Source organism: Pseudomonas sp. GW821-FHT10B02 (genome assembly GCF_059415665.1).
Map to the genome: position 1 here is coordinate 54,166 of NZ_JBWKNR010000007.1, position 57,671 is coordinate 111,836.

Consider the following 57,671-nt stretch of genomic DNA (forward strand, 5'->3'; position numbering starts at 1 on the left):
TCGGCAACCTTGAAGCCCTGGCCGAGCTCAACGCCAACCGCGCGGGTGCCGCAGTCGTACTCGCAGGCGGCCTGTTGTTGCTGTACCTGGGCATCTGGTTCTGGCGCCGCAGCCGTCTGCGTCTGCGCCGCAGCCGTGAGCTGAACCTGTCGCCGCACCTGATGAAAAAGCACGATTGACTGCAACCTGCGGGGGAGTCGCGTAAACTACGCCGCCCAGGCGGAGGCTTACATGCAAGACGACGATTTTTCCCTGTTCAAAAGCGAGATGCGCGGCGTCAAGCCGATCAAGCATGATCGCGCCGAAGTCGGCAAACCCAAGGCCGACCGCAAGCAACTGGCCGGCCTGCGTCAGGCCGCGACGGTACGCAGCGACCAGAATGTGGTCGATGGCTTGTCGGACCAGTTTGTCATCGACGTAGGCCCCGAAGACGACCTGCACTGGAGCCGTGACGGCGTCCAGGAAAGCCAGATGCGCAAGCTCAAGCTCGGCCAGATCGGTTTCGAAGGCAGCCTCGACCTGCACGGCATGAACGTGGAAAAAGCCCGCGAAACCCTCTGGGCGTTCCTCGCCGAGGCCACCCGCTTCGAAGTACGCTGCGTGCGCGTCACCCATGGCAAGGCCGTACGCCTGGATGGCAAGAAGCCAATGATCAAGAGTCACGTCAACACCTGGCTGCGCCAACACCCGCAGGTACTGGGGTTTACCTCGTGCCAGGCCCGTCATGGCGGTACCGGCGCGGTGTACGTGATGCTCAAACGAACCATGCTCGAAGGCCGTGACGAGTAACGCCGTACTTGCAGCGCCGCCACAGCCGCCGTACCCTTCGCGTTTGCGATAAATCCCACAGGTAGATCCATGTCCCTGGAACAGAACTACACCGCTATCCTCGGCCAGCTCGGCGAGGACGTCTCCCGCGAGGGCCTGCTCGACACGCCCAAGCGGGCTGCGAAGGCCATGCAGTACCTTTGCCGCGGTTATGAACAAACCCTGGAAGAAGTGACCAACGGCGCACTGTTCAGCTCCGATAACAGCGAAATGGTCCTGGTCAAGGACATCGAGCTGTACTCGCTGTGCGAACACCACATGCTGCCATTCATCGGCAAGGCTCACGTCGCCTACATCCCCGATGGCAAGGTCCTGGGCCTGTCCAAGGTTGCGCGGATCGTCGACATGTACGCACGTCGCCTGCAGATCCAGGAAAACCTCAGCCGCCAGGTGGCCGAGGCGATCCAGAAGGTCACCGGCGCCCTGGGCGTGGCGGTGGTCATCGAAGCCAAGCACATGTGCATGATGATGCGCGGTGTGGAAAAACAGAACTCGACCATGATCACCTCGGTGATGCTCGGCGAATTCCGTGAAAATGCCGCGACCCGCAGCGAGTTTCTCAGCCTGATCAAGTAATCGGGCCTGACTGCAAGCCGACCTTTCGTGGTCGGCTTTTTTTATTCTTAGGAGTTGCCATGATTGTCAAAGCACTGCGTGTCGGCTTGGGTCAGTTGATTGTGTTCGGTGACTGGATCAGCCGCCCGGCCAAACTCAAACGCGAACCGGCCACCCAGGCGCTGGTCGAGCAACAGGCCAAGGGCTTGAGCCTGTACCAGTTCCACGCCTGCCCGTTCTGCGTGAAAACCCGCCGTACCCTGCACCGCCTGAACGTGCCGGTGACCCTGCGCGATGCGAAGAACAACGAACAGGATCGCCAGGCACTGCTCAATGAAGGTGGCAAGATCAAAGTACCGTGCCTGCGCATTGAAGAAGACGGCAAGACCACCTGGATGTACGAATCCAAGGTGATCATCGATTACCTCAACAAGCGTTTTTCGGCAGTGTAAGGTAGGAGCGGGCTTGCCCCGCGATTACGATGTAGCTGACAGACCGCAATCGCGGGGCAAGCCCGCTCCCACAGTGTTTACCCGACCATAGTCACATGACGAGGATGGCTGGCGACCCGATCCAGCCATGCCTGAATGCCCGGATAGGCGTCCAGATCAAAACCACCCTGCTGGGCGACATGGGTGTAGGCGTACAGCGCGACATCGGCAATCGAGTAGCGGTCGCCGACCAGATAAGGCGTTAGCTGCAGCTGCTTCTCCATCACCCGCAAAGCCTTGTAGCCGCCTTTGTGCAGGGTCTTGTATTCCTCCAGGCGCTCTTGCGGCAGGCCCAGGTAAAACTGGATGAAGCGCGCCACGGCTATGTACGGCTCATGGCTGTATTGCTCGAAGAACTGCCACTGCAGTACCTGGGTGCGCAAGCGCGGCTCGCTGGGCAGGAATTCGGTGCCATCGGCGAGAAAGTTCAGGATCGCGTTGGATTCCCACAGGTAGGTGCCGTCTTCAAGCTCCAGCACTGGCACCTTGCCATTGGGGTTCATGGCCAGAAACGCCGGGGTTTCCGTCTCGCCCTTGAGGATATCCACCGAATGCCATTCATAAGGCAGACCAAGCAAGTGCAGCATCAGCTTGACCTTGTAGCAGTTACCCGACTGGTAATCACCGTAAACCTTGTACATCTCTCCCCCCACTCAATGGCTGAATCGTACTCGCCCCCATAGTTGGCGACTGTACGGCTAAATGCAATGCCTGCTGTATGGCAAGAAAGGCAAGCCTGCGCGTTAGTCTGCAAAATCTGCTTACACCTAGAACAAGGAATGCCCCATGCCCGATGCCACTTCCGCGCAACTGCGCCCTTTGGCTGACTCCTCACCCTCGGCCGTGGTCGCAGGTTTTATTGCCATGCTGACCGGCTACACCAGCTCCCTGGTATTGATGTTCCAGGCTGGCCAGGCAGCCGGTTTGACCAGTGCGCAAATCTCATCGTGGATCTGGGCCCTGTCGATCGGCATGGCAGTGTGCAGCATCGGCCTGTCATTACGCTATCGCACGCCGGTGACAGTGGCCTGGTCGACTCCGGGGGCGGCGCTGTTGATCACCAGCCTTGGCGGTGTCAGCTATGGTGAAGCCATCGGCGCCTACATCACCTGCGCCGTGCTGGTGGTGATCTGCGGCCTGACCGGCAGTTTCGAACGCCTGGTCAAGCGCATTCCAGCCTCACTGGCGTCGGCGTTGCTGGCCGGTATCCTGTTCAAGATCGGCAGCGAAATCTTCATTGCCGCCCAACACCGCACCGCGCTGGTGCTGGGGATGTTCTTCAGTTACCTGATCATCAAGCGCCTGTCGCCGCGTTATGCCGTGCTCGCCGCGTTGCTGGTGGGCACCGCCTTGTCCGGTGCCATGGGCCTGCTGGATTTCAGTGGTTTCAGCCTGGAGGTGGCAACCCCGGTGTGGACCACGCCAAGCTTTTCCCTGGCCGCCACCATCAGCATCGGCATTCCACTGTTCGTGGTCGCCATGACCTCCCAGAACATGCCGGGCGTTGCCGTGTTGCGGGCCGACGGCTATCAGGTGCCGGCCTCCCCCCTGATCTCGGTGACCGGCCTGGCCTCGCTGGTATTGGCGCCCTTCGGCTCCCATGGCATCAACCTGGCGGCGATCAGCGCGGCGATCTGTACCGGCCCGCACGCCCATGAAGACCCGAACAAACGCTATACAGCAGCGGTCTGGTGCGGAATTTTCTATGGCATCGCCGGCGTATTCGGCGCCACCCTGGCCGCCCTCTTCGCGGCCTTGCCGAAAGAGCTGGTGCTGTCGATTGCTGCCCTGGCACTGTTCGGCTCGATCATGAACGGCCTGACGGTTGCCATGAATGAAGCCAAAGAGCGCGAAGCGGCGTTGATTACCTTCATGGTCACCGCGTCGGGCTTTACCCTGTTCTCGATCGGCTCGGCGTTCTGGGGGATTGTCGCCGGGGTGTTGACGCTGATGATTCTCAACTGGCGCAAGAACGGCTAACTCTGCCTTTGGGGTCGCTCGGTGCGCTGCAGGAACGCCTGGGCGCGCTGGTCCTGAACATAGGCGACATTGATCCGCAACCAGTCACTGGCAGCCCCCTGCGGATCAAATGCACTGCCCGGCGCCAGCAGCACCGAACAAGCCAGTGCTTCTCGATTGAGTGCGGCGAAATTCCAACCAGGGCAACGTGCCCAGACAAACATCCCGCCATAAGGCTCGGTGAATACCTGCCAGCCGCTGGCTTCCAGTTGCCCCAGCGCCTTGGCCATGTGCTGCGCCAGGCGCGGACGCAGGCGCGCCACGCTTTTGCGGTACGAACCACTGGCGAGCATCTGTGCCACCACCTGCTCGCTGAACCGGCAAGTACCCAACCCGGCAACCATCTTCAGTTCAGCCAGGCGGGCGACCAGTGCGGGTTCCGCCACCAAGTAACCGACGCGTAACGAACTGCTCAGGGTCTTGGAAAAGCTCGCGAGGTAAATTACCCGCTGCTCGGCGTCCAGGGTGGCCAGTCGCGTTACCGCACCGTCCTGGAAGTCGGCATAGATATCGTCTTCGATGATCTGTACATCATGCTCACGAGCGAGCTCCAGCAAGCGGTAAGCCACCTTTGGGGTCAGGCTGCTGCCAGTGGGGTTGTGATACAGACTGTTGATGTACAGGCAACGCGGCCGATGGCGCTTGAGCAGGTCTTCCAGTACTTGCAGGTCCGGGCCTGCGGCGGTACGCGGCACCAGCAGCATTTCGATCTGATGCTGGCGCAGCAGGTTGTACAGGTTGTAGTACCCCGGGCTTTCCACCACGACCTTGTCGCCAGGCTTGAGCAGGGTTCGCAGCAGCAAGTCGAGAGCATGACTGGCGCCCTGGGTCGTAAGGATCTGCTGGGGACTGACCTGGATACCGATCTGCCCCAGGACCTTGTGCAGTTGAGCACGCAAACTGGCCAGCCCCAACGGTGGACAGTAGTCGAGCAAATCTTCCACCGGCCCACGGCTGACGTGACGCACAGCCTGGGCGATCGCTTCGGTGGCGCGCCAGCTGGAAGGCACCCAGCCACAACACAGATTGAGCAGATCGACCGGGGCATCGCTGAATTGTTGCCAGCGATTGGCAAAGGTTTCATCGCGAAATGGCTGATCAACCAGCGCAACACTTAGCCGCTGTTCAGCGACAAAAAAGCCGGCACCATGCCGAGCCTCCAGCAATCCCATTGCCACCAGCCGGTCATAAGCTTCGATCACACAGGACTGGCTGATGCCCTGCTCGCGCGCCAACTGGCGGATTGATGGCAAGCGGCTGCCAGGACGCAGGCGTTGCTGTTCGATCCAGCCCTGCAACTGATCCGTGACCTGCTGGACCAGTGGCGTGGAGGATTGACGGTCAAGTGTCAGGTTCATGGACAAAGTGTTCGGTAGTTTTGTCCGAACAGTTAATCACAAATTCCCGGCCAGTGTGCCTTGAGAGTCCTTGGTGGTCACCGGATAGTCGCGGTATCGACAAGGAGCTCACTATGCCCACCCAGCGTTCCCCTGCCCTGCTGGCCTTCGCCCTGTGCCTGATCACTTTTGCGGTCAACCTGCAGGCTCCCCTGTATACGACCTATGCAGAGCTGTCCGGAACCGGTGCCGCAGCCACGGCGCTGGCTTTTTCAGCTTATGTCGTCGGCGTGGTGCCGGTCCTGTTGCTGCTCGGTGGCCTGGCGGACCGGGTCGGGCGGCGGCCCCTGATCATCGTTGCCCTGGGCTTGTCGATGCTGGCCACCCTGCTGATGCTGCTGGCGCCAACCCTGGAAACACTGGGGCTGGCACGCTTGCTACTGGGCATCGGCACAGCGCTGGCCTCGGCGACAGGCACCGCCTACATGAGTGAACTGATGCACAACGGCGACCATCAGCGTGCGGCCACATGGGTCACTGCCAGTACCTCACTGGGCTTTGGCCTTGGCGCTGCGTTGACCAGCCTGTTCCTGTTGCGTGGGCCAAGCCTGGCACCTGAAAGCTTCTACTTGCATCTACTGCTGGCCGGCCTGGCCCTGTTGGCGGTGTGGCGTCTTCCCGATCAACGTCGCGATGCCCGGGGCGCGTGGCTACGCCTGCCCTGCTACCCCGCAGGCAGCCTGCCTTATGGACTGGCGATCCTGCTGGCGTGGGCCTGCGTCGGCCTGGTGATCGCCTTGCTGCCGTCGATCCTCAAGCAACACGGCCTGGCCGATTGGTCGGGCTTCTCGACCTTCTGTGTGATCAGCTGCGGCCTGTTGTTCCAGCCGCTGGCCCGGCGGATGGCACCTGGCAAAGCGACCTTGCTCGGCTTGATGGTATTGCCCTGCAGCTATGCGTTGCTGGCCTGGGGTGCCGATCGCGGTCAACTGGTCGCCGTGCTGCTCGGCACGCTGGCCGCCAGCAGTGCCTGCTATGGCTTTGTCTATCTGGGTGGATTGTCGGCGGTGAACATGTTGGCAGGGGCCGAGAAAACCCGCGCCAGCGCGGGCTTCTTTCTGCTTGCTTACCTGGGCTTCAGCTTGCCGGTGATTTTTACCGGACTATTGGCTGACCGTCTGGGTTCCAGGGTTGCCCTGCTGGTATTTGGCGCCAGCTTGCTGATTGGTTGCCTGGTGGTTGCTGTGCGCCTGTTTTGGCACTACCCACGCCTGCAAAGTCACCCATCCGCCCAGTGAAAAACCAGGCACTTACAACGGTGAACAAAACGTGAAAAAAATGTAAAATTTGTAGGAAATGTTACACTTAGCCGATGATGGCATTTCGACATAGGGATGTGTAGCAGTGACGCGCGGATGCAAGGATTTGGTGAATGAGTTTTCCTACACGCTCAACCACCGTCGTTCCACATTACACTTCAAAGCACCTCCTGCCACCTTCACCGCTCATGCGTTGCAGCGCCTGGTAGAACAACAGGGCTCGACCAAGCGCATCAGCGCGCCGTTGGACTGTACCCGAAGCGCGCTGTTCACCAAACGCCAGCCCCTGGACTCGCTGAAAAAAAAGCTGCGGGTGGCCTTTGGTGGCAGCAAACGCCAAGGCCTGAATGACTGGGTGATCGAAGAGCTGGTCAATACCGCCGAAGCGCACAAACGTGGCGCCCGGGTTGCGCCGTTGATCGGCTTTGGTTACTCCAGGGACCGCCTTGGCCTGATGGATGACTTCATCATTATCACAGGCTTGCTAGCGGGCTATACCGATGGCTGGAAGTGGGTCAGCGCCAACCCGAAGCAGGTTGAAACGTTGATTGTCAGCGCCTTCGAACTGCTGCACTCACTGCACCAGCAGGGTGTCAGCCATATGGACCTGTGGGCTGCCAACGTGATGTTGCCCGACGAACTTCCAGCGCCGGCCCAGGCCATCGACCTGGAAAACTGCTTCTGTCGGCCAACCGAGTTCCTCAGCGAGACCCTCGGCTTTCAGTTCGGCTTCTTTTACTTTCGCGAGATCTACCGCTTTATCACCGAGGCCCGCTACGACGAACTGGTCGATGCGGCGCTGGCTGAGTATCCCGGTATCGACCGAGAACGCTTCACACCTTGCTATCAGCTCAGCAAACATCAACACGTCGGCCGCAAAGACCGACGCACGGTGTTTCTCACGGGGCAGTTGAAAGCAGGCTAGCACGTCAGATCGCAGTCGCCCCACCATCCACCGCCAGGGCATGGCCGGTGGTGAACGCGGCGCCATCACTGCACAGGTACAATACCGCGCTGGCGATCTCTTCGACCTTGCCAATACGCCCTACAGGATGCATCGCTGCAGCAAACTCGGCCTTGCGTGGATCGGCCTCATAGGCACGGCGGAACATATCGGTATCAATCACCGCCGGGCATACGGCGTTGACGCGGATTTTCTTCTTGGCGTATTCGATCGCCGCCGACTTGGTCAGACCGATCACTGCATGCTTGGAGGCGCTGTAGATACTCATCTTCGGCGCCGCGCCGAGCCCGGCCACCGACGCGGTGTTGACAATCGCACCGCCGCCCTGGGCCAGCAACAGCGGTAGCTGGTACTTCATGCACAACCACACCCCCTTGACGTTGACACCCATGATCGCGTCGAACTCGGCTTCGCTGCCTTCCGCCAAGCGGCCTTGCTCGATTTCGATGCCGGCATTGTTGAAGGCATAGTCGAGACGTCCATAAGCCTCGATAGTGCAAGCGAGCAACTGCTGCACATCGGCCTCGCGGGTAACGTTACAGGTTACGAACAGCGCCTCTCCCCCTGCGGCACGGATCAGATCGACCGTACCCTGGCCGCCTGCAGCGTCCAGATCGGCAACCACCACCTTCAATCCTTCGGTGGCAAATGCCAAGGCCGTCGCCCGGCCGATACCTGCCGCGCCGCCAGTGACCAGGGCAACCTGGCCGGAAAAAGTCATGCTCATCGCTAGCTCCTGCAACAAAGTGAGGTCAGTGCCTGGAGTCTAGGCGGCCAGCAGCACGGATTGGCAGCATCATCAGGGTGCCGGTTGAAGCGATATCGGTTCGGGTGATTATCTGGATAAAGCCCAATCACGCATGTGGATCGTGGTGCATTCGCCAAGCGGGTAAACCTTGCTGGATTGCCTGTGAGGGTCTATCACCAAACTTTGCCCTTCATGCGAGAGACCCTGTCATGACCGCCCAGACCAACCGCCGCTTCCTACTCGCCAAACGCCCGATCGGGGCAGTCAGCCGTGACGACTTCAAGTTTGAACAGCTACCACTCAGTGAACCCGGCGAAGGCCAGGTACAGGTGAAAAACCTCTACCTGTCCCTGGACCCGGCCATGCGCGGCTGGATGAACGAGGGCAAGTCTTACATTCCGCCAGTGGCTCTTGGCCAGGTCATGCGCGCCTTGGGCGTCGGCGAAGTGATCGCCTCGAAACACCCCGGTTTCGCCGTCGGCGACCACGTCAATGGTGCCCTCGGTGTGCAGGACTACTTCGTCGGCGAGCCGCAGGGCTTCTACAAGATCGATCCGAAACTGGCACCGCTGCCGCGCTACCTGTCCGCCCTGGGCATGACCGGCATGACCGCCTACTTCGCCCTGCTCGACGTCGGCGCTCCCAAGGAAGGTGAAACCGTGGTGCTCTCCGGAGCCGCCGGTGCCGTGGGCAGCATTGCCGGACAGATTGCCAAGCTCAAAGGTTGCCGGGTCGTGGGGATCGCCGGGGGCAAAGAGAAATGTCAGTACCTGAAAGACGAACTGGGCTTCGACGGCGTCATTGACTACAAGGCCGAGGATGTCCTCGAAGGCCTCAAGCGTGAATGCCCGAAAGGTGTCGACGTCTACTTCGACAATGTCGGCGGCGACATTCTTGATGCCGTGCTCAGCCGTTTGAATTTCAAGGCACGGGTGGTGATCTGCGGCGCCATCAGCCAGTACAACAACAAGCAAGCGGTCAAAGGTCCGGCCAATTACCTGTCACTGCTGGTCAACCGGGCGCGAATGGAAGGCTTCGTGGTGATGGACCATGCCGCCAATTACGGCAAGGCTGCACAGGAAATTGCCGGCTGGCTGGCAACCGGCAAACTGAAAAGCAAGGAAGACGTGGTCGAAGGGCTGGAAACCTTCCCCGAGACGCTGTTGAAGCTGTTCAGCGGGGAAAACTTCGGCAAACTGGTACTTAAGCCCTGATTTCAGCGACCACCGCGGCCAGCGCCTGCGCCGGATCGGCAGCCTGGCTGATCGGACGACCGATCACCAGGTAATCGGAACCGGCGTCCAGCGCCTGACGCGGGGTCAGGATACGACGCTGGTCATCCTGGGCACTGCCCGCCGGACGAATACCCGGGGTAACCAGTTGCAGCGACGGATGCGCGGCCTTCAGCGCCGGCGCTTCCAGTGCAGAGCACACCAGGCCGTCCATACCGGCCTTCTCGGCCAGGGCCGCCAGCCGCAGTACCTGCTCCTGTGGCTCGATATCCAGGCCAATACCGGCCAGGTCTTCTCGTTCCATGCTGGTCAATACAGTCACACCGATCAGCAACGGTTGTGGACCGCTGCGCTGGGCCAGCACCTCGCGGCAGGCCGACATCATGCGCAGGCCACCGGAGCAGTGGACGTTGACCATCCACACACCCATCTCCGCAGCGGCTTTAACCGCCATGGCAGTGGTGTTGGGAATGTCGTGGAATTTCAGATCGAGGAACACCTCAAAGCCCTTCTCGACCAGGGTTTCGACAATGCCCGATGCGCTGCTGGTGAACAGCTCCTTGCCGACCTTGACCCGGCACAGGGACGGATCGAGCTGATCCGCCAGTTTCAGGGCGGCGTCACGGGTAGGGAAATCCAGGGCGACGATGATGGGCGTCTGGCAGGCGGACATGGGCGGGTCTCTTGGCAAGTCTTGAACGGCGCGCATTGTAAACGAAGTCGCGGTTTATGGGGGCCAATGATCGCGAATTGGCCCACCAGCGGCGGCGCCCCTATAATTGAACCAATGAATGAAGCATTGGCTCCAACTTAACAGGAGCGACATCATTCGCCGCTCTGAAGGAGAATTACATGCCCTGGTATGCCTGGTTGATTCTGGTGCTCGCGATAGGCTCCATCGTCGGTGGCCTGATGCTGCTGCGTGATACCGCGAAAAAGCTGCCCCTGACGGAAGAGCAGCTCAAGCGCGTGCATGAGCGCAATGCTGAAATGGATGCCAAGGATGCGCAGGATCGCTGAGCCCACCTGCTATATGGCTGGCTTACAGCATCACTTGTAACGTGCTGCGGCAGAACTGCGCGAAAGATTTGGCCTGAGTGCATCGCGCGCCTTGATAAAGGCCTGCCAGTCTGCGGCATCAGGCAGCGACGGAATACTCACCACCTCTCCGCTGTCCAGCCCCGCCAGCGCCGCGTCGACCATCTCTCCTGCTTCCATAACCATCTGCGGATCGATCTGTGTGACATCAAGCCCCGAGCGCTCCCAGATCTCGGTGCGGGTCACACCCGGCAACACCGCCTGAACCTGTACATTCTTCTCTTTCAACTCACCATGCAGCGTTTGGGTCAGGCTCAATACATAAGCCTTGCTCGCGCTGTACACCGCGTTGAACATCTCCGGCGCCAGGGCAACAACCGAGGCGATATTGATGATGGTGCCGCGGCCGGCTTTGCCAAACTGGGCGGCTGCGGCCGATGCCAGACGTGTTACCGCCACAATATTGAGCGCCACCAACGAATCGGTCTGCGCAGCAGTAGCGTCGGCCAAGGTGCCATTCATGGCGATACCGGCGTTATTGACCAATACACCAATGCTCTGGTCATCGCGTAAACGCTGTTCGACACGAGCCAGATCTGTCGCTTGTGCAAGATCTGCCGACAGTACCTCGACATTGATGCCATGCCGGGCCTGTAGATCTGCAGCCAAGGCGTCAAGCCGCTGTTGGTCCCGCGCGACCAACAGCAGGTCGTGACCACGGGCAGCCAGACGCTCTGCATAAACCGCACCGATTCCGGAAGATGCGCCAGTGACGAGCGCGGTAGGGGTTACCGAGGAAGCTGACATAACGGTGATCTCCTGGGACTGCCTGGGGAAGGATGAATCTGTTTAAAGCAAAATATTACCATCGTAATATTTATACAAATTCGGCCGACCAAAGGCATACCGAAACAAGAAGGCCGGTCAATGACCGGCCTTTCTGGGAGCGCTAGTTGACAGTGAGCTTGTCGCGGTTGCGATCAAGCAAGGCCTTGCCGATCCCCTTGATTTCCAGCAGCTCATCTACCGTAGCGAAGGCACCATGTTCTTCGCGATAAGCAACGATCGCTTCTGCCTTGGTTTTGCCGATGCCGGACAGCCTGGTTTGGAGAGTCATCACATCGGCCGTGTTCAAGTCCAATTTAACGACTTGCTGCTCTACAACAGCGGTTAGCTCTGGATTTTCGATTGGCTGGGGTGCGGCACTCAAGGACAAGGACACACTGGTGAACAGAGGAAGAAGAAGGTAGGAAAGGACAGTATTGCGCATGAGTGAGACTCCTGGGGTGGTTTCAGAGGCAGCATTTCCTGGCTGCCTCTGAAACCTAGAACGCCCTGCTCGAGAGTCAAACTGTGGCCCACGGGGGAATTTTTACCAAATCAGACGAAAGCTGCATGTTCGACGCAATCCCTTGGATTAAAGGCCTTTCGACCCGACGGGATGGGGCAAAGGTAGCGGCAAAACAACGTTAGCAAATGTGATAAAAACCCCGGATTCAGGTGTGGCCCGACTATGCCATTCAGGGCTCCAGGCGGCGCTGCTGGTAGATCCAATCGACTATTTCCCCATCCGGGCTGTAGCCACTAACGGTTTCACGCAACAATTGGCGAACACGACCGTAATCATCTTCAGAAATAGCCGCCAGCAGCTCTGCGAGACGTTCCTTCAGCATTTCCCATAGAAGGTGATCCTCATGCGCGCTCATTATCATCGGATGTTGGGTAGCATCGACGTTATCGCCGATCAACAGCTCTTCATAGAGCTTTTCACCTGGACGCAAGCCGGTGAACTCAATGGCAATATCGCCTTGCGGATTCCTCTCTGAACGTACGCTCAACCCTGACAGATGGATCATTTTCTCTGCCAGCTCGACGATTTTCACCGGCTCCCCCATGTCCAGGACGAATACATCACCGCCCTGCCCCATGGCGCCCGCCTGAATCACCAATTGAGCGGCTTCCGCAATCGTCATGAAATACCGGGTGATTTTGGGATGGGTGACGGTCAGCGGCCCGCCCGACTTTATCTGCTTATGGAAAAGCGGGATCACTGAACCTGAAGATCCCAGCACATTACCAAAACGCACCATGGTGAATCTGGTCTTGTTGACCCGCGAAACATTACTGTTATCACCAAACATCACGGGGGCGGGTTCACGGCTGAGCGCTTGCAAGGTCATCTCGGCAAGCCGCTTAGTACTCCCCATGATGTTGGTCGGACGTACCGCTTTGTCGGTAGAAATCAATACGAAGCTGGCAACGCCGGCCTGCAGTGCAGCTTGAGCGGTATTCAGCGTCCCCATCACATTATTGAGCATGCCTTCGGCAATATTGTGCTCTACCATCGGTACATGCTTGTAAGCAGCAGCGTGATAAACAGTATCGACATGCCAGCTTTTCATCACATCCAGCAGTTGCTGTTGATTGCGCACCGACCCCAGGATAGGCACCAGTCGAACAGGCAAAGACTCGCGCGCAATGCGCTGTTCAAGCTCACTGAGAATGCTGTAAAGATTGAATTCGCTGTGGTCGAATAACAGCAACGTAGTGGGCGCCAACGCAACGATCTGGCGACACAACTCCGAACCGATGGAGCCACCAGCCCCCGTTACCAGGACCGATTGCCTTTTAATGCAACGCTCAAGGAGCTCCTCTTGAGCCGGGACCGCGTCACGCCCGAGCAAGTCGGCAATATCAACCTCTTGTATATCATCGACCTTGACCCGCCCGCTGGCCAGGTCCATGAAAGCAGGCACACTACGCACATGCAGCGGAAAGCCCTCAAGGCGGCTCAAAATATCCCTGCGCCGAGCACGTGATGTTGAAGGAATTGCCAGCAGGATCTCCTGCGCCCCGGTCACATCGATCATCTGCTGGATGTTCTCCGGATTGAACACCTGCAATCCGGAGATGACCCGATCAGCGATACTGCTGTCATCGTCGATGAATGCAACGGGCCGCATCATCCGCCCCATACGCAAGGCGGCAACCAGTTGGTTACCCGCAGTGCCCGCGCCATACACGGCGACCTTGGTCAAGCCATCATCGCGGTTGGTGAAGGGTATATGCTGGGCGCCGGAAAACCAGTCGCCCATAAAGTACTGACGCATGGCCAACCGCAATCCGACAATAATCACCAAACTTAACCACCAATAGTTAAAGATGATCGAGCGTGGAACAACCGCCTGATGATTGCTGTACCAGAAAACCACAACCGCAAGAATTAACGAAGACAAGCTGACAGCTTTGATAATGGCGATGAGTGCGTCGTTGCCAAAATAACGCATGACCGCACGGTACATGCCGAAGCGAATAAACAAAGGGATTGCGACAACGGGGGCACTGAGAAACAGCCAAAAATGCTCTTTGACTGGATCGTAGATGTCCTCGATGCCTAAGCGTACGATGAACGCCAGCCACAACGCGACCCAGATCAGCACCACATCGGTGGCGACCTGTATCAGCCTTTTTTGCCGTCTCGGTAGTGCAACCAGAAACACTCGAACTGTATCCATGACGCTATCGCCCATCAGGCTTTCTCCCTCGCGTAACGGCACAAGACCGACTGTTCGTACCTTTGCCTTTTATCATTTCTACACGTTGAGAAAAGATTCGCTTTTTAGTTAATACCACCATTGATTTCTCGCTCTCCCGCATGATGCGCCCACGCCACCACCACGAGTAACACATAGGCCACGACGATACCAAGGGTTCCATCGAGGCTAAAACAGATCGCGGCAACAGCGAGCGGTAGCAGCCGGTACAGGTTGATCATCCTCACCGCAAGGGTGACAGAAAAAGGCTTCCAGAATGGCATGCTGCGACCTGACAGGCATGAATACAATGTGCTCCATATACCATTTCACCACACCCCATAAGCATCTGTGCAGGAGGGCCGTCCCAGAGCAAAAATCCTGCAGCAGCTATAGCGAGTAAGAGCGCCACCCGGACAACGTCGAGGTGTCCGGATAAACCGCAATGCAGGGATGCCCCCAGACAAACACAAATGGCTTCGACGCATTCGATGCCATCGATGAAATTGTAACGGTTAAGCATCCAAAACAGATAGAGAAGACCAAGAATTGCCCGAGCCTGACGGCCTCAGTAGCCGCCAGCTACCTCACCTGCAAAATCCGTACAAGCCAAAAACCAGCCTTCATTAACGCACCGGCCGACTGCAGTTGCTGCTGCTCGCTGGTTTCGTCACCAACGGCATGTTAGCGGCAGGCGCAGGTTCGGGGAGCGGTAATCATTTACACATGATCAGGCAGCCCCAAAAGCTTAAGTAGCTGACGCCTGACGCGACCGATCTACTCGCCGGCGGATTGAGTTCGTGTAGTAATCAACAGCAAATTGCGGATAAACCAGACCCCAACGACAGCGCAGCCGACAACCAGAATCGATAAAACTGCCAACTTACTGTAAACATCTACAGCCGAGAAGGAAAACACAAGAAAAGCAGCGCCAATGCTAAAGGCAAGGGCCCACCAATGCTTGCTAGTCGGGAGATTCAGCTTATCCAGCAAAAAGGCCATTGCTATTGAGTCCACGATAATGCGAAGTGTCCAGGCCCACGCAGCCCCTTCAATCCCAAAATAGTGAATAGATACATACAGAAGAGGCAGAAACAGAAAAAGCTCAAAAATATGCATACGTGCCATCCAGAACGCGCAGCCTCGCCCTAAAAGATAGGTCTGATAGATTTGAGCCAAGCAATTAACTAACACCCCTATCGACAAGATCCTCAGCGCCGGCGACGCCTCAATGCTGAACTCCTGAGAAATCCACCACCCCAGAAGCTCAGGTGAAAAGAGAATGATCCCGGCAACAACAGGTGTAACACAGGCCAGCACGATCGCACTGCCAATCACCAGTAACTGATTATTGATGCCGGTAAATTTCGAACTGCGTGCCATGTAGGGAAAAAGTACGCCGCTTAGCGCCGACGGCAAGATGAACAGCTTGGTGACGAACTCATAAGGTGTTGTGTAAAACGCCAGCGAGGGAGCGTAAGCGCTTGATGCGAGAAAAAATCTGTCCATGTAAAGCATTAACGCGCTGGCCAGGTTTGAAATCGTTATCCAACCGCCGAAGGTCAGCATATTTCTTAGCTCAACCATGCGTCTTGGACGGCTGACCTTGCCCTTGGAAAGGTAGAACCTGCACGCCCAGGCCATGATCAGAGAGCCTACGATTCGCGCGCACAGCATGATCGCAATGATGTAGTCAATTCTCGGCGCAGACGCCAGAACGAAAAGCGGTGCAATGAACGTCACTAGTCCGAAGCCAAGACGTACAACGGAAACGATGGAAAATCGATGGAAGCCTTCCAGCACCCCGCGAAAACCGCCACTTATGATGACCAGAGGGATACTCACCGCGAGCAACAGTATGCTGTTGCCGAACTCATCCTGGGCAATGCCAAAGCGTTGATAATCGAACTGGCGTGTCACAAACACTGCCAATACGCCCATGACCAAGCCGAAAGCGCCCATCAGGCCAATACCTGAGCGAATTAGCGAGCGAAGCCGGTCGGTTTGGCCTTGAAGGGCAGCTACACGCTTGGTCAGCGCTCGCGATATACCCAGATCGAACAGGCTAGCGTAGCCAATGACAGCCCATACCAGCGTCAGGACGCCGAAGCGTTGAACTCCCAGCGCGTGGATTATGTGCGGGACCGTCAGCACACCGACCAGCAGCGGAACAGCCAAAGACGTGAAGCTCAGAGCACTGTTGCGAAGTATCATCGAGCATCTGCCTTGATAGTGGCTGAACGGCAATACCTGCTTGCCAAGCCCGCCAGGAGCACAGCCAAACCGACTAGCAGCAGGCCTGCACCTGGATAAGCAAGTATTTCAAGGCGGGAGTAGATTTCAGAAATGTCCATCAGACACGTCCAGTCAGCGAAAGAATAGATCCGGCTTTCTGCTGTTTTGAAAGAGCACCCGGTGAACAGCGCGGCTTGCAACCATCCCACTGCCAGGCAGAAGCAAACCATGTACGCAAGCCACAGTCCCCATAAGGACTGCAGGAAAGGAAATCTGTCCCTGAGAAACCTCCAACCGGCAGCAAGCAAGAGGCCCAAAGGAGCGATCAACGTGTGCAGATACCAGCCGGGAGCACCTGATCCGACGCCGGTCGCGGCGATTCGGACCAGCAGATAGTAGATCAGGCCACTGCAAACAGCCCCGACAATCAGGACCGCCAACACAGCCAGTTCGCGGTTGTTGTGCGCGAGTAATCCGAAAGACGCGCACAACAGTGTCGCCAGCACAAGAACGACCGGCAGAACGAACACAACCGGAGGATAAGCGCTGGACGCCGTGCCTCCCCAGACGAATGTCATTCCAATGCCCAGTATCCCTTTAAGTACTTCAAAAGGATGCTGTACCGCCCCCAGCCAGAAAAAAGAGCCAGGTGCCGCAGCACCGGACAACTCCACCAAGCCGGTCAATGAGCCTCGCTGCATGAGATTGCTCAGATAGCCTTCACCGGTGAAGGCGAAAAAAACTGCGATGACCAGCAACGCTCCCGAGCATGCCTTAAACCGCTCTTTGCTTTCTGGAGAGCGAGCGCCCATCCATACCAGCCAGCCGAATACCGCAATCGATACCGGTAGAAACATCACCTTGGTGAGACCGCCCAGACCGAGCAGCACCCCAAGTGCGCCATACCAGTACCAGCGCTGGGGAGAGATGACGCGCCTGACCAACAGCGCCCAGACAAGGGAAAGAATCAGCAGGACCAGCGAGTCGTTACCCAACCGTGCAAATTCCGGGAGGAAACCAGGCAAAAGCAGAGGCCAGGCTAATGCAATCCTGGAGTAATCATCGCGAATTTCAGGGTAGACGATGCGCACCGCATGGCTTGTCGCCACAACCCCAATGACCAGTCCGGCAAATGCCAGGGACCAGGAAAAAACGCGCAACATGAACAGTTGCGCAACCCAAGAGAGATCAGCCGTCGCCACTAGCACGGGGCCAATCAACCTGTAATAAAGCGCAGGATGTTGAGCTTGCCAGTTACTGGCCATTCCCGCCGAGAAATGGCGTTCACTTGGTGGAGTCCCATGCGGTAACCCTTTAAAGGAATCGGCATGGGAAAACCATGTTCTGTAGGTGATACCTCCATTGTTATCGAATGGAGGTGTCGTGCTGTAGGGCATCGGCGCAGACCTTTGGTAGGCCTCCACGTTGGCCGACAGCCGGCCTTGCGCAACCGATGGCGCTTCTCCTATGTCCGCAATCTGCTGGGCATAGGAGTAATGAGCCACCTCATCGTAACCTTCCCAAGGGGGAAGGAAACAGATGAAGGCGATACCCAGCAGGTAAATAACGAGCCAGATACAGCCAATTGCGGGCCCATATCCTCTTGAACTCATACGGTAACACCGTAAGTTGACACTGAATCAACGCGACTCAAGGACAAATACTCGACTCAGAGAGCCCTACTGCCGCGGCAATCCGATTGGTGGGAATGTCCAATTGACGATAACGCGCAGCCGAGACTTCAATGGATGTTCCCATGCCAAATGGAGACAGCGTTTTGATCTTAATGCGAGTATCACCATTCGTAGGGAATACAGGGAATCTCACGGTCTTCTCGTTGGGGTTGAACGTCAATGGGACAGCCAACCGGTCATCAATCAATGCAAGATGCCTGGCGCTGCTCCCTAGTAGCGGCAGTCTGCGCTGCCAACCCGATACAGTGTAATCAAGCTCTACTTCATAAGCTGATATGTTGCACTTTTTTTCGGATATCGTGTTGTGGGTGGTTAATGTCAGGTCCTGCTGCCCCCCATCCTTAGAAATGTTCACGCTAATCCAGCTTGCATCATTGCCATAACTCTTGCCTTTCTTCCAGAAAGACTCAAACTTAGAAGAAGCCACAGGATCATATGATCTTAACAGGTACTCATAGACTGGCCATCTGGCACGAGTAAGCCAATTGTCATACCACACGAAGTTATTGATGTGCCGACCAGAAGGAACAGTAATAAGCTCCGGGGAAAGACGAGTTAGCCCATCTAGGTAATCCGCAAGCAGAGAACTATTGAATGTATGGAAAAGGAAGTCAATATTAGAGGCCTCTGGGGCATGCCCGAAAGTTTTTACACTGAGGATCCCCTTCATGAACTGAAAGACGGGAGCAATTTCCCCGACAACACTAACAGATGATTGATTCAAGTCGCCCAAATGAAATCCGTGCCGCGCGCTGGCGTCATCAACATAGCCAATGACATCAACCGTCGCACGACTCTTATCGACATTTACAACACTGAGCAAATCATTCGTATCACCAACAACCAAACTACCATGATCTTTTATCATATTAAGAATTTCAAGATCATTAAAAATTATACGAGTAACTACCTCTTCACCGCCATCTTCCAAAGACACAAGAAGGCGTTCTTTGAAATTATTGTAGGCTTCTATTCTCTGAGTTACGGTATATGTTGCACCACGATCAAAATCGTAGGGTAACGGATGCACAGATGAATCAAGTACAATGACACCGTTAGCATGAACTGCCGTAATACGATAGTTCACCCCTGCGATAACAACACCATCACCAACACGCAATCTGGCCCGCTCAGACTCTCTAACCCTAACTTGCAGCGTCCGCCCCCTAAAGAGGCCATCATAAAAATTATTATCAAATAGATTATGCTCTAGTTTCAGAGCACGAGAATTGAACGACACATACAACTCACTGCTTTTCCTATAGCAACTAATACTCCTTGGTAAGCGCTCCCATATTTTTTTTAGCGGACCGGACAGATTGAAATACAAATAGTTAGACTCTCGATCAATATCCCCAATCGAAAACTCCACATCATTAACCTGACAGAAATCCCCAACTGCAAGCGCCGCCGGTATGTGTTGCGAAAGCTTTATCCTATAGAGTCTCTTTACACCCTCATTAAAACCATCGACGAAGGTTCCTTCAGGATAAAGCACTAATGCCGCTTTATTTCCTTGCGCATATTCTAGCGCCAAAAACTGAGAGGCGTGGCCTCGCTCATTAGTCTGCAAGGCTAGCGCATTTAGTGGCAGTTTGACCCCAAGATCCGGTTGCTCCATGAAGAGGCCAGATTTCAAAAGTCCATGCAGAGAGTAATTTTTTGGAATACTCAACGCTGCTACGATGGCATACACGCAACCCAAAAACGTGATCGCCAGAATAAACGGAGCAGCCGCGATGAGATCACCAGGAATTCGATACTTTTCTTTTGCCTGGGGTACTGCTGTTACTTCTTTAAAGCCGAGTTTCACCAGCAGTGCAACAGCAACCACCAACAAGCACTTAAGTGCGTTATCGGCATATTGCTCCCCTGAGTAACTAGCGATAAAGGAGGTTAGCCCAACCAACCCATAAGCACCGCAAATCAATGTAAAGAAGAAAATCTGTTTGTCTTTTTTAGGAATAAGCAACCAAGACAGCCAGAGCAATACAGGGAGACCGATCAAGCAAACAATTAGTTTTGCAGAAACCTTGAAGGTTGAACTTCGATAGCGCGAAAAATCCAATGCATTATGAAGAAATTCATTTGGATAACTAGCATAGAACCACGTTTGATTTTTTGAAATCTCGCTCAGGTACCACAGCGGCTTTTGTGACCCAAAGATAATTTCATTGGAAAGAAGCAGAAGCGAAATAGAGACGACCGCGAGAAACACCGTAGCCAGCGTGACGCGCAATGGTTTAAAACCAATAGCTACGAAATTAGCAAGCATCATCGCAGCCAGCAAATAAAAACCTTGCTCACTCCCTAAATAGAATGCAACTACAAAAATAGAAGCTTGAACAAAAACGGTTTTCCTATAGAAACGACTTACAAACCCCCTCACATAGTCTTCATCAGCCAACTGCCTTGCCAGATAAGCCATATATAAAAAAGGTATTAACGAACGAAGGGAGTAAACATGCACTCCATCAATTGGATTTTGCGTCCCAAAAGTAAAGCGGTCCGTAACCAAAAAACCAATTAACAGAGCACTCGCAAGGAGTGACTTTACTCTATCCAGGCCCAGCCAACGAAAAATTATAAAATAGGCAAGAGGAACAACCAGATCTACTAACTTTGACGCTATTTGCGAGGCAAAAAAATCGCCCCCAAACAACTTAAATAAAGGATAGATAAGTACAGGAATAAGTTGACCATGAAAATAAAAAAAATCTTTGCCTGGCCACTCACCCATATCCATCCGCTTTAGCGGAAAATACAGTTGGAAGGCCCCATCATACTGAGGGCCATCGTAGATCCTGGCGCCGACGTAAGCATTCAGCCCACCACCTAAAAGGTAGGTCGCCACTAGGATTAAGCACATCGCTTTGATCAGGGTACTCGACCTCACAGGCCACAGCGAAAGCTGGAAGGTAACCACCACAGCGACGAGCATTACGGCCAGCGGAAAGTACTTTAAGGCCCAAACTGAACGTTCAGAAAAAAACACCCCTACAACTGAAAGCAGTAACACTACAACAGCACAATAGAGCAACATACCGCGCGCTATTTTCATATAGTTCGCGTCGGACTCAAGCAGATTTATGAGCCCCCTGAATTTTAACTTTGGCATTTATACTCTCGACGTAAAGACAATCTTTATAGTCTATGCGCACTAAATATGAAAAGCGCCGCCACTTCCAGCGACGGCGCTTAATTAATTTTCGAATGCAATCGTTAAAACTTACTTGGATTGTACGCACCAGTACAGGCCTTGAAGAGCGTAATTAACACTTCCAAGTTCCCTCTAAAAGCACTGATCTTTGTTGGAATCTCTCCCTTCGGGTAACGCCGAACGGTTGGCAACTCTATACACTTATAGCCCAGACGCGGTGCACGATAGGAAAGATAGGCCAACAGTTCGTATTTCGAGAAGACGTCCCGAAATATCGAAACTTTTGGATCAATCAACATTTTTCGGCTATAGGCCCGGAACCCTTGGGTCGTGTCGGTCCAGCCAAAGCCCGAGGCCAGACTCAACATTGGCGCATGGATGAACCGAATTGCGAAGTCCCTCGACTTTGGTGTGTTTTCCGCTGTACCACCCGCCACAAAACGAGAAGCCTGTACAAAGTCGGTACCCTGTTTGAGCGCTTCAATGAACGCCAGGATAGCGTCGGGATCATCCTTGTCGTTACCGTCAATAGTAACAACTCCTTCATACCCCTGATCGAGTGCAAACGCGTAGGCGCAACGAAGCTGAGCACTCAGTTTTCCCGCAGCGGTTTTGAGTACCAGGCCTCGCACCCCTACACGTTGCAGGGCTTCAAGCTCCAATGACCCATCGGTGCTACCACCATCCACGATGATGATATCGGCGACACTGGAAATGTTGACCGCAGCCATTCTGGCCAACAGGTTCTTGATTCTTTCGCCTTCGTTAATTACCGGAATCACTACGCACCAAGGGTGCTGCCGGCCTAGCCACAGTGGTGTTTCAAAAGAAGGCACCTGCCAGGATTCACGTACAGCGGGTGCAATATCAGGAGACGTCATCATGTGTTCCTTCAAGCTACGCGAGCCGTAATCAGTGCTACGCCAGCAATTACCAGTAAGATCCCAGCCCCTGTAGTCCAGTGGAAGGGTTCACGAAATATCAAAATAGAAGACATCGCCACAGCGGCAACCGCCCCAGCAGTCAAAACTGGGTGGGCAACGTTCAATGGGAGACGCGCCAAGGCGGCTGCGTACAGAAGAAACGCTGCGCCATAAAGCCCGAGTCCCAGCCAGAACGGCCAGTTACTGAGTGCAGCCATGGGCTCACTAAGAGATGGGAACTTGCGCGGAGCCATCATTGCCATCTTGATCAAAACACTTGCGGAGGCATTGGAAAGAATGCCAATCGCCAGGATGAACCATTTCATCGCGTAGCTCCAGCGCGAGGGGACCGGTAATACTGCGTCGCCACACTCAGCGCCCGCTCGATAGAGACAATGTGTGCTTCATCTTTGGTTCCCAGCATTTCGATCGATACCACTGGATTAACCAGAAACCGCTCAATAGCCGCAGCCATATTCCGGTGATTGGTACCACCGTCACCCAGTGTCACCAGATCGGGTTCGCTGGCATGTACATGACCTATCAGAGCAGCGCAGTCTTGCAGCACCGCCATCGGGTCTTCACCATTGATTTGTAGCGCACCAGTATCGAGCTGCATTTTGATGGCTGGATGACCAACCTGCTTCACCACCTCGGCGGTTTGCGCACTGGTGGTCATGAAGTTGGCGCCATAACATGTCGGGTTGGGCTCAAGGCAGATGGTTACCCCGCAGGCTTGGGCAATGTCACCCAGCTTTCTGAAAAAGGGTATCGCCACTTGCAGGGCTTGCTCATCGTCCAGACCTGTCCGATCCCTGTTCTTGGGTGAGCCGAACACCAACCGCGTGGCTCCCAGCCCCGCTGCGATCCGGCAAACGGCCGCAAGATGTTCCAGCATCGCCGTTTGAGATTGTTCCGAACCGAAAAGGTTCAGTCCGGAGGTGCCAAACAACAGCGCCTGCATGCCGGTGATTTCAATCCCTTGCTCAGCCCACCAGTTTTTGACTTGGGCGATACTCTCGTCCGAGGCATTGGCTGGTTCCGGAAAGTATTTTCCCGGTGCAACGTCTATCGCATCAACCCCGAAGCGCTGCAAGAGCTTGGCAACTGCCTCGTCCTCGGCCGCATCCCAGGCGATGTTGGAAATGGCCAGCCTCATGCCTTCACTCCAGAATTGGCCTTGACTGTTGGGGCGTCGGACTGTGCGTAGCTTCTAACTGCCAGAACGGTCTCGCGAGCGTTGTACTGATAACGGCCAGAAACTCCGAAAACCGCAGCGTGTTTTGTCTGCATGTCATACCTGGCCGCTGCATTGGAGAGGTGATTTTCGAACGGTTTGCCAAAACCCTTTTTTGCAACGTCTGCCACGCTGATTGGTTCTGCAGTCAAATGAATCAGCTTCAATCCAGCGTTCAGCGAAGCTTGAATGTCAAACCAGAGGTTAACCATCGGATAGAACTGAAACACGCCTCGGCTATCAATCGCTTCAAGGCTGTTATCGTTCAGGAAGTCAAAGATTACGTTCTTTCGCAGCCCTGGCCCTACAAGGCCGGGTAGGCGGACGATCAGGTAGTTAGAGAAATGACTTTCGACAAATTTTTCCAGGCGTCGGCGATTCAAGCCATAGGCATGCAAATCCTGCTCATCGACAACAGTGTCCTCGTCAACACCTTGGGCGCTTTTAAAAACATCAACTGTGCTGATCAATATGAATGTTTTGCATTGGATAGTTGCCAGGTGGGCGATCAGCTCGTCAATTTTCTGTTGATCTGCCTCGGGATCACGATTGGCAATCCATTTCTGCGCCGGGGCACCAGCACAGACGACCGTATCAAATGCCAGGCCGTCGATTTCACCGATGTTGGTTGAACGATAGAGAGAGTCAAACTCCGTTTGTTTGAGGAGCGTCCCACCCACGAACCCCGAGAAACCTATCAGTGCGTTTTTCATTCATTTCTCCTGCATATTCGTGAACGGCCCGGCAGATAAAATCTCTACGTCCAGCTTTTCAAGAACATCATAAATATTGTCTATTTTTCCGCCGAGTATCGAATAGCAACCTGGCAAGTCCTGATGTCTTTCAAAAAGAATCGGGCGCCCGTCATCACCTTCATTTTTTACCAGGACGGTTTTAACTTCGAATAGCGAATCAATGTGTTTGGCCTCAAACACCGCTGGGATATAGCGTCCAACGTCCCGAACCATGCGATCGACGCGGCTATCCCGTTCGTACTGCCCGAGCTTTTCGTAGGGATCAATTCCTTGCTCGTCGTTCCAGTTCAGGTGCGGTGTATAACGGACATGAGACAGTGTATGCAGGCCTCGAGCCGGGAATGGCATCATCGAAAAAAACGGGCCGTCCATTACCGTGACACCGAGACCGTGGAGCGAGTCGGGCATTTGCATGAGCGCCATTTCGGTAATTTCTTGTTTCAGCCCGGAACGGACACCGGAAAAGTCCCCTTTGAATTGATTGAGACCGCTATAGGTGCAGTTGAATACATAACGACAGGAGAGCAGCTCCTTTACCCCGTTCTGCGCTTGCGTCACAACCTCCAGTGGGGCCTGCGTGCCTTTTGAGATTTCGGTGACCCGCGTGTTATAGCGAATCTGCACCCCGCTTTCTTTAAGCTCTTGTTCAGCCCAACCGGCAAGCTTGGTCGTGTCGAAAGCGTACTCCTGGACTAGAAAAACGTCCTCGATCAGGCGCGGTTCAAACAGAGCTCGTAACGCCGGATCTGCAGGTTGAAGCTCGGCGCCGATTTCTTGACAGAATCGCTGGAACTGCTTTGCTGTGACCTTCGAATTCCGGCGAGCGATCGCGTAGAGCTTGGTAAAGTCCTGTCGGACCACATCGGGCCAGTCCTGGACAAACCTGGGAAGGTTTATCCGGCTTCGAAACGCGGTAGTGAAGCTGCGCGGGTAGTGATAACCGTTATGCACACGTGCCTGGTTATTATAAGAGGCGCGCTGCATAAGAGCCCCTTCACGCTCTACCAGCACGACGCGCTTGAAGCCTCTTTGCTTGGCCAGATACACGGCAATAGCCGCGCCGTAAAAGCCACCGCCAATGATGACCGCATCCTGTCCGCAATCCAGGTCTGACATCAGGACACTCGATCGCTGAATTCGGAGGTCGGGGCTTGCGCGACGTCTTCAATGTTCAACTTTTCGCGGCGGGTCATGCGTGCACTGGTGAACTCTTGGCCAACGTGATAGAGCGGCCCTTCATTCGACAGACTGGCCATGTTCAAGATGTACTCACCCAGCACCAGAAGTACCAGCGATATCAGAAAAAACATCCCAGACTGCTGGAGCGAGAAACTGATCCACCCCGGGGCGACGTCCGTTTTCAAGAAACCGATGGCAACCACATAAATGGAGTAGATGAGGTTGGCGATTGCTCCAAACATCGAGAGTGAGGTCACCAGACGCATCGGCGCGCGCGTCGTCGAAACCAGTAAACGCATGCCGCGATCAATGCTTTCTCCGAGCCGCTTAGGTCGAGAAGCTTTCGGTTTTGCGCTGTAAGTGAGGTAAGAACGGGCAAACCCCCCGGTCGCCGGAAGGTGACGGTAGGTCACGGCCGGTTGCGGGTGCTGAAGAATGAAATTGATCACTCTCTTGCTGAGCATACGGTATTGCGGGGCTTCTTTGGCCAAGTGAACGCCATTGAACCAGTTGTACAGCCCATGGAACAACGCAAAAGCGCCCCGGTACGCAAGACTTTGCAGCGGTTTTTGCTCATTGTTGGCAAATACCACGTCGGCGCCCCGTACCGCTTTGTCGAGCATTTCCGGCAAGAAGTTCAAGTCATCAATCAGCGGATCAATAACGGCGACAAAATCGCCCAGGGCGTTTTCCAGACCAACCCATGAAGCGGTATCCGCATCTACTTCTTTGGTAAGTGCATACACCTGCAAATTGGCAACTCCATCTTCGCCGGTGAGTCGCTTCATTACAGAAATACTGTCATCTTCTGACGCATTATCAACAATTATCAACTCATAATCACTGACCAAAGTAGAGATTACAGCAGCCGCATCGGACAACACGCCTTCAATGATATCCGACTGATTTCTAACAATAAAAACTACAGACAAAAATGGCACTTTAAAATCCTATCGTAGTCATCAATAAATAAACACTGATCATTGCATATTGAGCCACCCGCCATGCTTCCAAATGCCAGACCTTACGCCTCGACACCTTAACCACGTGCAGCTCAACCACCTTTATCAGTCATTTCCCCTTGATCAAACAAGCCACTACCAACCCAATGTTCCCCAGCCGTGTTTGCCTATAAACACCGGAGCGTTTCAGGTTAACCAAAAACCCAAAAAAACCTTGGCTTACTGCTAGCTTAAATCGCTCAAGCGTCAATGCATTCTCATCCGTAAGTCGATGTCGGATCAGCTCCAAAGCACCAATATTTTGGTCGTTCCAATTGCTAAAACGCCCTTGACGCAGCATTTTCAAGCGCTGCCAACGGGCTGACCAGCCTGAATTGCTGCCAATAATATTTTCGCCGTGCTGGCGATATAACAGCTGAGGAGTCGGGTCGTAATAAATGACGCCCCCTGCCCCTGAAATAAGTTGGTACGCCCACCAGTCGTGAGCGGGAACATCGAGATTGTCCCCGGCCTCCTGCAACAAGTCACGCGCGGCCTGGTTGAACACCATAGTATTTCCGCCACCAATGTTTTGTACCAACGCATTGGAGAAACTCGGCGGGCGGCAGAACCTTGGTGAGTAACCTATGGTTTTTTTTATTTCATCAATCAGCTGGGTTCTGCCACAGTAAAGCGCTGGAATGTGCGGGGGGATCGTTTGCAGCCAGGCAACAGCTGCCTCGAGCTTTGTTTCACTCCAAATATCATCCTGATCAGACCAGGCGTAATAATCAGCGTTTATATCTTTGCGGCAAACCAGGGAGAGAAAATTTGCAACGAAATTGCGCTGCGGACCAGAAACCACTGTCACTCGACCCACATCAAGACTTTGTTTATATTTATCGAGAATTAGCAAAGTTCGATCTGTGGACCCATCATCTGAAACAACAAGACTCCAATGACGGTGGGTTTGGCGCTCGAAAGAGTCTAGTTGCTCTTCCAGAAAACGCTCTCCGTTATAAGTACACATCAGTATTGCAACATGCGGGGTCGCGCTGCGTAGCGAACATTCGGATAAAATCTGAGACGTGCCTAAATCGACACCTGCAGAATTAGAAATAGGGTTCGCCACAAGAATCACTCCCAGAGTACAGATCAGCAACGGCCCGACCCAGTGCCGTGATTACAACAGCCCACTTCAGAAAAATACCGCTCGACAGGTGGCTTACGATTGTGTCCAAAAATACCACAAAAGCCCTTTTTTCAAAAAAAAAAATGAGCTCATAAGCGGACGATGGTCAGAAAATCGCCTGCTTTCGGCGATGACCGCGAAAGCCAGGTACGACACCTCACCTTCCGGCAAAGCGCCGTCATACCCTATACCGCTCTCAACGTTGAATTACCGCCACGATCCAGCTGAAAGCCAACGGCCAGGATACCTACAGGTGACTGCACAACACCCCGGGAGCGGTTTCCGATCAAGAACCCGCAAGCCTGCAATCATGGAACTGCTCACCACATACGCCACGGTAAACCAAGCGCACGCAGTGCGCATACCGGCAAAAGCATCTTGCGGCCATTGAAAAAGTACTTCAGTGGCCTGAATAGCGGCTCCGGGCAGGGTCTGTCATTGCCCCCGCGGTCGGCCCAGCGAAGTCTTGACCCCAGCGCCTGCATCTTGCTCAACAACACCATCGACGTCAGCGGCGCTCCGTTGTCCGAGTGCAGTCACCGCGGTTCGGGTGAAGACTGCTGGCCGATCACGCCACGCTGCAGCCTGCCCCTCCTGGCGCGCCCCCTATCAAGACATTACTGCTCCCCAGAAGCCAGAAAGGATTCCTGATCGACCGGGCGCAGTACGATCTGGATCACAGCGACCTGCTGGACAACTTATCTATTGGAATTCCCGCTTTTAATTTCCACACCAATATCATTAACGGAAAGTAAGCCAACAGGACGCCCAACGAGCCTGACAGCCAGCCACGCCCCACCAGTAATGCCAAAGGAAGCAGGAAGAAAACGTTTATAGCCACCACACTCAACGTTACTACCACGTGATGTTTGAACAAATCAGTCGCATGTTGATAGGCGTGACTGCGATGAGCCTCATATATTTTGTCTCCGCGTACAAGACGCTGAACCAATGTCCATGTCGCATCTACGACGAACACACCAAAGAGAATAATCCAACTCCAAAACAGCTCGGGAGAACTTCCCGCCGCCTGAACTGCCAAAACCCCTAGCACAATCCCCAGAAACCCGCTCCCGGCATCCCCCATAAAGATCCGCGCCGGAGGAAAATTCCACCAAAGAAATCCCGCTACTGCCGCTGACAGGATCAATGGCAGCCACATCAACTCGGTATTCCCACTAAACCAATAAACCAGACACATCCCCAGGCAGACACTGATCACTTCAGCACTAGCCAAACCATCAATGCCGTCCATAAAGTTATAGAGGTTAAGCATCCAGACCAGATACACCAGCGCCAGAATGTTGCCAATCCACCCCAAATCAGTGCTGATACCGAACAACTCAATCGAAGGAAGGCCGTTGAGCCAGAACAGGGCCCAAGCCGCCGCAATGAAATGTCCAAGCAACCGCCACCTGGCAGCGATATGCCCATGGTCATCGACGAACCCGATAAGGGCAACGAGCAGGCTCGAACCAAGCAGGCTATAAAAGGCCACAGGGCTTATCAGGTCCAAGCCGGCAAGGACAGGCAGCGCCAGGAGAAAGGAGACCACAATGGCCACCCCTCCCCCCCGCGGCGTCGGGATCGAGTGAGAGCTGCGCTCGTTAGGTATGTCCATCAAGCTCTTGACCAAAGCGTAATGGCGCAAGAGGAGCGTCAATGCCCAAGAAACAGCGAATGCCGTGAGCAGCAACCACCAAACAGTCATTTCGTTTGTTTTTCCAGGTAATGGCCAGCGGTCTGGCGCATGGCTGTGTCCGAACTGACGGGTGGCGTCCACCCCAGTAGTTCAAGATTTTTACTGATATCGACTTGCAGCGATCCACATATGCGCTGGGCTACGGCTTGCTTGCCCAGCATCGAGGCAGCCAGCTTTAGCATCCACTCAGGTAGAGGCAAGAGCCGGGCAGGTTTACCTAGCGCTTTGGATAGGCGACACAGCAGTTGAGTAGTAGATAAATCGTCGCCATCACTCACCAGAAAAACCTGGTTGGCAGCGGCAGGATGATCAATACAAGTAACAATGAGGCTAACCAAGTTCTGGATGGCTACCAGGCTACGCTTGTTCCGAATTGCGCCCAGTGGCAAAGGAACACCCCTGTTGAGCCAATTCAGCATGCTCAGAAAGTTGGCCTTCACACCAGGACCGTAGACCAGTACTGGACGGATGATCACTACCTCCATACCTGTATCATGGCCCAGTTGCCTCAAAGCCTCTTCAGCCTCTTGCTTGGATACACCATATGGATCCTGCGGACTCGGCTGATCATCGGCTTTGAACGGTTTACCAGGAAGAGTGCTCTCGCCGTTGACCTTGATAGAGCTGATAAAAATAAAACGTCTTACTCCCGACTTCACAGCCTGGCGTGCCAACCGAAGGGTGCCCTCTACGTTGACTTTGCGAAACTCTATCAAGGCGTCCACGGCAGTCTCATGCATCACATGCACTCGGGCGGCCGCGTGAACGACTACCTGTACGTCATCCAGCGAGGGAAAAGTTTTGGGATCGGTCAGATCAAAAGGCACAACGGAGCACACACCATGCAACCGTGTGGTGCCGCGAGCAGCCGCGATAGGGGTGAACTTTTTGTCCAACAACAGCTTCAGGACCAACGCCTCGCCGACAAATCCACTCGCCCCTGTGACCAATACCTTCGGAGCATTCATTCAGCTTTATTCCCTGTCAACGCAGTGGCCCAGCAAATAAAAAAGAAAAATACCTTGTCGCGTACCCGGCGCCGGCATTGCCACGCGCTGAAGGACAGTCGAAGCAGTTGCCAACGCCGCAACTGCAGCCAGGTTTTCACGAACGGATCAACACCCTGCCCAACCAGACGAGCTATCAGCTGCACTTGATTGAACCACCAACCGTCATGAATGGTTCTGTAGCGAGCAATCAATGGGCTCAACCCGGTGTTGGCACCGACCTGATTACGCTCATGCTGGCGATAATCCATGGACGGCACGAAATCGATGAACCAGCGGTAGCCGTGGCTACGTGCAAAGGCGTAGCAGTACCAGTCATGCAGGCTGACATCTTGCAACGGCTTCCAGTTGGCGAGAATCGATGCTTTCAAGGAGTCAGCCAGTTTTTTGCTCAACACATAAGTACAGCCGGGGCCAGCCGCTTCGAAGAGAAAATCCCAGGCTACCTGGGGTTGCGCCTTGTCCAGCAGATGGGTTCTACCGTCCGGCCAGAAGGCCGTAACGTTACTGGAGTAGGCATCCACGTGATGGGTCTCAAGCGCCCGGGTTGCACGCTGCAGCTTGTCCGAGTGCCAGACGTCGTCCTGATCGGCAAAGGCGATGAAGTCATACCCGCCGAAGTCAACATCGCGGATCAGTCTGAAGAAATTACGCGAAGCACCGCCAAAACAGCCAGCGTCCGGCAGCACAACAACCCCGGGATGCTCAGCAGCATAAGCCACACACCAGGCTTCGGTTCCGTCGATGGAGGGGTCGATACTGATATAGACGGTTACATCGACTGCCGACTGACCGAGAATGGAAGCCAACTGTTCCTCGATCCACTGCATGCCATTATAGGCAGCCAGCAAAACCGCAATCTTGGGATGTTTTACTGGCATGTCTTTTCTGCTTGCACCACTGATTGCTACTGTTCGAAAGGATGAAATACTCAATTCAGCGGGAGCTCAAGTCCAGCAGGTTCCGCAGGTACTGGCCGTAACCGGCTTTCTTCAGCGCATCAGCTTGAGCGCGCAACTGCTCCGCGGTAATCAATCAGTGATTGTAAGCAATCTCTTCCAGGCAAGCCACTTTCAATCCCTGGTGCAACGATAGGTACAAAGCGCAGCGGCATGCAACCTGAACAGCTATACGACAATCGACCAGAACACCCCGACCACCACTTCATGACATCGAGCCTTCATCCGGGTATTTCTACCGAAAGCCCCCGACCCTCTTCGTCATAACGACTCGTCAACGCTTGCGCCAACACTTCCTTGGCCCGCCTCTCGCCATGCACAAGCACTATCCTTTCAGGCCACTCCTGCATCCCAGCCACAAACTCTACCAGCCCTTTCTGATCCGCATGTGCCGAATAACCGCCCAAGGTTGCCACCCTGGCTTTGATCTCATACATCTCACCCTCCAGGTCCAGCATCACAAATCCTTGCGCACCTTCACTGGCCTGGATCACTGCGCCCGGCGTCCCCCTGGCTTGATAGCCGACAAACAGCACCTGATGGCGTGGGTCGCCAAGCATGGCCTTGAGGTAGTTGACGATACGCCCACCGGTACACATGCCACTGCCCGATATAACAATCGCCGGCCTGCCGGTACTGGCCAGGTAGTTGACGGTTTTGATGTGCTGATCATGGCTATCAATGGTGATCAACTGACGAAAGCGCAGTGGACGCCTACCCTCCTCCAGACGCTGGCGCGCCTCTTCATTCCAGAAGTCACTCAGCTCGCGGTAGGCCTGGGTGAAGCGGCTGGCCAACGGCGAGTCGAGTATGATCGGCAACTGCGGCCAATCAACCGCTAGCCCTTCTGCCGAGCGCAGCGCGCTTGTGCCCAGCGCCTTGCGGTGAAGAATATCCTCGATCTCATACAGCAATTCCTGGGTTCGCCCCGCACTGAACGCAGGTATCAACACGGTGCCGTGGTCGGCCAATGCTTGATCGATCATCCGCTCAAGCCGCTGCTGTCGGTTAATGCGCTCATCGTGCAGGCGATCACCATAGGTGCTTTCCAGGACAAGGATGTCTGCGCGTTTGGGCGACACTGGCGGACGCAACAACGGGGTATGGCTGGCACCTAGATCACCAGAAAACACCACTCGCTTACGGGTACCGCTGGGGAGGTAGTGAAGATCGCATTCGACATAAGCCGATCCCAGCACATGACCTGCTCGCTGCAGGCGAATGCGGCAGGTCAGCTCGTCGGTGCAGAGCACTTCGTACCACTGCTCGTACGGTAGCGCTACGACTTGCTGCTCGACGAGTTCTATATATCGCTCTATCGTGGCTTTTTCTTGCGTGACACCCAGCCGCAGGGCATCTTCGAGCACCAACGGCAGCAGCCTGGCAGAAGGCTGACTGCAGATGATCGGTCCCTTGAATCCGGCTGCCAACAACCCGGGAATGCGACCGACATGGTCCAGATGAATGTGGGTAACCAGTAGCGCTTCAATCCCGCTTATCGGGAAGTCGATGGCTGGCCCCGGAGATCGCCCTGTGCCCACCCCCTGGAAAAGCCCACAGTCGATGAGCAGGCTACTGACAGCATTAAGGTGCAGCTGGTGACAAGAGCCAGTAACGCCGACGATGGCGCCATGATGGGTGATGACAGGGTATGTCATGCGAGCCCGCTCCATGGTTGTTTTATGGAGCGCCATTACCCCACAAAACCGCGACACTGCCACCTGGCACATGAGGTCAGCGATTGTAGGTGATTTCTACATATCACCGCAGACGATCTGCCCAAACAAAAAAGTTTAGCCGCTGATGCGACGCGCCCTCCCCTTGGCACGGAGCCCGACATAAACACCCATCAATGGCCCAACCAGCAAACCTAGCAACAGCGCGGCCAACACAACAACAGACAACGGCAATGCCGGCGCGGACCAGCCGAACATGACCAAGGCAACGACCTGTTGGTTTTCCAGCACAAAAAACAGCACCAGCGTCGCCAATGCCAGAATGAACAGCACCACCAAGGCGCGCTTGAGATTACGCATAACTCGCTCCCTGGCGATGATTAGCCGGCATGTTCATGCTGCTCATCTTCATTGACGCGGTCGCGCAGCTCTTTACCCGGCTTGAAATGCGGCACGAACTTGCCATCGAGACTGACCGACTGGCCGGTCTTGGGATTGCGTCCTACCCGCGGTGCACGGTAGTGCAAGGAAAAACTGCCAAAGCCACGGATCTCGATGCGATCTCCAGTCGCCAGGCACTGGGACATCTGTTCAAGCATGGTCTTGATGGCCAGCTCGACATCCTTGGATGAGAGCAGCCCTTGATGGGTGACAATACGTTCGATCAGCTCCGACTTCGTCATATTTTTCCCTTCTTTATCAAGCAGCTAGATCATTGCTTCATTGTTTTTAGCATGACCTGAGGGATTTGAACAGGGTGGTTATTGACTTAATCGAAGTTTCTTGAATTGCCTCTTCAAGGAAAAATCATGGCACTTTGCCTGTAACTTTGCCAAAGCCAGCCAGCACAAGGGTTACAGCGGTAAACGCAACCTGGGACAAAAGCAAATCGCGGGCATAAAAAAGGGCGACCGAAGTCGCCCTTTTTTAGATCCAAGCAGAACTTAGTTCTGTTTGGCCATTGCCTGACGCAGCAGCGCGGCCATGGTGGTATCAGCAGCTTCCGGAGCAGTTTCTTTCAGGCTCTGGATAGCTTCTTTCTCTTCAGCGTCGTCTTTCGACTTGATGGAGAGGCTGATGACACGGCTCTTACGGTCAACGCTGATGATCTTGGCTTCGATCTCTTCGCCTTCCTTCAGGACGTTACGCGCATCTTCAACGCGGTCACGGCTGATTTCGGAAGCTTTCAGAGTGGCTTCGATGTCGTCGGCCAGGGTGATGATAGCGCCCTTGGCGTCAACTTCTTTAACGGTACCTTTGACGATAGCGCCTTTGTCGTTGACAGCAACGTAGTTGGAGAACGGATCGTCTTCCAGTTGCTTGATGCCCAGGGAGATACGCTCACGCTCTGGATCTACGGACAGGATCACGGTGTCCAGCTCGTCGCCCTTCTTGAAGCGACGTACGGCTTCTTCGCCCACTTCGTTCCAGGAGATGTCGGACAGGTGAACCAGACCGTCGATGCCGCCGTCCAGACCAATGAAGATACCGAAATCGGTGATCGACTTGATGGTGCCGGAGATCTTGTCGCCCTTGTTGAACTGGCCAGAGAAGTCTTCCCATGGGTTGGACTTGCACTGTTTGATGCCCAGGGAGATACGACGACGCTCTTCGTCGATGTCCAGAACCATGACTTCCACTTCGTCGCCGACTTGTACGACTTTCGAAGGGTGGATGTTCTTGTTGGTCCAGTCCATTTCGGAAACGTGCACCAGACCTTCCACGCCTTCTTCCAGCTCTGCGAAGCAGCCGTAGTCGGTCAGGTTGGTAACACGCGCCATGACGCGAGTGCTTTCTGGGTAACGAGCTTTGATAGCAACCCATGGGTCTTCACCCAGTTGCTTCAGGCCCAGGGATACACGGTTACGCTCGCGATCGTACTTCAGAACCTTGACATCGATCTCGTCGCCAACGTTGACGATTTCCGATGGGTGCTTGATACGCTTCCAGGCCATGTCGGTGATGTGCAGCAAGCCATCAACGCCGCCCAGGTCAACGAATGCGCCGTAGTCGGTGAGGTTCTTGACGATACCTTTGACCTGCTGGCCTTCCTGCAGCGATTCCAGCAGAGCTTCGCGCTCGGCGCTGTTTTCGGCTTCCAGGACGCTGCGACGGGAAACGACAACGTTGTTGCGCTTCTGGTCCAGCTTGATGACCTTGAATTCCAGCTCTTTGCCTTCCAGGTGGGTGGTGTCGCGCACTGGGCGGACATCAACCAGGGAGCCCGGCAGGAACGCACGGATACCGTTAACGTCGACAGTGAAGCCGCCTTTAACCTTACCGTTGATAACGCCCTTGACCACTTCTTCGGCGGCGAAAGCTGCTTCCAGAACAATCCAGCACTCGGCGCGCTTGGCTTTTTCACGGGACAGTTTGGTTTCGCCAAAGCCGTCTTCGACCGCGTCCAGCGCAACGTGAACTTCGTCACCGACCTTGATGGTCAGCTCGCCAGCTTCGTTGTAGAACTGCTCGAGCGGGATGACGCCCTCGGACTTCAGGCCAGCGTGTACGGTAACCCAGTCGCCGTCGATGTCGACAACGATACCGGTGATGATCGCACCCGGCTGAAGATTGAGGGTTTTCAGGCTTTCTTCAAAGAGTTCTGCAAAGCTTTCGCTCATTTTAATTCCTGTAAATAAGGGCGAAACATACGCCCATCAGCCACATTCCAGACAATGTGGGTTTCGTTCATATAAAGGAAAGCCGACAGGACGTTGACTGGTGCCCCTGCCTGCTTCCCTGGTCATCAGGCGATATCGCGCAGGGCGAGCTCGCTCTTGATGCGTTCCAACACCTGCTCGATGGACAACTCCGTGGAATCCAGCTGAATCGCATCGGCCGCCGGTTTGAGCGGGGCCACTGCGCGCTGGGTGTCGCGCTCATCACGCGCACGAATCTCATCTAGCAGACTCGACAGACTAACATCTTCGCCTTTCGCCTTCAACTGCAAGTAACGGCGGCGCGCCCGCTCCTCGGCACTGGCGGTCAGAAAAACCTTCAGAGGTGCGTCAGGGAACACCACCGTGCCCATGTCGCGACCATCGGCAATCAGCCCCGGCGCTTCCTGAAACGCCCGCTGGCGTTGCAACAATGCGTCACGCACTGCGGGCAGCGAAGCAACCATGGAAGCCCCGGCACCTACCGCTTCAGTACGGATGACATTACTGACATCCTCACCTTCAAGAATAGTCTGTTGCAGCTTGCCCGGCTCGGCGGCGATGAACTGCACATCCAGGTGCGCAGCCAGCTTGACCAGCAGTTCTTCGTTGGTCAGGTCAACGCCATGGTTACTGGCTGCAAAGGCCAGCAGGCGATACAGCGCGCCTGAATCCAGCAGCTTCCAGCCCAGCTCGCGCGCCAAAATACCAGCAACCGTGCCCTTACCCGAACCGCTTGGGCCATCGATGGTGATGACCGGTGCATTCACATTCACGACTTGCCCTCTTCGGCAACACGAATCCCGACTTCGGCGCACAGCGCCAGGAAGTTCGGGAAGGATGTGGCAACGTTGGCGCAATCGTGAATACGGATCGGCGCCGAAGCGCGCAGCGAGGCGACGCTGAACGCCATGGCAATACGGTGGTCGCCATGCCCGTGCACTTCACCGCCACCGAACGGGCCGCCGTCGATGATGATGCCGTCCGGGGTCGGTTCGCACTTCACACCCAGGGTCAGCAGGCCATCGGCCATGACCTGGATGCGGTCGGATTCCTTGACCCGCAGCTCTTCGGCGCCACGCAGTACGGTACGGCCTTCGGCACAGGCCGCAGCGACGAACAGCACCGGGAATTCGTCGATAGCCAGTGGCACCAGGTGTTCAGGGATCTCGATACCCTTGAGCCTGGCGCCACGCACGCGCAGGTCCGCTACAGGTTCACCGCCGACTTCACGCTGGTTTTCCAGGGTGATATCGCCGCCCATCAGCTTGAGGATATCAATCACGCCGGTACGGGTCGGGTTGATCCCGACATGCTCGAGCACCAGCTCTGAACCCTCGGCAATCGAGGCTGCAACCAGGAAGAACGCCGCCGAGGAGATATCGGCTGGCACTTCGATATGGGTCGCGGTCAGCTTGCCGCCGGATTCCAGGGAGGCAGTCGGGCCGTCGACGTCAACGCTGTAGCCGAAACCACGCAGCATGCGCTCGGTATGGTCGCGGGTTGGCGCAGGTTCGGTAACCGTGGTCTTGCCTTCGGCATACAGACCAGCCAGCAGCAGGCAGGACTTAACCTGGGCACTGGCCATCGGCAGGGTGTAGGTCAGCGCCTTGAGCGCGTGACCACCACGAATGGTCATCGGTGGACGGCCTTCAGCGCCAGTCTCGATCACCGCGCCCATTTCCCGCAGAGGATTGGCAACGCGGTTCATCGGACGCTTGGACAGCGAGGCATCGCCAGTCAGCACGGTGTCGAACGGCTGCGCAGCGAGCAGGCCGGACAGCAGGCGCATGGAAGTACCGGAGTTACCCAGGTAGATCGGGCCCGGCGGCGGCTGCAGGCCATTGAGGCCAACACCGTGAATGGTAACCCGACCATGGTGCGGGCCTTCGATGACCACACCCATGTCGCGGAAAGCCTGTAGGGTCGCCAGTGCGTCTTCACCCTCAAGGAAGCCTTCGACTTCAGTGGTGCCTTCGGCCAGGGAGCCCAACATGATCGAGCGATGGGAAATCGATTTGTCGCCTGGTACGCGAATTCGGCCAGACAGTTGGCCACCAGGATTTGCCAGGAAAATCAGGTCGTTGGAGTTCATAGCGTCCACATAGGCCCGGCGGGCCAGGATTTTACTGAAATGCTCGCGGGCAACCCGGGCGCGCGTGAAGACGCCCAGCAATTGATGCCCATCCCCTGCATCGACCGCGTCGCGCAAGGCGTCGAGATCGCTGCGAAATGTATCGAGTGTGCGCAGAACAGCTTCGCGGTTGGCGAGAAATATGTCGTGCCACATGACCGGGTCGCTTCCGGCGATTCTTGTGAAATCGCGGAAACCTCCGGCAGCGTAACGGAAGATATCCAGGTTTTCATTGCGTTTGGCCAGGGAATCGACCAGGCCGAAGGCCAGCAGATGCGGCAGGTGACTGGTCGCCGCCAGGACTTCGTCATGGCGCTCGACCTGCATGTGCTCGACATCGGCCTCCAGCGCACGCCACAGCCGATCAACCAGCGCCAGAGCCTGCGGGTCGGTTTCGGCCAATGGCGTGAGAATCACTTTATGGCGACGGAACAAGGCAGCATTGGAGGCTTCCACCCCGCTCTGCTCGGAACCGGCAATCGGGTGCCCAGGCACGAAGTACGCCAGCTGTTCGGCAAACGCCTCGCGCGCAGCACGCACCACATTGCCCTTGGCGCTGCCGACGTCAGTGAGCACCGCACGCCCGAGGTCAAGTTGCGCCAGGCGCGCCAGGAGCTTCTCCATGGCCAGGATAGGCACGGCCAGCTGAATGACATCAGCGCCAACACAGGCAGCAGCCAGGTCCTCTTCGCAGCGGTCGACCACCCCCAGCTCCACCGCCAGCTTGCGCGACTGCGGATCCAGGTCGACGCCGACCACCTCGCGGCACAAGCCGCTTTCGCGTAGGCCCTTGGCGAACGAGCCGCCAATGAGCCCGAGACCGACCACCACCAGGCGACCGATAAGCGGCTCAACCTTGTTTACCACGACTTCAACCACGGAGCAGGACCCTATTCAAATCTGCATGCACGCCATTCATTGCCTCAGAGTACCGCTTTGGGGTAGGAACCCAACACCTTGAGGGCCACGGCTTCCTGGCTGATCTTCTCCAGCACGGCCTTGATCAGCGGATCGCGATGATGGCCGATGAAGTCGATGAAGAACACGTAGGTCCATTTACCGCTGCGCGACGGACGGGTCTCGATACGGGTCAGGTCGATACCGTTCTCGTGGAACGGCACCAGCAACTCGTGCAAGGCGCCCGGCTTGTTGCTCATGGAGACGATGATCGAAGTCTTGTCGTCGCCGGTCGGCGGCACTTCCTGGTTACCGATCATCAGGAAGCGCGTGGAGTTGTCCGGACGGTCTTCGATCTTCTCGGCCAGACGCGTCAGGCCATACAGCCCTGCGGCCATGTCGCCGGCGATCGCCGCCGAGTTCCACTCACCCTTGACCCGCTTGGCCGCCTCGGCATTGCTCGACACCGCAACGCGCTCGACGTTCGGGTAGTGGGCGTCCAGCCATTTGCGGCACTGCGCCAGGGACTGAGCGTGAGAGTAAATGCGACTGATGCTGTCGGTCTTGGTGTTTTCACCCACCAGCAGATGGTGGTGAATACGCAGCTCGACTTCGCCACAGATGACCATGTCGTGCTCGAGGAAGCTGTCGAGAGTGTGGTTGACCGCACCTTCGGTGGAGTTTTCCACCGGCACCACGCCGAAATTGACGGCACCGGCCGCCACTTCGCGGAACACCTCGTCGATGGCCGCCATCGGCTTGCTGATCACGGCGTGACCGAAGTGCTTCATCGCTGCGGCCTGGGTAAAGGTACCCTCAGGCCCCAGATAGGCGACTTTGAGCGGCTGTTCAAGGGCCAGGCAGGAGGACATGATTTCGCGGAACAGGCGGGCCATTTCTTCGTTGCCCAACGGCCCCTGGTTGCGCTGCATCACGCGCTTGAGCACCTGCGCCTCGCGCTCGGGCCGGTAGAACACCGGCGCCTCGCCTTCAGCCAGGGTCGCGGTCTTGACCCGCGCCACTTCCTGCGCGCAACGGGCACGGTCACTGATCAGCTCGAGGATTTTCTCGTCGAGGCTGTCAATGCGCACCCGCAGCGCCTTGAGTTCCTGCTCCGACATCAGCCGTGCTCCTTCTCGAATTCCGCCATGTAGGCTACCAGCGCCTCCACGGCGTCCAGACCCAGAGCGTTGTAGATCGAGGCACGCATGCCGCCCACCGAACGGTGGCCTTTGAGGTTGAGCAGGCCACGGGCGTCAGCACCGGCGAGGAAGGCCTTGTCCAGGCGCTCGTCGGCCAGACGGAACGGCACGTTCATCCACGAACGGGCGTTGACGCTGATCGGGTTGCTGTAGAAGTCGCTGCTGTCGATGAAGCCGTACAGGCGATCTTTCTTGGCCCGGTTGCGCTTCTCCATCGCATCAACACCGCCCTGCTCCTTGAGCCACTCGAAGACCAGGCCCGAGAGGTACCAGGAATAGGTAGCCGGGGTGTTGTACATCGAGCCGTTGTCGGCCGCGACCTTGTAGTCGAGCATGGTCGGGCAGCTGCTGCGCGCGCGACCGATCAGGTCTTCACGCACGATCACCACCACCAGGCCGCTCGGGCCGATGTTTTTCTGGGCGCCGGCATAGATCAGGCCGAAGTCGGAAACATCGACCGGACGCGAAAGGATATCCGAGGACATGTCGACCACCAGCGGCACGTCACCGGTCTGCGGCACCCAGTCGAACTGCAGACCACCGATGGTCTCGTTCGAGGCATAGTGCACATAGGCGGCGCCCGGCGTCAGGTTCCACTCGTTCTGACCGGGAATGCTCAGGTAATCGGAAGATTTGGCGTTGGCAGCAACGTTGATGTTGCCAAAGCGGCGGGCTTCTTCAATGGCTTTCTTCGACCAGATACCGGTTTCGATATAGTCGGCGGTGCCATTCTCAGGCAGCAGGTTCAGCGGAATTTCGGCGAACTGCTGGCTCGCACCACCCTGCAGGAACAGCACCTTGTAGTTGGCGGGAATGGACATCAGGTCGCGCAGGTCCTGCTCGGCCTTCTCGGCAATGGCCACGTAGTCGTCGCTACGGTGACTCATCTCCATCACGGACAAACCCTTGCCATTCCAGTCCAGCATTTCGGCCTGGGCGCGCTGCAGGACAGCGTCGGGAAGCGCAGCAGGGCCTGCGCAGAAGTTAAAGGCTCGTTTGCTCACATCCACTCTCGCTCTGCTCATGATGTCCGTGGAGCCAGCCGGGCGGCGCGAAGACTGCACCGCGCCGGCTACCCCACCAGGGTTACGCTACTGTATAGGTTATTCCTGCGGCGCCTCTTCGTCGCCAGCGGCCTGGGCCTCTGGTGATTCAACGGCGTCAGCATCGGCCTCGTAGTCCTCGTCGCCTTCCTCTTCGGATGGCTCCTGGACACGCTCCAGACCCACCAGGGTCTCGTCGCTGGCCAGCTTGATCAGGGTCACGCCCTGGGTATTACGACCCAGGCTGGAAACCTCGCCGACGCGGGTACGGACCAGGGTGCCCTGGTCGGAAATCAGCATGATTTCCTCGCCGTCCTGCACCTGCACGGCACCGACCAGGCGACCGTTACGCTCGTTGCTGACCATGGCGATAACGCCCTGACCGCCACGCTTGTACTCGGGGAACTCGCCGATTTCGGTACGCTTGCCATAACCACGCTCGGAGGCGGTAAGGATCTGGCTGCCCTCCTCCGGAATGATCATCGAGATCAGCCTCTGCCCTTCGCCCAGACGCATGCCGCGTACACCGCGGGCGGTACGGCCCATGGCGCGGACGTCGGACTCTTTGAATCGGGTGACCTTGCCGGCGTCGGAGAACAGCATGACCTCACGCTCGCCATCGGTGATGGCCGCGGAAATCAGCACGTCGCCTTCGTCCAGCTCCAGCGCGATCAGACCGACGCTGCGCTGACGGCTGAAGGACTCCAGCGGGGTCTTCTTCACGGTGCCGTTGGCGGTAGCCATGAAGATGAAGTGACCTTCGGTGTACTCCTCGACCGGCAACATGGTCGAGATGTACTCGCCTTCGTCCAGCGGCAGCAGGTTGACCAGCGGTCGACCACGCGCGGCACGCGAGGCTTCGGGAATTTCGTAGGTCTTGAGCCAGTACACCTTGCCCTTGCTGGAGAACAGCAGCAGCGTGGTGTGGCTGTTGGCGACCAGCAGGTGCGAAATGTAGTCCTCATCCTTGACGCCGGTAGCCGACTTGCCTTTACCGCCGCGACGCTGAGCCTGGTAGGCGGCCAGCGGCTGGGTCTTGGCGTAGCCGCCGTGGGAGATGGTCACAACCCGGTCTTCTTCCGGAATCATGTCACCCAGGGTCAGGTCCAGGCGCGCGTCGAGGATCTCGGTGCGGCGCACGTCGCCGTATTCGGCGCGGATCAGTTCCAGCTCTTCGCGGATCACTTCCATCAGGCGCTCGGCACTGTTGAGGATGCGGATCAGCTCACCGATCTGGTTGAGGATCTCCTGGTACTCGGCCAGCAGCTTCTCGTGCTCAAGACCGGTCAGGCGGTGCAGACGCAGGTCGAGAATGGCCTGGGCCTGTTCCGGCGACAGGAAGTACTTGCCATCACGCAGGCCGTACTGCTCGTCGAGGTTTTCCGGACGGCAGGAGTCGGCACCGGCGCGCTCGACCATGACCTGCACGGCACTGGATTCCCACGGCGTGCTGATCAGCGCTTCCTTGGCTTCCGACGGGGTCGGCGAAGCCTTGATCAGGGCGATGACCGGGTCGATGTTGGACAGGGCAACCGCCTGACCTTCAAGGATGTGACCACGTTCACGGGCCTTGCGCAGCTCGAACACGGTGCGACGGGTAACCACTTCGCGGCGGTGGCGAACGAACGCCTCGAGCAGGTCCTTGAGGTTCAGGACCCGCGGACGGCCGTCGATCAGGGCCACGATGTTGATACCGAAAACCGCCTGCAGCTGGGTCTGGGCGTAGAGGTTGTTGAGGATGACCTCAGGTACCTCGCCACGACGCAGCTCGATGACGATACGCATACCGTCCTTGTCGGACTCGTCGCGCAGTTCGGTGATGCCTTCGAGTTTCTTTTCCTTTACCAGCTCGGCGATCTTCTCGATCAAGCGCGCCTTGTTCAGCTGGTAAGGCAGCTCGGTAACGACGATCTGCTGGCGGCCACCGACCTTGTCGATGTCTTCGATGGTGGAGCGGGCACGCATATAAATGCGGCCACGGCCGGTACGGTAGGCCTCGATGATGCCCTGGCGGCCGTTGATGATCGCGGCAGTCGGGAAATCCGGGCCCGGGATGAACTCCATCAGCTCATCGACCGTAATGTCGGCGTTGTCGATCAGCGCCAGGCAACCGTCGATGACTTCACCGAGGTTGTGCGGCGGAATGTTGGTCGCCATGCCCACGGCGATACCGCTGGAACCGTTGACCAGCAGGTTGGGGATCTTGGTCGGCATGACCGCCGGGATCTGCTCGGTGCCGTCGTAGTTGGGCACCCAGTCGACGGTTTCCTTGTGCAGGTCCGCCAGCAGTTCATGGGCCAGCTTGGTCATGCGCACTTCGGTGTATCGCATGGCCGCGGCGTTGTCGCCGTCCACCGAACCGAAGTTGCCCTGGCCGTCGACCAGCAGGTAACGCAGCGAGAACGGCTGGGCCATCCGGACGATGGTGTCGTAGACCGCGGTATCACCGTGCGGGTGGTACTTACCGATCACGTCACCGACCACACGGGCGGATTTCTTGTACGGTTTGTTCCAGTCGTTACCCAGTTCGCTCATCGCATACAGAACGCGGCGATGCACGGGCTTCAAGCCATCACGCGCATCGGGCAGTGCACGCCCGACAATGACGCTCATCGCGTAGTCGAGGTAGGACTGTCTCAGTTCGTCTTCGATATTGACCGGGAGGATTTCTTTGGCCAGTTCGCCCATGAGAAGCCTGATTCCTTTTTCTGGTGAAACCTCGTCACATCCATATGGGACGAACGAAGCTCGCCGCTGCAAAGTGACTCCTTGCAACGACTTACGACAAATCAACGAGTTAAGCCATGGATCTGCGCAGTAAAGACAGCCCTACGGGACTACCTTGGAAACCGTCGGATGTTACCACAATCGCCCAGACGGTGGGAGTGGGCTGCAGCACTACTACCCTACTGCTCGTCAGTAACGCCCGTCAGCCGCTCCAGCAGGCCGCAAGCGCGAGCCAATGACTCAATGCAAACGCTTGCGACACATCAATTGTGCCATCTTCACGGTATCCGGGCGCTCGACGATGCCTTTCTCGGTCACGATCACATCGATCAGATCGGCCGGCGTCACGTCGAATGCCGGATTGACCGCCTCGACCCCGGCACCCAGCGGCTTGCCGTCAACCTCCAGCAGTTCGCTGACGCTCCGCTCTTCGAGCTGGATGTCTTCGCCGCTCTCCAGATTCATGTCGATGCTCGAACTCGACGCCACCACCATGAAGCGCACGCCGTGGTGCATGGCATTGACGGCCAGCTGGTAAGTGCCGATCTTGTTGGCTACATCACCATTGGCAGTGATCCGGTCCGCGCCGACGATGACCCAGGTGATGCCCTTGGTCTTCATCAGATGGGCAGCGGCGGCGTCGGCATTGACGGTCACCGGGATGCCAGCCTCGGCCAACTCCCAGGCGGTCAGGCGCGAACCCTGCAGCCATGGCCGGGTCTCGTCGACATAGACCCGTTCGACCATGCCTTCCAGATAGGCCGCGCGGATCACCCCCAGAGCAGTGCCGAAACCGCCGGTGGCCAGAGCACCGGTGTTGCAGTGGGTCAGCAAGGCCTGTTCGTTGCCCTGGTGTTTGCGAATCAGCTCGACGCCCAGCTGGGCCATGGTCAGGTTGGCCTCGCGATCACTGTCATGGATGGCAACCGCTTCGGCGGCCATGATTGCCGCAACGTCATCGCCCGCCTTGATCCGCAACAAGCGCTCACGCATGCGATTGAGCGCCCAGAACAGGTTGGCACCGGTCGGGCGTGAGTTGAACAGCAGCTCAAAGTCCTCCTCCAGGGCCATCTCCCAGTCGTCGCCCTCGGCCAGGCGCTGACGCACCGCCATGGCCAGGCCATAGGCGGCACTGATACCGATGGCCGGCGCACCGCGAACAACCATCGCGCCAATGGCCCGGGCCACATCGGCGACATTGGTGCAGGCTTGCCAGGTCTGTTCAAAGGGCAGAACGCGCTGGTCGAGCAGGTACAGGACGCCATCACGCCAATCGATGGCTTTCACCTTCTCTGCTGCCAGTAGCTGATCGCGCATGCTCACCCCAATCTTCGGACATCAAAAGCGTACGATTATAGCGAGCCCCTGGCGTAGACGCTCGGGTATACTTCGCCCTCAGCCCAAGTGTCTCAGGGAAATCCCGCCATGCCCAAACCCGCTACGCCGCTCGACCTGCTGCTCCTGCCTGCCTGGCTGGTGCCTGTCGAACCTGCCGGGGTGGTATTGAAGGATCATGGCCTGGGCATTCGCGACGGGCAGATTGTTTTCATCGGCCCCAGGGCCGAGGCCGAGCGCTTCGTCGCCGCCGAAACCCGCGAGCTGCCAGGCTGCCTGCTCAGCCCCGGGCTGATCAACGCCCACGGCCACGCGGCGATGACCCTGTTCCGCGGCCTGGCCGACGACCTGCCGCTGATGACCTGGCTGGAAGAGCACATCTGGCCGGCCGAAGGTCGCTGGGTCGATGAGGGTTTTGTTCGCGATGGCACCGACCTGGCCATTGCCGAGCAGATCAAAGGCGGCATCACCTGCTTTGCCGACATGTACTTCTTCCCCAAGATCGCCAGCGAACGGGTACATAACAGCGGCATCCGCGCACAAATCGCCGTGCCGCTGCTGGATTTCCCGATCCCGGGCGCGCGCAGCACCGAAGAAGCCCTGCACCTGGGCATCGAACTGTTCAGCGACCTGCGTCATCACCCGCGCATCACCGTGGCCATGGGCCCGCATGCGCCCTACACGGTGAGCGACGAGAACCTGGAGAAGATCCGGGTCATTGCCGAAGAGCTCGACGCACCGATTCACATGCACCTGCATGAAACCGCCTTCGAAGTCGAGCAATCGCTGGCCACCCGCGGTGAACGCCCGCTGGCCCGCATCGCCCGCCTGGGCCTGCTCGGCCCGCGCCTGCAGGCGGTGCACATGACCCAGGTCAGCGACGAAGACCTGGCACTGCTGGTAGAAAGCAACACCAGCGTGGTGCATTGCCCGGAATCCAATCTCAAGCTGGCCAGCGGCTTCTGCCCGGTCGAACGCCTGTGGCAGGCCGGGGTCAATGTGGCGGTGGGCACCGATGGTGCAGCCAGCAACAACGACCTCGACCTGCTGGGCGAAACCCGCACCGCCGCCCTGCTGGCCAAGGCCGTGGCCGGTTCGGCCGCCGCGCTGGATGCCCACCGGGCACTGCGCATGGCCACCCTCAACGGTGCCCGGGCGCTGGGTCTGGAGACGCTGACCGGTTCGCTGGAAGTGGGCAAGGCCGCCGACCTGGTGGCCTTCGACCTTTCCGGCCTGGCCCAGCAACCGATTTACGACCCGGTTTCACAACTGATCTATGCCAGCGGCCGCGACTGCGTCAAGCACGTCTGGGTCGCCGGCAAGCAACTGCTCGACGAGCGCCGCCTGACCCGCATGGACGAACAGGCGCTGCATGCCGCCGCCTGCGCCTGGGGCCAGCGGATCGGCGAGCGCAGCGAATAACCGGCCGGCAGCCGCGGCTGCCGGCCCGTGACACCTTTAATCAAAGTTTCAGAGGACCGTTCCATGAGCAACGTCGACCACGCCGAAATCGCCAAGTTCGAAGCCCTGGCCCACCGTTGGTGGGACCGTGAAAGCGAGTTCAAGCCGCTGCACGACATCAACCCGCTGCGGGTCAACTGGATCGACGAACGGGTCAAGCTGGCCGGCAAGAAGGTGCTCGACGTCGGCTGCGGCGGCGGCATCCTCAGCGAAGCCATGGCCCAGCGTGGCGCCACCGTGACCGGCATCGACATGGGCGAAGCACCGTTGGCCGTGGCCCAGCTGCACCAGCTCGAATCCGGGGTAGAAGTCGAATACCGGCAGATCACCGCCGAAGCCCTGGCCGAAGAAATGCCCGAGCAGTTCGACGTGGTCACCTGCCTGGAAATGCTCGAACACGTGCCTGACCCTTCGTCGGTGATCCGCGCCTGCTACCGCATGGTCAAGCCGGGCGGCCAGGTGTTCTTCTCGACCATCAACCGCAACCCCAAGGCTTACCTGTTCGCGATCATCGGCGCCGAATACATCATGAAGCTGCTGCCGCGCGGCACCCACGACTTCAAGAAGTTCATCCGCCCTTCCGAGCTGGGTGCCTGGAGCCGCGAGGCCGGCCTGAACGTCAAGGACATCATCGGCCTGACCTACAACCCGCTGACCAAGCACTACAAGCTGGCCAACGACGTCGACGTCAACTACATGATCCAGACCCTGCGCGAGGAATGAGCATGCGCCTGAGAGCAGTACTTTTCGACATGGACGGCACCCTGCTCGACACGGCGCCGGACTTCATTGCCATCTGCCAGGCGATGCTCGCCGAGCGTGGCCTGCCTGCCGTCGACGACCAGCGCATCCGCGACGTGGTGTCTGGCGGTGCCAAGGCGATGGTTTCGGTCACGTTCAACCTCGACCCCGAGGCGCCAGAGTTCGAAGCCTTGCGCCTGGAGTTCCTTGAGCGCTATCAGCAGGGCTGCGCGGTACACAGCAAGCTCTACGACGGCATGGCCGAGCTGCTGGCCGATATCGAGAAAGGCAACCTGATCTGGGGCGTGGTGACCAACAAGCCGGTGCGTTTCGCCGAACCGATCATGCAGCAACTGGGCCTGGCCGAGCGCTCGGCACTGCTGATCTGCCCGGATCATGTGAAGAACAGCAAGCCGGACCCCGAGCCGCTGATCCTCGCCTGCAAGACCTTGAACCTGGATCCGGCCAGCGTACTGTTCGTCGGTGACGACCTACGCGACATCGAGTCTGGCCGCGATGCCGGCACCCGCACCGCAGCGGTGCGCTACGGTTATATTCATCCGGATGACAACCCCAACAACTGGGGCGCGGATGTGGTGGTCGATCATCCGCTGGAGCTGCGCAAGGTGCTTGATAGCGCGCTTTGCGGCTGCTGATTTCGACAAGGATCGCGGGGCAAGCCCGCTCCCACCGAGGTCATGTAAAACCAGTGGGAGCGGGCTTGCCCCGCGATGAGTCAACACACTCAAGAGGTAACCCCATGTTCGATTACTCCGCCCGCCCCGACCTGCTCAAAGGCCGGACCATCATGGTCACCGGCGCTGGTCGCGGAATCGGCGCAGCGGCCGCCAAGGCCTACGCCGCCCATGGCGCGACCGTGCTGCTGCTGGGCAAGACCGAAGCCAACCTGAGCCAGGTCTACGACGAGATCGAAGCGGCCGGCCATGCAAAGCCTGCGGTCATCCCGTTCAACCTGGAAACCGCCCTGCCGCATCAGTACGACGAACTGGCAGCGATGATCGAAAGCGAGTTCGGCCACATCGACGGCCTGCTGCACAATGCCTCGATCATCGGCCCGCGCACGCCGCTGGAGCAGTTGTCCGGCGACAACTTCATGCGCGTGATGCAGATCAACGTCAATGCCATGTTCATGCTCACCAGCACCCTGCTGCCGCTGCTCAAGCTATCCCAGGATGCGTCGGTGATCTTCACCTCCAGCAGCGTCGGACGCAAAGGCCGGGCCTACTGGGGGGCTTATGGGGTGTCGAAATTCGCTACCGAGGGCCTGATGCAAACCCTCGCCGACGAGCTCGAAGGCGTGGCGCCGGTGCGCTCCAACAGCATCAACCCGGGCGCCACCCGCACCAGCATGCGCGCCCAGGCCTATCCGGGCGAAAACCCGGAAAACAACCCGCTGCCCGAGCAGATCATGCCGGTGTACCTGTACCTGATGGGCCCGGACAGCACTGGCATCAACGGCCAGGCGTTCAACGCCCAGTAAGCTCAGCCCTCGACCAGTTCCGCCTGGGCACGGGCGGGCTGGCGCTGTTCCAGCTGCATGCAGCGCTCAAGGAACAGGTACATGTAGTCGTAGCTCTTGCACACAGCCCGGCGCAGCTCAGCCTGCAGCGCCTGCGACGGGTTGTTGCCGGCCAGGGTACAGACGATTTCCAGCGCTTCCCACGGGTGGGCGTCGTCGTACTGGGCATGCATCTTCAGCCACTTCATGGCGCGCTTGCGACCCTCCTCTGGAAAGCCCTGGGCATATACGCCCGTCGAGCACACCACCGCCGACCATTCACCGGTCGCCCCTTCGATTGCGTAGTTGGTCGCTGCGACGGCCACCACCAGCGAATCCGCTGCACAGGTATGCCAGCACCAATCGCTCAGGGCATTGAGTTCGGTCGGTACGTCCTGCGCCTGCAGGTCCTCGAGGCTGACGCCATGGGCCTGGCTCCAGTACAGCCAGTAGTCGGCATGATTGAGCTCGACACGGATGTTGCGCATCAACCAGCGCCGCGCCATGTCTTCGCCCGGGTGGCGTGCGTAGCGAGTCTTGGTCAGGTTCTTGGCCATGTACAGAGAGAACTGCTCGACCACCGGCCAGCCGCCAATCAGGTACTGACGCATGGTACGAGCACTAAGCCGGCCATCGCGCATGCGCTGATAGAGTTCGTGCTCGACTACCCGGCGCTTGCTCTCATGACAATCCTTGATCAGCTGCTGGGCCCAGAGCGGGTAACTGGTGGGGTCCATCAATGGACCGGTACGGATAAACGCGTCAATCACTGTCTGCTCCTTGTTCCTTGTGATTATCGTGCGGATCGTCAGCGAAAGGTCCCGGGTGCCTTGAACAGCAGGGGCCTGGCCGCAATCCGTTGGCGTTGCAAGCTGTCGCAGGTGAACACCTGCGGCCGCTCGATCAGGTACCCCTGGGCGTAATCGACGCCGATTTCCTGCAGGGCCTGTTCGATCAACGGCGTTTCGACGAACTCGGCAATGGTGCGTTTGCCCATGACATGGCCGATGTGGTTGATGACTTCAACCATAGCCCGGTTAACCGGGTCGTCGAGCATATCCTTGACGAAACTTCCGTCGATTTTCAGGAAGTCTACGGGTAAATGTTTCAAATACGCGAACGACGACATCCCGGCACAGAAGTCATCCAGCGAGAACCGGCACCCCAGGCTTTTGAGTTCATTGATGAAGCGTATGGCGCTGCCGAGATTGGCAATGGCACTGGTCTCGGTGATTTCGAAACAGATCATCTGTGGCGGAATGGCAAACTCACCAAACAGCCGCCGCAGGTAATCCAGGAACTTGTCGTCACCGATGCTGCTGCCAGACAGATTGATCGCGCACATGGCCAGCGGGCCGTCGCGCTGCTCGTCCAGGCACTGGCGAATGACCGTGAACACGCTGCGCACCACCCAACGGTCCAGCGCGGTCATCAAGCCATAGCGCTCGGCGGCCGGAATGAAACTGTCCGGAAGAATGATCCGCCCGTTTTCATCCTGCAGACGCAGGAGGATCTCGATGTGGCCGGCACCGTCATCGGGTCCGAGGGCGGCGATTTCCTGGGCATACAGACAGAAGCGGTTTTCTTCCAGGGCCACGTGCAGGCGTTGAATCCAGGCCATCTCACCAAAGCGCATGGACAACTCGCTGTCGTCGGCATGGTACACCTGCACGCGATTACGGCCCTTTTCCTTGGCCATGTAGCAGGCCATGTCGGCGGCCCGCAACGAGGCTTCAAGGGTGGTCGGTGCCTGAGCAATGTGCACCAGCCCCAGACTCACGGTGGTCATGAACGGCCGCCCTTTCCAGACGAAATGCAGGCTCTGAACGGCCTGACGCAGGCTTTCAGCAATACGCTCGGCCTGTTCTTGCGGGCAATTCTCCAGCAGGATGCCGAACTCGTCACCGCCTAGCCGCGCCAGGGTGTCACCTTCGCGCAGCCCGGCCTGGAGCACGGCACAGATGTGGCGGAGCAGCTCATCACCGGCCGCATGCCCGCAGGTGTCATTGACCAGCTTGAATTGATCGAGGTCGAGGAACATCAAGGCGTGCCGCGACGGTTTACGTGCCAGGGCATTGAGCGCCAGCTCCAGGCGATACTCGAACTCGCGGCGGTTGGCCAGGCCAGTGAGTGCATCATGGGTCGCCTGCCAGGACAGGTTGGCGATGTACTGACGCTCCTGAGTCATGTCATGCAGGACCAGGACGATACCGCTGATCTTGCCGTCGGCCATGATCGGCGCCCCCACCAGGGTCACCGACACGGTACTGCCATCCAGGCGCTGGATCAGTTTGGTGTGTTCGCTGCCGCCTTTGAGGCCACCGCTGAGGATGCGCTCGACCAAGGTCAGGCCGTCTTTCTCGGCATTCTCGTCAAGCAGGCTGAACAGCGCCGCCAACGGCAAGCCATGGGCCTGGGCGGCGTGCCAGTGGGTCAGCTGTTCGGCTGCCGGGTTCATGTAGGCGATGCAGCCTTCGACGTCGGTGGTGATCACCCCGTCGCCAATCGACTCCAGGGTAATTTGCGCCCGCTCCTTTTCCACCTCCAGGGCGTTGGCAAAGGCCTGGCGCTGGGCCAGCAACTTGCTTGAACGCATCCAGGCCAGGGCAATCAGGAACAGTGCAGTGGCCAGGTTGGTCACCAGCAGCACCCGCAACAGCATCCGCGACCCCTCACCCAATGCGTCGCTGAACGCCCGGGCGGCCGGTGTTACACCGTCGTTGATGGTGGCAATGCGCGCTTTCCATTCGGCTACGTCATCAGCATCAGCGGTGCCCGAGCGAAAGCCTGCGTGCATCTGCCGGGCGACCTCGTCGAGCTGGCTGAGAAAGCCATCGCCCACCGCCCACAGCTCAATGGCTTTTTCCAGGTAGCTGACCTGGCGGAAGTTCAGGTACAGCCAGATGAGGCTGGAAACGTCGTCAGGGTGGTTGCCGCCCTGAAGAATGCCTCGTCGTGCAGCCTCCAGGTCCGGGACAGGCAAATCCAGGGCCGCGCGCAATTCATGCCCGCCCTGCGGTACGGCAAAGGATTTCTGATACTTCTGGAAGACGGCCTGGTCGCGGCTATCGGCGTACAGGTTGAGGTAGTAGATCGCGTCTTTCTGTCCCTTGGACCAGAGGCTCTCCCCCGCCACATAACCACGCACCGCCGACAAGGCATACAGGCTGATCCCCCCCAACAACGCCTGAAACAACACCACGGCCACAAATGGCCAGATGATGCCCAACAGGTTCGGGGCTTCGAGAGTCCGTTTTCGCTTCATGAGGTCCCTTGCACACAGAGCCGAATGAATCTCTATTCTTATAAACGCACAGCCTAGGCTATTTGCTCTCAATACTGGAGAGCTTTTCTCAATTACTCAGCACTTTGCCTTCAACTCTGTTGCAAATGACCATACAGCTTGGCGTACAAACCGCCATCGGCAATCAGTTGCTGATGGTCGCCATCCTCGGCCACATGCCCGCCATCGAACACCAGCACCCGGTCGGCCTGCTTCACTGCAGACAGACGGTGGGCAATGATCAAGGTGGTACGCGCACTGAGGAAACGCGCAAGGGCCTGATGCAGGTTGTATTCAGTGGCCGCGTCCAGCGCCGAGGTGGCCTCGTCGAGAATCACCACCTTGGGCTCGGCCAGCACCATCCGCGCAATCGCCAGACGCTGGCGCTGGCCTCCGGACAGGCGTACGCCCGAGCGGCCGACCACGGTGTCCAGGCCGCGCGGCAATGCGGCAATCGTGCTTTCGAGCTGGGCAATGCCCAGCGCCTGCCAGCAAGCTTCGTCGCTGCAGTCGCGGCCCATGGTCAGGTTGGCGCGCACCGTGTCGTTGAACAGTGACGGATGCTGCAGCACCACCGCGACATGCTCGCGCAGGGTTTCCAGGCCGATCTCCTGCAAGGTCGAACCACCGAAGCGGATGGTGCCGGCCTGCGCACTGTAAAGCCCGAGCAGCAACTGCACCAGGGTGCTCTTGCCACCACCGCTGGCGCCGACGATGGCGACTTTTTCGCCCGGCGCGATGGACAGGTTCAACTGATCAAGCACCGGCTCGTCGGCATAGGCAAAGCGCAGTCCCTGCACTTCGAGGCCCACTGTGTCACGCCCTTTGAACGGGTCGACGCCCCCGGGGTACTGCGGTTCGTCGGCACGCGCCAGCAATTCGTTGAGCCGGCTCAGCGCACCGCCCGCGGCATAAAAGGCGTACTGCAGGTTCAACAGTTGCTCGACCGGGCCGATCATGAACCACAGGTAGCTGAACACCGCCAGCATCTGGCCGATCGACAGGTCGGAGAACAGCACGGTCAGCATCGCCGCAGCGCGGAAGATATCGATGCCGAACTGGAACAGCAGACCACTGGCGCGGCCACTGGCATCGCTCTTCCACTGCGAAGCCACCGCATAGTTGCGCACTTCCTGGGCACGCAAACCGAGACGGCCGAGGAAATACCCCTGGCGATTGCTGGCACGAATTTCCTGGATCGCATCGAGGGTTTCGGTCAGCGCCTGGGTAAAGCGCGAGGTGCTGTCGTTTTCCAGCTTTTTCAGGTGTTTGACCCGTTTGCCCAACTGCACCGTGGCAAAGACCACAACGGGGTTGAACAGCAGGATCAGCAACGCCAGCTTCCAGTGCATCCACATCAGGATCGCCGCTGTGCCGGTCAGGGTCAGCATGGCGACCAGGAACCGGCTCAGGGTTTCGCCGACGAACTTGTCCAGGGTGTCCAGATCGGTGACCAGGTGCGTGGTCACCGTGCCGCTGCCGAGGCTTTCGTATTCCTTCAGGGAGATGCGCTTGAGCCGTTCGATCAGGCGGATGCGCAGGCGATAGACGATGTCCTTGGCCAGGCCGGCGAACAGTTTGGCCTGCACCACGTTGAAGGCCAGCGCAGCGCAGCGCAGGCACAGGGTCAGCACCAGCATCAGGCCGATGTAACCGGTCGCCACCTGCCAGTTGCCCGGCAGCAGCTGATTCATCCACTTGAGCGCGGCATCGCCATGCCCGAGCAAGACTTCATCGACCAGCAACGGCAGCAACAAGGGGATCGGCACACTGCACAGCGCCGCCAGCACCGCAACGCCGTTGGCGATCCACAGGGCTTTTTTATGGTGCAAGGCCAGGCGGCGAATTTCCGCCCAGCTCAGGCGATCGGCAACAACCGGGGCAGGCCCCGGCACAGGGTCGGGTGACCCAGGCAGATCAAGCACAGGCGGCCTGCTGCAGCCAGCGGCCGAGCAGCGGGCTTAACGCGTCGAGCGACTGGTAGCCGTTGGTCAGCAACGCCAGCTGGCCGTTACGTTCGGCCAGCAAGGTCGGAAACCCGGCAATTCCCAGATCCTGCACCCAGGTGAAATCGGAGGCCGTGGCCGCGCGCACCTCGGCACTGGCAAAACGCTCGGCAAACGCCGCTCGCTCAAAGCCGACCTGCTCGGCCAGCTCAACCAGTTTAGGCGCGCGGGTGACATCTTCACCGCCCTGGTAGAACGCCTGCTGGATCGCTGCAAGCAACGCCCAGGTGCGTTGCCGGTCAAGTCCACGGGCCGCTACCAGGGCGCGGCAGGCAGGCTCGGTGTCATAGACAAAACCGTCCGGCATCGCCCCTTCGAGGGTGAAGGGCTGGCCAGTGGCCTGGTTGACCGCTTGCCAGTGCTCAAGGATGTAGCCGCGGGTCGAGGCGTCCAGCGCGCTGCTGCCGGTGCGCAAGCCGCCGGGCACCAGTTGGGTGTCGATCCCGGCTTCGCGTGCCTGGGCGATCAGGGCCTGGGCCACGGGTGCAAAGCCCCAGCACCAGGAGCACATCGGGTCCATCACATAGAGCAAGCGTGCGGACATCTATCAGGCCTCGGCAGCTTTGCGGTAGTTGTGGCCGATCGGGTGCGGCATGTTGCGGGCCTTGGCCAGCTCGATCTGCTTCTGCCGGTCGATGGCACTGCGCCGGGTCTTTTCGCTCAGGCTGTCCCAGCAATGCGGGCAGCTGATACCAGGCGAATAGTGCTCGGACGCACGGTCTTCGACGCTGATCGGGGTACGGCAGGCATGGCACTGGTCGTAGTCGCCTTCGGTCAGGTCGTGACGCACGGTGACCCGGTTGTCGAACACGAAGCAGTCGCCCTGCCAGCGGCTTTCATCCTGCGGTACCTCTTCGAGGTATTTCAGGATCCCGCCTTTAAGATGATAGACCTCTTCGAAACCTTCACCGAGCATGTAGCTGGAGGCTTTTTCGCAACGGATGCCACCGGTGCAGAACATCGCGACCTTCTTGTGCCGCGTCGGGTCGAAGTTGGCCTTGATGTACTCGGGGAACTCACGGAACGTCGTGGTTTTCGGGTCGATCGCGCCTTCGAAGGTGCCAATCGCCACTTCGTAGTCGTTGCGGGTGTCGATCAGCAGCACCTCGGGATCGCTGATCAGCGCGTTCCAGTCCTGCGGCTCGACGTAGGTCCCGACCTTGTAGTTCGGGTCCACGCCCGGCACGCCGAGGGTGACGATCTCTTTCTTGAGCTTGACCTTGGTGCGATAGAACGGCTGTTCGTCGCAGTAGGATTCCTTGTGGTCGATATCCACCAGGCGGGCATCGCTGCGCAGCCAGGCCAGCAGGCCGTCGATACCTTCACGGGTACCGGACACAGTGCCGTTGATGCCCTCTTCGGCCAGCAACAAGGTGCCCTTGATGCCGTTGGCCATCATGCTTTCGAGCAGCGGCTCGCGCAGCTCGACGTAATCTTTCAGGGTGACGAATTTGTACAGCGCCGCCACGACGATAGCTTGGGTCATGCAGTAAATCTCCAGGTGGTCACCCTCGTAAAGGGCGGACCGGATGACAATAAAAAACGCGCCGACGAGCGGCGCGTTGCACATTCTAACAAAAACCTGACGATGAAATCAGTGTTTGCTGCCACCTGCGCAGGTGGGTGAGGCTGGCGCTGCGCCGACCTTCTGCCACTCTTCGGGGGTGTAGGTGTGCAGGGCCAGGGCATGGAACTGCCCCATCAGCTCACCCAGGGTGGCGTAGACCTTCTGGTGACGCTTGACGCTGTTCAGGCCTTCGAACTGTTCGCTGACCAGCACGGCCTTGTAGTGGGTTTCTTGCCCACGGCTGTGCATGTGGCTTTCGTCGAGCACCGAGAGGTGCTGCGGCGCCAGCGCGGCCAGGCTCTGTTCAATCTTTTGCTGCATGGACATGGACGGCTCCGCGTATTACTTCTTCGCTGGCGCGGCGGCCTTGCCAGCGTTCGGGTCGAGTTCCTTGGTCATGTCAGCCAGCAGCTTGTTGACCACCGGTACCGCGCTTTCCAGCTTGCGCTGGGTCAGCTGGGCCGACTGCTGGGTAACCTGAGGCATTTTTTCCAGGACTTTCTTGCCCAATGGCGACTGGTAGAAGGCTACCAGGTCCTTGAGCTCGCTTTCGGTGAAGGTGGTGGTGTAGAGCTTGACCATGTCGGGCTTGAGCTTGTTCCAGCCGATGGCCTGGTCGAGGGCAGCATTGGCCTTGGCCTGGTAGCTGTCGAGCACCGATTTTTTCGAGGCCGGGGCCTTGGTCTGTTCGAAACGCTGGGCAAACATCTGTTGCACCTGCATGTAGACCGGGGTGCCGAGCTTGTCAGCGTGCGCCATCATGAGGAATTTTTCGGCACTGGCGTTGTGGCTGGCGGTATCGGCAAGCACCTGGCCGCTGGCGCAGACCAGCGCAACAGCAGTGCAAAGGGCGCGAAGACGGGTCATCGTAATTCCTTCATTAGACAGACGAGGTAGTACCCCAGAGTAGAGCATTCTGCGCCGACTCGGGCGCAGCACTCAAGTGGGTCGACGAGCGTTGGAACCGCTGCGACAAAAAGGGACCTAAACTGCGAATTCAGACCACAAGGGAGTGTTCACAGCATGAGCCGTATCGAAACTGACAGCCTGGGGCAGGTCGAAGTTCCTGACCAGGCCTACTGGGGTGCCCAGACGCAACGCTCACTGATCAACTTTGCCATCGGCAAGGAGCGCATGCCACTGGCTGTCCTGCACGCCCTGGCGATGATCAAAAAAGCCGCTGCACGGGTCAACAACCGCAACGGAGACCTGCCGGCGGACATCGCCCGGCTGATCGAACAGGCCGCCGACGAGGTGCTCGATGGCCAGTTGGATGATCAATTTCCACTCGTCGTCTGGCAGACCGGCAGTGGTACCCAGAGCAACATGAACGTCAATGAAGTGATCGCCGGGCGCGCCAACGAACTGGCGGGCAAAGGCCGGGGCGGCAAGAATCCGGTGCACCCCAACGATCATGTCAACCGCTCGCAGAGTTCCAACGACTGCTTCCCGACCGCCATGCACATCGCTGCCGTCCAGGCGGTCCAGCACAAGCTGCTGCCGGCCATCGCCGAGCTGTCGTCGGGGCTGGCGGAGCTTTCGGCGCGCCATCAGCACCTGGTCAAGACCGGCCGCACCCACATGATGGATGCCACGCCGATCACCTTCGGCCAGGAACTCTCGGCCTACGTGGCGCAACTTGACTACGCCCAGCGCGCCATCCGCTCGGCCTTGCCGGCGGTGTGCGAGCTGGCCCAGGGCGGTACCGCGGTCGGTACCGGGCTGAATGCCCCGCACGGTTTTGCCGAGGCCATCGCCGCAGAGCTGGCCGCCCTCTCCGGCCTGCCTTTTGTTACCGCGCCGAACAAGTTCGCCGCCCTTGCCGGGCATGAGCCGCTGACGACCCTGGCAGGCGGCTTGAAGACCCTGGCAGTGGCCCTGATGAAGCTGGCCAATGACCTGCGTCTGCTCGGTTCCGGCCCCCGCGCCGGGATTGCCGAAGTGCGCCTGCCGGCCAACGAGCCGGGCAGCTCGATCATGCCCGGCAAGGTCAACCCGACCCAGTGCGAGGCGCTGTCGATGCTGGCCTGCCAGGTACTGGGCAATGACACGGCCATCGGCTTTGCCGCCAGCCAGGGTCACCTGCAATTGAACGTGTTCAAGCCGGTGATCATCCACAACCTGCTACAGTCCATCGAGCTGCTGGCCGACGGCTGCAGCAACTTCCAGCAGCACTGCGTGGCCGGTATCGAAGCGGATGCCGAACAGATGGCCGCGCACCTGGAACGCGGGCTGATGCTGGTCACCGCGCTGAACCCGCACATCGGCTACGACAAGGCTGCGGAAATCGCCAAGAAGGCCTACAGCGAAGGCCGCACGTTACGCGAGGCGGCCCTGACCCTGGGCTACCTCACCAACGAGCAGTTCGAGCAGTG

The 57,671-nt window shown here is 57.8% G+C and carries 53 protein-coding genes and 1 pseudogene (2 of these 54 only partly in view); 14 read left to right on the plus strand and 40 right to left on the minus strand.

From position 1 onward, the window contains the following. From AC07OF_RS12435 to AC07OF_RS12450, 4 genes are all read left to right on the plus strand, one after another. On the plus strand, positions 1 to 179 hold the 3' portion of the coding sequence (locus AC07OF_RS12435) for a hypothetical protein (protein ID WP_157191680.1). Its footprint begins 142 nt before the window's first position; the window shows 179 of its 321 coding nt (coding positions 143–321); its start codon lies off the left edge, out of view; it ends in the stop codon at positions 177 to 179. A 52-nt stretch (positions 180 to 231) separates the two neighbouring features. Then, positions 232 to 789 (plus strand): Smr/MutS family protein, encoded by a 558-nt coding sequence (locus AC07OF_RS12440; RefSeq protein ID WP_157191679.1) that lies wholly within the window; start codon positions 232 to 234, stop codon positions 787 to 789. A 69-nt stretch (positions 790 to 858) separates the two neighbouring features. Then, positions 859 to 1,404 (plus strand): GTP cyclohydrolase I FolE, encoded by a 546-nt coding sequence (gene folE / locus AC07OF_RS12445; RefSeq protein WP_028943701.1) that lies wholly within the window; start codon positions 859 to 861, stop codon positions 1,402 to 1,404. Between the two features lie 59 nt (positions 1,405 to 1,463). Then, positions 1,464 to 1,835, plus strand: a complete 372-nt coding sequence (locus AC07OF_RS12450) for a glutathione S-transferase N-terminal domain-containing protein (protein WP_157191678.1) — start codon at positions 1,464 to 1,466, stop codon at positions 1,833 to 1,835. Positions 1,836 to 1,912: 77 nt separating this feature from the next. On the opposite strand, the gene AC07OF_RS12455 is transcribed toward AC07OF_RS12450, so the two are convergent. After that, positions 1,913 to 2,515, minus strand: coding sequence for a glutathione S-transferase family protein (locus tag AC07OF_RS12455; RefSeq protein ID WP_157191677.1), 603 nt, complete (start codon positions 2,513 to 2,515; stop codon positions 1,913 to 1,915). Between the two features lie 145 nt (positions 2,516 to 2,660). Here AC07OF_RS12455 and AC07OF_RS12460 point away from each other — a divergent pair, with 145 nt between their 5' ends. Then, positions 2,661 to 3,854 carry a benzoate/H(+) symporter BenE family transporter gene (locus AC07OF_RS12460; protein WP_461530864.1) on the plus strand — a complete coding sequence of 398 codons (1,194 nt, stop codon included), beginning with the start codon at positions 2,661 to 2,663 and terminating at the stop codon, positions 3,852 to 3,854. Here AC07OF_RS12460 and AC07OF_RS12465 read toward each other — a convergent pair. Continuing rightward, entirely contained in the window at positions 3,851 to 5,251 is a 1,401-nt protein-coding gene (locus tag AC07OF_RS12465; RefSeq protein WP_495072935.1) for an aminotransferase-like domain-containing protein, read from the minus strand. The genes AC07OF_RS12460 and AC07OF_RS12465 overlap by 4 nt on opposite strands. A gap of 113 nt (positions 5,252 to 5,364) precedes the next feature. On the opposite strand from AC07OF_RS12465, the gene AC07OF_RS12470 reads away from it, so the two are divergent. Continuing rightward, positions 5,365 to 6,528, plus strand: coding sequence for an MFS transporter (locus tag AC07OF_RS12470; protein WP_495072936.1), 1,164 nt, complete (start codon positions 5,365 to 5,367; stop codon positions 6,526 to 6,528). A 130-nt stretch (positions 6,529 to 6,658) separates the two neighbouring features. After that, entirely contained in the window at positions 6,659 to 7,474 is an 816-nt protein-coding gene (locus AC07OF_RS12475) for a hypothetical protein (RefSeq protein WP_232478239.1), read from the plus strand. Positions 7,475 to 7,478: 4 nt separating this feature from the next. Here the strand turns inward: AC07OF_RS12475 and AC07OF_RS12480 are convergent, their stop codons facing one another. After that, positions 7,479 to 8,240, minus strand: a complete 762-nt coding sequence (locus AC07OF_RS12480; RefSeq protein WP_157191672.1) for an SDR family oxidoreductase — start codon at positions 8,238 to 8,240, stop codon at positions 7,479 to 7,481. A 230-nt stretch (positions 8,241 to 8,470) separates the two neighbouring features. On the opposite strand from AC07OF_RS12480, the gene AC07OF_RS12485 reads away from it, so the two are divergent. Continuing rightward, positions 8,471 to 9,475, plus strand: coding sequence for an NADP-dependent oxidoreductase (locus tag AC07OF_RS12485; protein WP_157191671.1), 1,005 nt, complete (start codon positions 8,471 to 8,473; stop codon positions 9,473 to 9,475). On the opposite strand, the gene pyrF is transcribed toward AC07OF_RS12485, so the two are convergent. Continuing rightward, complete coding sequence (gene pyrF, locus AC07OF_RS12490; protein WP_136475092.1) at positions 9,465 to 10,166, minus strand: orotidine-5'-phosphate decarboxylase; 702 nt, start codon at positions 10,164 to 10,166, stop codon at positions 9,465 to 9,467. The genes AC07OF_RS12485 and pyrF overlap by 11 nt on opposite strands. A gap of 179 nt (positions 10,167 to 10,345) precedes the next feature. Between pyrF and AC07OF_RS12495 the strand changes: the two genes are divergently transcribed. Beyond that, positions 10,346 to 10,513, plus strand: a complete 168-nt coding sequence (locus AC07OF_RS12495; RefSeq protein ID WP_010224101.1) for a DUF2897 family protein — start codon at positions 10,346 to 10,348, stop codon at positions 10,511 to 10,513. Between the two features lie 30 nt (positions 10,514 to 10,543). Here AC07OF_RS12495 and AC07OF_RS12500 read toward each other — a convergent pair whose 3' ends face one another. From AC07OF_RS12500 to mtnA, 29 genes and pseudogenes are all read right to left on the minus strand, one after another. Beyond that, complete coding sequence (locus AC07OF_RS12500) at positions 10,544 to 11,338, minus strand: SDR family NAD(P)-dependent oxidoreductase (RefSeq protein ID WP_157191670.1); 795 nt, start codon at positions 11,336 to 11,338, stop codon at positions 10,544 to 10,546. Between the two features lie 142 nt (positions 11,339 to 11,480). Then, entirely contained in the window at positions 11,481 to 11,801 is a 321-nt protein-coding gene (locus tag AC07OF_RS12505; RefSeq protein ID WP_476445671.1) for a ComEA family DNA-binding protein, read from the minus strand. Positions 11,802 to 12,051: 250 nt separating this feature from the next. After that, positions 12,052 to 14,046: a polysaccharide biosynthesis protein gene (locus tag AC07OF_RS12510; protein ID WP_157194699.1), complete on the minus strand. Its 1,995-nt coding sequence runs from the start codon at positions 14,044 to 14,046 to the stop codon at positions 12,052 to 12,054. 104 nt (positions 14,047 to 14,150) lie between these two features. Continuing rightward, the gene (locus AC07OF_RS12515; RefSeq protein ID WP_198325451.1) at positions 14,151 to 14,348 is read right to left on the minus strand and encodes a hypothetical protein; all 198 of its coding nucleotides are present in this window, start codon (positions 14,346 to 14,348) and stop codon (positions 14,151 to 14,153) included. After that, positions 14,309 to 14,587 (minus strand): MraY family glycosyltransferase, encoded by a 279-nt coding sequence (locus tag AC07OF_RS12520; protein WP_157191667.1) that lies wholly within the window; start codon positions 14,585 to 14,587, stop codon positions 14,309 to 14,311. The genes AC07OF_RS12515 and AC07OF_RS12520 overlap by 40 nt, the downstream gene beginning before the upstream one ends. A gap of 254 nt (positions 14,588 to 14,841) precedes the next feature. Then, positions 14,842 to 16,278 (minus strand): flippase, encoded by a 1,437-nt coding sequence (locus AC07OF_RS12525; protein WP_157191666.1) that lies wholly within the window; start codon positions 16,276 to 16,278, stop codon positions 14,842 to 14,844. Continuing rightward, positions 16,275 to 17,912 carry a glycosyltransferase family 39 protein gene (locus tag AC07OF_RS12530; protein ID WP_157191665.1) on the minus strand — a complete coding sequence of 546 codons (1,638 nt, stop codon included), beginning with the start codon at positions 17,910 to 17,912 and terminating at the stop codon, positions 16,275 to 16,277. The genes AC07OF_RS12525 and AC07OF_RS12530 overlap by 4 nt, the downstream gene beginning before the upstream one ends. A gap of 37 nt (positions 17,913 to 17,949) precedes the next feature. Continuing rightward, positions 17,950 to 21,111 carry a hypothetical protein gene (locus tag AC07OF_RS12535; protein ID WP_157191664.1) on the minus strand — a complete coding sequence of 1,054 codons (3,162 nt, stop codon included), beginning with the start codon at positions 21,109 to 21,111 and terminating at the stop codon, positions 17,950 to 17,952. 104 nt (positions 21,112 to 21,215) lie between these two features. Continuing rightward, a complete protein-coding gene (locus tag AC07OF_RS12540; protein WP_157191663.1) occupies positions 21,216 to 22,034 on the minus strand; it encodes a glycosyltransferase family 2 protein in 819 nt (272 codons plus the stop codon). An 11-nt stretch (positions 22,035 to 22,045) separates the two neighbouring features. Then, positions 22,046 to 22,402 (minus strand): SMR family transporter, encoded by a 357-nt coding sequence (locus tag AC07OF_RS12545; RefSeq protein ID WP_157191662.1) that lies wholly within the window; start codon positions 22,400 to 22,402, stop codon positions 22,046 to 22,048. Then, complete coding sequence (locus AC07OF_RS12550) at positions 22,399 to 23,235, minus strand: sugar phosphate isomerase/epimerase family protein (RefSeq protein ID WP_476445676.1); 837 nt, start codon at positions 23,233 to 23,235, stop codon at positions 22,399 to 22,401. The genes AC07OF_RS12545 and AC07OF_RS12550 overlap by 4 nt, the downstream gene beginning before the upstream one ends. Next, entirely contained in the window at positions 23,232 to 24,026 is a 795-nt protein-coding gene (locus tag AC07OF_RS12555; protein ID WP_476445677.1) for a Rossmann-fold NAD(P)-binding domain-containing protein, read from the minus strand. The genes AC07OF_RS12550 and AC07OF_RS12555 overlap by 4 nt, the downstream gene beginning before the upstream one ends. Then, positions 24,027 to 25,184 (minus strand): NAD(P)/FAD-dependent oxidoreductase, encoded by a 1,158-nt coding sequence (locus AC07OF_RS12560; protein WP_495072937.1) that lies wholly within the window; start codon positions 25,182 to 25,184, stop codon positions 24,027 to 24,029. It lies immediately after the preceding gene. Continuing rightward, on the minus strand, positions 25,184 to 26,188 hold the full coding sequence (locus AC07OF_RS12565) for a glycosyltransferase family 2 protein (RefSeq protein ID WP_157191658.1): 1,005 nt from the start codon (positions 26,186 to 26,188) through the stop codon (positions 25,184 to 25,186). Before AC07OF_RS12565 ends, AC07OF_RS12560 begins: the two co-directional genes overlap by 1 nt. 130 nt (positions 26,189 to 26,318) lie before the next feature. Beyond that, positions 26,319 to 27,320, minus strand: coding sequence for a glycosyltransferase family 2 protein (locus tag AC07OF_RS12570; RefSeq protein ID WP_495072938.1), 1,002 nt, complete (start codon positions 27,318 to 27,320; stop codon positions 26,319 to 26,321). A gap of 736 nt (positions 27,321 to 28,056) precedes the next feature. Then, the gene (locus AC07OF_RS12575; RefSeq protein WP_495072970.1) at positions 28,057 to 29,091 is read right to left on the minus strand and encodes an MraY family glycosyltransferase; all 1,035 of its coding nucleotides are present in this window, start codon (positions 29,089 to 29,091) and stop codon (positions 28,057 to 28,059) included. Next, positions 29,088 to 30,050 carry a UDP-glucose 4-epimerase family protein gene (locus AC07OF_RS12580; RefSeq protein ID WP_495072939.1) on the minus strand — a complete coding sequence of 321 codons (963 nt, stop codon included), beginning with the start codon at positions 30,048 to 30,050 and terminating at the stop codon, positions 29,088 to 29,090. The genes AC07OF_RS12575 and AC07OF_RS12580 overlap by 4 nt, the downstream gene beginning before the upstream one ends. After that, positions 30,047 to 30,970: a glycosyltransferase gene (locus AC07OF_RS12585; protein ID WP_495072940.1), complete on the minus strand. Its 924-nt coding sequence runs from the start codon at positions 30,968 to 30,970 to the stop codon at positions 30,047 to 30,049. The genes AC07OF_RS12580 and AC07OF_RS12585 overlap by 4 nt, the downstream gene beginning before the upstream one ends. Before the next feature lie 55 nt (positions 30,971 to 31,025). Next, a pseudogene (locus tag AC07OF_RS12590) lies at positions 31,026 to 31,172 on the minus strand (glucose-1-phosphate thymidylyltransferase); the annotation flags it as partial. A 97-nt stretch (positions 31,173 to 31,269) separates the two neighbouring features. Beyond that, a complete protein-coding gene (locus tag AC07OF_RS12595) occupies positions 31,270 to 32,706 on the minus strand; it encodes an MBL fold metallo-hydrolase RNA specificity domain-containing protein (protein WP_495072971.1) in 1,437 nt (478 codons plus the stop codon). 135 nt (positions 32,707 to 32,841) lie between these two features. Beyond that, positions 32,842 to 33,084, minus strand: coding sequence for a lipopolysaccharide assembly protein LapA domain-containing protein (locus AC07OF_RS12600; RefSeq protein WP_157191652.1), 243 nt, complete (start codon positions 33,082 to 33,084; stop codon positions 32,842 to 32,844). Positions 33,085 to 33,104: 20 nt separating this feature from the next. Continuing rightward, on the minus strand, positions 33,105 to 33,407 hold the full coding sequence (gene ihfB, locus AC07OF_RS12605; RefSeq protein WP_107026305.1) for an integration host factor subunit beta: 303 nt from the start codon (positions 33,405 to 33,407) through the stop codon (positions 33,105 to 33,107). A gap of 261 nt (positions 33,408 to 33,668) precedes the next feature. After that, positions 33,669 to 35,345 carry a 30S ribosomal protein S1 gene (gene rpsA / locus AC07OF_RS12610; RefSeq protein ID WP_045180061.1) on the minus strand — a complete coding sequence of 559 codons (1,677 nt, stop codon included), beginning with the start codon at positions 35,343 to 35,345 and terminating at the stop codon, positions 33,669 to 33,671. A 125-nt stretch (positions 35,346 to 35,470) separates the two neighbouring features. Then, positions 35,471 to 36,157 (minus strand): (d)CMP kinase, encoded by a 687-nt coding sequence (cmk, locus tag AC07OF_RS12615; RefSeq protein ID WP_157191651.1) that lies wholly within the window; start codon positions 36,155 to 36,157, stop codon positions 35,471 to 35,473. After that, on the minus strand, positions 36,154 to 38,394 hold the full coding sequence (locus AC07OF_RS12620; protein ID WP_495072941.1) for a bifunctional prephenate dehydrogenase/3-phosphoshikimate 1-carboxyvinyltransferase: 2,241 nt from the start codon (positions 38,392 to 38,394) through the stop codon (positions 36,154 to 36,156). Before AC07OF_RS12620 ends, cmk begins: the two co-directional genes overlap by 4 nt. Positions 38,395 to 38,438: 44 nt before the next feature. Then, on the minus strand, positions 38,439 to 39,533 hold the full coding sequence (gene pheA, locus AC07OF_RS12625; RefSeq protein ID WP_495072942.1) for a prephenate dehydratase: 1,095 nt from the start codon (positions 39,531 to 39,533) through the stop codon (positions 38,439 to 38,441). Continuing rightward, positions 39,533 to 40,618: a 3-phosphoserine/phosphohydroxythreonine transaminase gene (gene serC / locus AC07OF_RS12630; protein ID WP_476445682.1), complete on the minus strand. Its 1,086-nt coding sequence runs from the start codon at positions 40,616 to 40,618 to the stop codon at positions 39,533 to 39,535. Before serC ends, pheA begins: the two co-directional genes overlap by 1 nt. Before the next feature lie 99 nt (positions 40,619 to 40,717). Beyond that, positions 40,718 to 43,345 carry a DNA gyrase subunit A gene (gene gyrA, locus AC07OF_RS12635; RefSeq protein ID WP_495072943.1) on the minus strand — a complete coding sequence of 876 codons (2,628 nt, stop codon included), beginning with the start codon at positions 43,343 to 43,345 and terminating at the stop codon, positions 40,718 to 40,720. 279 nt (positions 43,346 to 43,624) lie between these two features. Continuing rightward, positions 43,625 to 44,701 carry an S-methyl-5-thioribose-1-phosphate isomerase gene (gene mtnA, locus AC07OF_RS12640; protein ID WP_157191646.1) on the minus strand — a complete coding sequence of 359 codons (1,077 nt, stop codon included), beginning with the start codon at positions 44,699 to 44,701 and terminating at the stop codon, positions 43,625 to 43,627. Positions 44,702 to 44,809: 108 nt separating this feature from the next. Between mtnA and AC07OF_RS12645 the strand changes: the two genes are divergently transcribed. The 4 genes from AC07OF_RS12645 to AC07OF_RS12660 all read left to right on the plus strand — a co-directional run bounded on the left by AC07OF_RS12645 (position 44,810) and on the right by AC07OF_RS12660 (position 48,422). Beyond that, complete coding sequence (locus tag AC07OF_RS12645) at positions 44,810 to 46,141, plus strand: TRZ/ATZ family hydrolase (protein WP_495072944.1); 1,332 nt, start codon at positions 44,810 to 44,812, stop codon at positions 46,139 to 46,141. A 63-nt stretch (positions 46,142 to 46,204) separates the two neighbouring features. Next, on the plus strand, positions 46,205 to 46,903 hold the full coding sequence (ubiG, locus tag AC07OF_RS12650; protein ID WP_038608297.1) for a bifunctional 2-polyprenyl-6-hydroxyphenol methylase/3-demethylubiquinol 3-O-methyltransferase UbiG: 699 nt from the start codon (positions 46,205 to 46,207) through the stop codon (positions 46,901 to 46,903). A gap of 2 nt (positions 46,904 to 46,905) precedes the next feature. After that, the gene (mupP, locus tag AC07OF_RS12655) at positions 46,906 to 47,577 is read left to right on the plus strand and encodes an N-acetylmuramic acid 6-phosphate phosphatase MupP (RefSeq protein WP_157191644.1); all 672 of its coding nucleotides are present in this window, start codon (positions 46,906 to 46,908) and stop codon (positions 47,575 to 47,577) included. A 104-nt stretch (positions 47,578 to 47,681) separates the two neighbouring features. Further along, entirely contained in the window at positions 47,682 to 48,422 is a 741-nt protein-coding gene (locus AC07OF_RS12660; protein WP_157191643.1) for a YciK family oxidoreductase, read from the plus strand. 2 nt (positions 48,423 to 48,424) lie between these two features. Here AC07OF_RS12660 and AC07OF_RS12665 read toward each other — a convergent pair whose 3' ends face one another. The 7 genes from AC07OF_RS12665 to AC07OF_RS12695 form a co-directional block, all read right to left on the minus strand. Next, a complete protein-coding gene (locus AC07OF_RS12665; RefSeq protein ID WP_408635420.1) occupies positions 48,425 to 49,177 on the minus strand; it encodes an iron-containing redox enzyme family protein in 753 nt (250 codons plus the stop codon). A 71-nt stretch (positions 49,178 to 49,248) separates the two neighbouring features. Next, positions 49,249 to 51,705: an EAL domain-containing protein gene (locus AC07OF_RS12670; RefSeq protein ID WP_157191641.1), complete on the minus strand. Its 2,457-nt coding sequence runs from the start codon at positions 51,703 to 51,705 to the stop codon at positions 49,249 to 49,251. A 110-nt stretch (positions 51,706 to 51,815) separates the two neighbouring features. Further along, a complete protein-coding gene (locus AC07OF_RS12675; protein WP_157191640.1) occupies positions 51,816 to 53,648 on the minus strand; it encodes an ABC transporter ATP-binding protein in 1,833 nt (610 codons plus the stop codon). Then, the gene (locus tag AC07OF_RS12680) at positions 53,641 to 54,273 is read right to left on the minus strand and encodes a DsbA family protein (RefSeq protein ID WP_157191639.1); all 633 of its coding nucleotides are present in this window, start codon (positions 54,271 to 54,273) and stop codon (positions 53,641 to 53,643) included. The genes AC07OF_RS12675 and AC07OF_RS12680 overlap by 8 nt, the downstream gene beginning before the upstream one ends. A 3-nt stretch (positions 54,274 to 54,276) precedes the next feature. Continuing rightward, positions 54,277 to 55,215, minus strand: coding sequence for an oxygen-dependent tRNA uridine(34) hydroxylase TrhO (gene trhO, locus AC07OF_RS12685; protein ID WP_157191638.1), 939 nt, complete (start codon positions 55,213 to 55,215; stop codon positions 54,277 to 54,279). Positions 55,216 to 55,323: 108 nt separating this feature from the next. Then, positions 55,324 to 55,623, minus strand: a complete 300-nt coding sequence (locus AC07OF_RS12690) for a BolA family protein (protein ID WP_038608283.1) — start codon at positions 55,621 to 55,623, stop codon at positions 55,324 to 55,326. Between the two features lie 15 nt (positions 55,624 to 55,638). Continuing rightward, the gene (locus AC07OF_RS12695; protein WP_157191637.1) at positions 55,639 to 56,163 is read right to left on the minus strand and encodes a DUF2059 domain-containing protein; all 525 of its coding nucleotides are present in this window, start codon (positions 56,161 to 56,163) and stop codon (positions 55,639 to 55,641) included. 156 nt (positions 56,164 to 56,319) lie between these two features. Between AC07OF_RS12695 and AC07OF_RS12700 the strand changes: the two genes are divergently transcribed. Beyond that, positions 56,320 to 57,671 carry the 5' portion of a class II fumarate hydratase gene (locus AC07OF_RS12700; protein ID WP_157191636.1) on the plus strand. 43 nt of this gene lie beyond the right edge of the window, so 1,352 of the gene's 1,395 nt are visible here — the first part of the coding sequence; its start codon is at positions 56,320 to 56,322; the stop codon falls past the right edge of the window.

Bases quoted from the DNA above. Each gene is read 5' to 3' on its own strand.
- AC07OF_RS12660 (WP_157191643.1), top strand. From the start codon at position 47,682: ATGTTCGATTACTCCGCCCGCCCCGACCTGCTCAAAGGCCGGACCATC.
- AC07OF_RS12500 (WP_157191670.1), bottom strand. From the start codon at position 11,338: ATGTCAGCTTCCTCGGTAACCCCTACCGCGCTCGTCACTGGCGCATCT.
- mtnA (WP_157191646.1), bottom strand. From the start codon at position 44,701: ATGCGCGATCAGCTACTGGCAGCAGAGAAGGTGAAAGCCATCGATTGG.
- AC07OF_RS12465 (WP_495072935.1), bottom strand. From the start codon at position 5,251: ATGAACCTGACACTTGACCGTCAATCCTCCACGCCACTGGTCCAGCAG.
- pheA (WP_495072942.1), bottom strand. From the start codon at position 39,533: ATGTCGGAGCAGGAACTCAAGGCGCTGCGGGTGCGCATTGACAGCCTC.
- AC07OF_RS12515 (WP_198325451.1), bottom strand. From the start codon at position 14,348: ATGCCATTCTGGAAGCCTTTTTCTGTCACCCTTGCGGTGAGGATGATC.
- AC07OF_RS12575 (WP_495072970.1), bottom strand. From the start codon at position 29,091: ATGACTGTTTGGTGGTTGCTGCTCACGGCATTCGCTGTTTCTTGGGCA.
- AC07OF_RS12555 (WP_476445677.1), bottom strand. From the start codon at position 24,026: ATGAAAAACGCACTGATAGGTTTCTCGGGGTTCGTGGGTGGGACGCTC.
- AC07OF_RS12580 (WP_495072939.1), bottom strand. From the start codon at position 30,050: ATGAATGCTCCGAAGGTATTGGTCACAGGGGCGAGTGGATTTGTCGGC.
- rpsA (WP_045180061.1), bottom strand. From the start codon at position 35,345: ATGAGCGAAAGCTTTGCAGAACTCTTTGAAGAAAGCCTGAAAACCCTC.
- pyrF (WP_136475092.1), bottom strand. From the start codon at position 10,166: ATGTCCGCCTGCCAGACGCCCATCATCGTCGCCCTGGATTTCCCTACC.
- AC07OF_RS12645 (WP_495072944.1), top strand. From the start codon at position 44,810: ATGCCCAAACCCGCTACGCCGCTCGACCTGCTGCTCCTGCCTGCCTGG.
- AC07OF_RS12470 (WP_495072936.1), top strand. From the start codon at position 5,365: ATGCCCACCCAGCGTTCCCCTGCCCTGCTGGCCTTCGCCCTGTGCCTG.
- AC07OF_RS12530 (WP_157191665.1), bottom strand. From the start codon at position 17,912: ATGAGTTCAAGAGGATATGGGCCCGCAATTGGCTGTATCTGGCTCGTT.
- AC07OF_RS12670 (WP_157191641.1), bottom strand. From the start codon at position 51,705: ATGAAGCGAAAACGGACTCTCGAAGCCCCGAACCTGTTGGGCATCATC.
- AC07OF_RS12505 (WP_476445671.1), bottom strand. From the start codon at position 11,801: ATGCGCAATACTGTCCTTTCCTACCTTCTTCTTCCTCTGTTCACCAGT.
- AC07OF_RS12585 (WP_495072940.1), bottom strand. From the start codon at position 30,970: ATGCCAGTAAAACATCCCAAGATTGCGGTTTTGCTGGCTGCCTATAAT.
- AC07OF_RS12480 (WP_157191672.1), bottom strand. From the start codon at position 8,240: ATGAGCATGACTTTTTCCGGCCAGGTTGCCCTGGTCACTGGCGGCGCG.
- ihfB (WP_107026305.1), bottom strand. From the start codon at position 33,407: ATGACGAAGTCGGAGCTGATCGAACGTATTGTCACCCATCAAGGGCTG.
- gyrA (WP_495072943.1), bottom strand. From the start codon at position 43,345: ATGGGCGAACTGGCCAAAGAAATCCTCCCGGTCAATATCGAAGACGAA.
- AC07OF_RS12680 (WP_157191639.1), bottom strand. From the start codon at position 54,273: ATGTCCGCACGCTTGCTCTATGTGATGGACCCGATGTGCTCCTGGTGC.
- AC07OF_RS12695 (WP_157191637.1), bottom strand. From the start codon at position 56,163: ATGACCCGTCTTCGCGCCCTTTGCACTGCTGTTGCGCTGGTCTGCGCC.
- AC07OF_RS12690 (WP_038608283.1), bottom strand. From the start codon at position 55,623: ATGTCCATGCAGCAAAAGATTGAACAGAGCCTGGCCGCGCTGGCGCCG.
- AC07OF_RS12595 (WP_495072971.1), bottom strand. From the start codon at position 32,706: ATGACATACCCTGTCATCACCCATCATGGCGCCATCGTCGGCGTTACT.
- AC07OF_RS12560 (WP_495072937.1), bottom strand. From the start codon at position 25,184: ATGTCAGACCTGGATTGCGGACAGGATGCGGTCATCATTGGCGGTGGC.
- AC07OF_RS12525 (WP_157191666.1), bottom strand. From the start codon at position 16,278: ATGATACTTCGCAACAGTGCTCTGAGCTTCACGTCTTTGGCTGTTCCG.
- AC07OF_RS12535 (WP_157191664.1), bottom strand. From the start codon at position 21,111: ATGCCAAAGTTAAAATTCAGGGGGCTCATAAATCTGCTTGAGTCCGAC.
- AC07OF_RS12455 (WP_157191677.1), bottom strand. From the start codon at position 2,515: ATGTACAAGGTTTACGGTGATTACCAGTCGGGTAACTGCTACAAGGTC.
- AC07OF_RS12550 (WP_476445676.1), bottom strand. From the start codon at position 23,235: ATGAGGCTGGCCATTTCCAACATCGCCTGGGATGCGGCCGAGGACGAG.
- AC07OF_RS12510 (WP_157194699.1), bottom strand. From the start codon at position 14,046: ATGGATACAGTTCGAGTGTTTCTGGTTGCACTACCGAGACGGCAAAAA.
- AC07OF_RS12545 (WP_157191662.1), bottom strand. From the start codon at position 22,402: ATGAAATGGTTCATCCTGGCGATTGGCATTCTTTCCAATGCCTCCGCA.
- trhO (WP_157191638.1), bottom strand. From the start codon at position 55,215: ATGACCCAAGCTATCGTCGTGGCGGCGCTGTACAAATTCGTCACCCTG.
- AC07OF_RS12495 (WP_010224101.1), top strand. From the start codon at position 10,346: ATGCCCTGGTATGCCTGGTTGATTCTGGTGCTCGCGATAGGCTCCATC.
- folE (WP_028943701.1), top strand. From the start codon at position 859: ATGTCCCTGGAACAGAACTACACCGCTATCCTCGGCCAGCTCGGCGAG.
- AC07OF_RS12450 (WP_157191678.1), top strand. From the start codon at position 1,464: ATGATTGTCAAAGCACTGCGTGTCGGCTTGGGTCAGTTGATTGTGTTC.
- AC07OF_RS12520 (WP_157191667.1), bottom strand. From the start codon at position 14,587: ATGCTTAACCGTTACAATTTCATCGATGGCATCGAATGCGTCGAAGCC.
- AC07OF_RS12540 (WP_157191663.1), bottom strand. From the start codon at position 22,034: ATGACGTCTCCTGATATTGCACCCGCTGTACGTGAATCCTGGCAGGTG.
- AC07OF_RS12485 (WP_157191671.1), top strand. From the start codon at position 8,471: ATGACCGCCCAGACCAACCGCCGCTTCCTACTCGCCAAACGCCCGATC.
- ubiG (WP_038608297.1), top strand. From the start codon at position 46,205: ATGAGCAACGTCGACCACGCCGAAATCGCCAAGTTCGAAGCCCTGGCC.
- AC07OF_RS12665 (WP_408635420.1), bottom strand. From the start codon at position 49,177: ATGGACCCCACCAGTTACCCGCTCTGGGCCCAGCAGCTGATCAAGGAT.
- AC07OF_RS12440 (WP_157191679.1), top strand. From the start codon at position 232: ATGCAAGACGACGATTTTTCCCTGTTCAAAAGCGAGATGCGCGGCGTC.
- AC07OF_RS12460 (WP_461530864.1), top strand. From the start codon at position 2,661: ATGCCCGATGCCACTTCCGCGCAACTGCGCCCTTTGGCTGACTCCTCA.
- mupP (WP_157191644.1), top strand. From the start codon at position 46,906: ATGCGCCTGAGAGCAGTACTTTTCGACATGGACGGCACCCTGCTCGAC.
- AC07OF_RS12600 (WP_157191652.1), bottom strand. From the start codon at position 33,084: ATGCGTAATCTCAAGCGCGCCTTGGTGGTGCTGTTCATTCTGGCATTG.